Source organism: Grimontia sedimenti (assembly GCF_011045095.1).
GTDB classification, from domain to species: Bacteria; Pseudomonadota; Gammaproteobacteria; order Enterobacterales; family Vibrionaceae; genus Enterovibrio; species Enterovibrio sedimenti.
On the sequence record NZ_JAALDL010000007.1, the window covers coordinates 1 to 57,671 of the forward strand.

The window sequence follows — 57,671 nt, forward strand, 5'->3', positions numbered from 1 at the left end:
TTTGTTTGGTGAACCGAAACCGATGATGGTTTTGGTACAAATCAGGGTAGGACGACCGGTTTCTGCTTTCGCTGCTTCAATGGCTGCGTTGATCGCATCTGCGTCGTGACCGTCAACGGCTGGAATAACGTGCCAGCCGTAAGATTCGAAACGCTTCGGTGTGTCGTCAGTGAACCAGCCTTCAACGTCACCGTCGATAGAGATGCCGTTGTCATCCCAGAACGCGATCAGCTTGCCCAAACCCAGTGTGCCTGCCAGCGAACATGCTTCGTGAGAGATACCTTCCATCAGACAGCCGTCACCCAGGAACACGTAGGTGTTGTGGTCAACGATGTCGTGGCCTTCACGGTTGAACTGAGCAGCCAGTGCTCTTTCTGCAATCGCCATACCGACAGCGTTGGTGATCCCCTGACCCAGTGGGCCCGTAGTGGTCTCGACGCCTGGCGCGTAGCCGTACTCAGGGTGGCCTGGAGTTTTAGAATGCAGTTGACGGAAGTTTTTCAGATCGTCGATAGACAGATCGTAACCAGTCAGGTGCAGCAGAGAGTAGATCAGCATAGAGCCATGACCATTTGACAGTACGAAGCGGTCGCGATCTGCCCACTCAGGGTTTTGTGGGTTGTGGTTCATGTGGTCACGCCACAGGACTTCGGCGATATCTGCCATGCCCATTGGGGCGCCTGGGTGACCAGAGTTGGCTTGTTGTACACCGTCCATGCTGAGGGCACGGATCGCGTTTGCTAAAACCTTGCGAGAAGACATGTCTGCTCCTGAGATCATTAGAGGTTTTGAGTTATAGGCAATCCGGCACAATACTTGTTAACAAAAGCAGCCAGATTGCTGAATTCGGCGGGCGGGTATTGTCGCAATAGTCCAGCAGCTCTGCAAACGTTTTACATGGCTGATTTTATGGGGTTCTGTCTGTTCAGAGCGTGAAATCTCTGCATCTATTTGTAACTACAAGATTACAGGCGCAAACGTTTACTTATTTACGCGGACTATTTGTGAGGTTGATTTATACGGCTCCCTGCGTAGAATGGACGTCCAGATGGCAAAGCATCTATACTTTTATACGGTCAAAAGACCAAAGGTGCTTGTGCAAACAGATATTCGGTATCAACCAAATTTATTATTGCTAGGGAAAAGACATGGCTAAACACCTGTTTACTTCTGAGTCAGTGTCAGAAGGTCATCCAGACAAAATCGCAGATCAGATTTCAGACGCCGTTCTTGACGCGATTCTGGAACAGGATCCAAAAGCACGCGTAGCCTGTGAGACTTACGTGAAAACCGGCATGGTGATGGTAGGTGGTGAAATCACGACATCAGCATGGGTTGATATCGAAGAACTGACCCGCGAAACCGTTCGCGAAATCGGCTACGTTCACTCTGACATGGGTTTCGACGCAGATTCATGTGCGGTTCTGAACACCATCGGTAAACAGTCGCCAGACATCAACCAAGGCGTTGATAAAACTGACCCTAAAGAGCAGGGCGCAGGCGACCAAGGCATCATGTTCGGTTACGCATGTAATGAAACTGATGTGCTGATGCCAGCACCTATCACTTACTCTCACCGTCTGGTTCAACGTCAGGCAGAAGTGCGTAAAAACGGCACCCTTCCTTGGCTACGCCCGGATGCTAAATCTCAGGTTACCTTCCAGTACGACCAAGGTAAGATCGTGGGCATCGATGCGGTTGTTCTGTCTACCCAGCATTGCGACAGCATCTCGACGCCAGACCTGCGTGAAGCAGTGATGGAAGAAATCATCAAGCCAGTACTGCCAGCAGAGTGGCTGAACAAAGACACCAACTTCTTCATCAACCCAACTGGCCGTTTCGTTATCGGTGGCCCAATGGGTGACTGTGGTCTGACGGGTCGTAAGATTATTGTTGATACCTACGGCGGCGCAGCTCGTCACGGCGGCGGTGCATTCTCGGGTAAAGATCCATCGAAAGTTGACCGTTCAGCAGCTTACGCGGCGCGCTATGTCGCGAAGAACATCGTTGCTGCAGGCATGGCTGACCGTTGTGAAATTCAATTGTCTTACGCCATCGGTGTGGCAGATCCAACGTCTATCATGGTGGAAACCTTCGGCACCGAGAAAGTGTCTCACGACATCATCATCGAAGCGGTTCGCCAGCACTTTGACCTGCGCCCTTATGGCCTGCAGGAAATGCTGAACCTGCTGCAACCTATCTACAAAAAGACAGCAGCTTACGGTCACTTTGGTCGAGAAGAGTTCCCTTGGGAAAAGACCGACAAAGTGGCAGCACTGCGCGATTTTGCTCAAATCAAGTAATCGCAATCTGCATGTAAAAGGGAAGCTCAGGCTTCCCTTTTTTGTTTCTGTTCCCTACCCTGTCGGCTCTTGAATCTAAACTGCCGAACATGAACGAACTCCACTACCGTCTTACCCAACGCGTCAGCGAATGTATCACTCTGGCTAACAAACAGCTTGGGAGTGAATTTGCTGTGCCTGCAATTCGGTTTGATATTCGTGGGAAAACGGCAGGAATGGCATTACTTCAACGCTGGCAACTCAGGTTTAACCCGGTATTGCTGGAAGAAAACATTCAGGCGTTTTTTGACGAAGTGGTGCCACATGAAATCAGCCACTTGATCGTTTATGCCCGCTTTGGAAAAGTGCGGCCCCACGGCAAAGAGTGGCAGGCAGTGATGTCACAGGTGTTTGGTGTGGCACCCAAAACCACCCACAGCTTTGATGTCAGCTCTGTTCAGGGCAAAACTTTCACCTATCAGTGCGGTTGTGACCATATAGAGCTCTCTATTCGTCGCCACAACAAAGTTCAGCGCGAACAAGTTCAGTATGTTTGCCGCCGCTGTCAACAGCCACTTGTTTTCATCCCCCTCCATTGCATAAGCAACGACTTACCTATCAATAGACTCTTCAATTAACACTAATTTAGTGCGATTTCACTCGCAATAGTCTGTAATAATCAAACCACACAATTCCAACACCGAGCGCTAATTACACATGAGAACATTTCTGATGCTGCTTTCGGCACTGCTGATCCCCTCAATGGCAGCAGCGGCTGAGCATCCGCAATCCTTCAGTAAAGCCAAACGCATCGCGCAAAAAATCTATCTGGACTACCCCACTTCGTTTTACTGCGGCTGCGACATTGAATGGCATGGCAAGAAAGGCGTGCCTGATTTTTCTGAGTGTGGTTATCAAGTCCGCAAACAGGAAAAGCGTGCCAGTCGCATTGAATGGGAGCATGTGGTGCCTGCATGGCAATTTGGCCACCAGCGTCAATGCTGGCAAGACGGAGGGCGCAAGAACTGCACCCGCAATGACGTGGCTTTCAAACTAATGGAAGCTGACCTGCACAACCTGGTTCCCGCCATTGGCGAAGTTAACGGCGACCGCTCAAACTTCCGCTTCTCGCAATGGAATGGCAACGACGGGGCTTTCTACGGTCAGTGCGCGGCGAAGGTGAACTTCAAGCAACGTGTATTTGAGCCGCCAGCACAAAGCCGCGGTGCCATTGCGCGAACCTACAAGTACATGAACCAGCAATATGATTTTCGCCTGGCATCCGCTCAGAAAAAGCTGATGGACGCTTGGGACAAGACCTACCCAGTCAACGAGTGGGAATGTGAACGCGACCGCCGCATCGCCCGCGAGCAAGGTAATCACAACCCGTTCGTGCAAGCTTCCTGCGAAAAGGCCGGTCTATAACCTCAGCGCCGGACTACTGACTACAGGCAGCAGCGTGATACACTGCTGCCTATTGTTATCCAGTCATGAAAAGACCATGCGTATCCCAAGAATTTTCCATCCCGAGCCCCTGCCTGACACTGGCCGCGTTGCCCTGAGCGATGACGCAGCCAATCACGTTGGCCGTGTGCTTCGTATGCAGGCAGGTCAGGAAGTCTTGCTGTTTGATGGACACGGCGCAGAGTTCCCTGCCGTGATTGCTGAATCAGGTAAAAAATCTGTCAGTGTTGATATTGTTGAGCGTGTTGAACGCAGCATCGAATCTCCGCTGGATTTGCACTTGGGCCAAGTCATCAGCCGCGGCGACAAAATGGAGTTCACTATTCAAAAATCGGTGGAACTGGGCGTCAACGTCATCACCCCACTGATCTCTGAACGTTGTGGTGTCAAACTCAATGCAGATCGCTTCGACAAGAAACTGCATCAATGGCAGAAAATCGCGATTGCCGCTTGTGAGCAATGCGGGCGCAATCTGGTGCCAGAGATTCGCCCTGTGATGTCGCTGGATGAGTGGATGCAGGAGACATTCAACGGGCTGAAATTGAACCTTCATCCTCGTGCAAAATACTCAATCAATACCCTGCCCGAGCCGGTTAGCCGTGTGCGTTTGCTGATTGGCCCTGAAGGCGGTCTGTCATCAGAAGAAATTGAACGAACCCGTGAATTCGGGTTTGAGGAAACATTATTGGGGCCACGTGTTCTGCGCACTGAAACCGCAGCACTGACGGCAATCACTGCCCTGCAGGTTCGCTTTGGCGATCTGGGTTAAAGGCGACCTCGGTTAATAAGGATAAATTAATGATCAAACTGGGCGTAGTGATGGATCCAATCGAGTCCATCAACATCAAAAAAGACTCCTCCTTTGCCATGATGCTGGAAGCGCAAAAGCGCGGCTGGGAAATTCATTACATGCAAATGAATGACCTGTCTTTAGAGCAAGGCAAGGCGCTGGCACGCACCAAGATTGTCACGCTGGAAGAAAACCCGGAGAAATGGTTCGAGGTGGTCAGCGAGCAGGAAATCGCGCTGGCCGATCTCGACGCTGTGTTGATGCGTAAAGACCCGCCGTTTGATACCGAATACATCTACGCGACTTACATTCTTGAGCGTGCGGAAGTAGAAGGCTGTCTTATCGTCAACAAGCCGCAGAGCCTTCGTGACTGTAACGAAAAACTCTTCACTGCTTGGTTCCCAGAACACACGCCAATCACGCTGGTGACCCGTCGTGCAGACCAAATCAAAGCGTTCCAGGAAAAACACGGCGACGTGATCCTGAAACCTTTGGATGGCATGGGTGGCTCGTCTATCTTCCGCGTGAAGCAAGGCGACCCAAACCTGTCAGTGATCATCGAAACCCTGACTGGCCTTGGCAATAACTACTGTATGGCGCAGACGTTCGTCCCAGACATCAGCAATGGCGACAAACGCATTCTGGTGGTAGATGGTGAGCCGATGCCTTACTGTCTGGCTCGTATTCCTGCCAAAGGCGAAACCCGTGGCAATCTGGCAGCAGGCGGCCGTGGTGAAGCGCGCCCACTCAGCGACACTGACTGGGCAATTGCCCGTGCAGTGGCACCAACGCTGAAAGAGAAAGGCCTTATCTTCGTGGGTCTGGACATCATTGGTGACAAGCTGACCGAAATTAACGTGACCAGCCCGACCTGTATCCGAGAAATTGAAGCCGCATTTGATATCAATATCAGTGGCAAACTGATGGATGCCGTCGAAGCTCGCCTGCAAAAATAATCGCAAGGCAAACCGGGCGAAACTGCTCGCCCGGATCTGACATTCTTCAGCTTACTGCTCATAATGAAAGTAGGCTCATACGCAATGAAGGGCGCAATGTGGAAGACACAGTGAATTTAAAAAATCATTTCTTGGTCGCAATGCCCAGCATGGCCGATGAACGCTTCCAGCACAGTGTCGTTTACATGTGCGAACACAATGAAGACGGGGCCATGGGGCTGGTGATCAACCAGCCCATCAATATCTCCATTGCCAAGATGCTGGATCAAATCGAAGTGGAGCGCGAGCAGGATGTTACCCATCCGGTCAGCCTTGACCAGCCCGTGCTGTTTGGCGGTCCAGTTTCGGAAGATCGCGGCTTTGTCCTGCACAAAAACCTCAAGCTGTATGGCTCCAGCATCCAGCTCTCTGATGAGCTGACCGTGACGACATCCAAAGATATTCTCAGTATCTTGGGAACCACAGAGGAGCCCGAGCAATTCATTGTTGCGCTTGGCTACGCAGGTTGGGATGCCGGTCAATTGGAGCAGGAATTGGCAGAAAACAGTTGGCTGACGATTGAAGCCGATCCGAAAGTGATTTTCGACACCCCCATCAACGAGCGCTGGGAAAAAGCCCTCAAACAAATGGGCATAGACGCCTTGAACCTGTCCGCTGACGTTGGACACGCATAAGAGTTTTCCATGAGTAACATTCAGACTGTGCTGGGTTTTGACTACGGCACTAAAAGCATCGGCGTGGCCATCGGTCAGGCCATTACCGGCACTGCCCGACCGCTAAAAGCCCTCAAAGCCAAAGATGGCATCCCTAGCTGGGAAGCCATAGACGTCATTTTGAAAGAGTGGACACCCGATTTAGTAGTTGTAGGTTTACCCTTGGATTTACACGGCGGCGAGCTTGAGACCATCACGCCCCGCGCCCGTAAATTTGCCAACCGTCTGAAAGGCCGTTTCGGTGTGAACGTGGAGCTGCATGACGAGCGTTTGACTACCACAGAAGCGCGCTCTTCCCTTTTCGAATACGGTGGCTATAAAGCCCTGGGCAAAGGAGAGATCGATAGCCAGTCAGCAGTCATCATTGTTGAGAGCTGGTTTGAAAACCAATACGGTGAATAAAAGAAAAGCGCCCTGAGGCGCTTTTCTTTTCTCTGTGAAGGACAACTTTCTTTACTGCCCCTCAATACTGACATTCGCCAGCGACAAACTGCTGGATGACTGTTCCGCCATCTTCATCATGAGTTTGAGATCATTGCGCGAGTCCGCATGATGAAGCGCTTCGTCTTTAGAAACCTTGCCCGCCTGGAACAGCTCAAACAGGGACTGGTCAAAGGTACACATTCCCGCGTTCTTGCCTTTGCGGATCGTTTCTTTCAGCTCATGCAGCTCACCACGGCGAATTAAATCCGACACATGAGAGGTATTGAGCAGAAGCTCGTATGCGCCATGACGGCCGATACCACTGACATCTGGCACCAGTTGCTGAGCCAGAATACCACGAAGGTTTAGCGACAAATCAAACAGGAACTGCTCCCGACGTTCTTTAGGCACCAGATGCAATACCCTTTCCAGTGCCTGATTGGCATTGTTGGCGTGTAAGGTTGCGATACAAAGGTGACCGGTTTCAGCAAACTGCATGGCATATTCCATGGTTTCCTGCGTTCGGATTTCGCCAATCATGATCATATCCGGCGCCTGACGCAGCGAGTTTTTCAGCGCCACTTCGTAGCTGTCGGTATCAATACCGATTTCACGCTGGGTCACGATGCATTTGTCATGCGGGTGGATAAACTCAATCGGATCTTCCACTGTCAGGATATGGCCGCTGCGGTGTCGGTTACGGAACCCCACCATCGCTGCCATCGAGGTTGATTTACCTGAACCTGTCGCACCGACAATCAACACCAGACCACGCTTGGCTATCGACAAATCCTGAATCACATCAGGTAAGCCCAGCGAGTAAATATCAGGGATTTGGGTTTCAATGCGGCGAAGTACCATGCCCGGCAAATCACGCTGCCAGAACGCACTGACACGGAAGCGTCCATTTTCAGTGACTAAAGCAAAGTTCGCTTCACGGTCGGCATAAAACTTCTGCTCGGTTTCGGTATCCATGGCCTCAGTAACCAGCGCTTTGACACTTTCTAAGTCGAGCTTTCCAGCCACTGGTTTTAGGCTACCATCGACACGCAACATACAAGGCGCATCAACCGTGATGTAGCAATCCGACGCTTTCTGCGCCAGCATCTTATCCAGAAGTTCTTGGAGCGTGTTCTGCATGGTTAGAAGCCCATCCCTGCGTTGTCCAATGCTTTGTTTGCTTCGGCCGTGTCCACCAGCCCTTGCATGGTGAGGTTACGAAGTGACTGCTCCATGGTCAGCATGCCAAGACCTGAGCCGGTTTGGATCATCGAATACATCTGGGCAATCTTGTCTTCACGGATAAGGTTTCGAATCGCCGGTGTCGCAATCATCACCTCATGGGCAGCAATACGGCCACCGGAAATCTGCTTCACCAGTTTTTGCGAAACTACCGCACGCAGCGATTCAGACAGCATGGAGCGCACCATCGGCTTATCCGCCCCCGGGAAGACATCGATAATACGGTCGATGGTTTTTGCTGCACTGGAGGTGTGCAGCGTACCAAAGACCAAGTGACCGGTTTCTGCTGCCGTCAGCGCAAGGCTAATAGTTTCTTTATCACGAAGCTCACCCACCAGAATCACGTCCGGATCTTCGCGCAATGCCGAGCGGAGCGCATTGTTGAAGGAGTGGGTATCACGGTGCACTTCGCGCTGGTTGATCAAACAGTTTTTCTGTTCGTGGACAAATTCTATCGGGTCTTCGATGGTCAATACGTGACGATGCTGACTGCTGTTAATTTTGTCGATCATCGCCGCCAGCGTGGTCGACTTACCTGAGCCTGTCGGCCCCGTGACCAGTACCAGACCTTTCTGATATTCGGTAAATTGCTGAAACACAGCTGGTGCGTTAATCGCATCAAGTGTCGGAATTTTCGAAGGAATGCTCCGGAACACCGCGGCACAACCTCGGGATTGATGAAATGCATTCACACGGAAACGGCCGACAGACGCCAGCTCAAAAGAGAAGTCCACTTCAAGGTTCTGTTCAAACTCGCGCTGCTGGGCATCGTTCATGATATCGAAAATAAGACGATGCACCGCATTGTGGTCTAGCGGAGGCAGGCTAAGCTTGCGGACATCACCATCTACGCGGACCATTGGGGGAACTCCCGCTGAAAGATGTAGATCTGAAGCGTTATGCTTTACACTAAAGTCCAGTAATTCAGTAATATCCATTAACTCGTTTCCTCGCAGAATCTAACATGTGTAGTATCAAACAAAACCTAGAACAGGTCACCAGCCAAATAGACAGTGCCGCACAAAAATGCGGGAGAGACGCCTCTGGCGTGCAATTGCTCGCTGTCAGCAAAACCAAACCCATTGGAGCCATCGCAGACGCCGTGGAAGCAGGTCACACCCTGTTTGGTGAAAACTATGTGCAGGAAGGTGTCGAAAAAATCACCCATTTCAGCGCGATTCACCCCAATCTTGAATGGCACTTTATTGGCCCTATCCAGTCCAATAAAACCCGGCCGATTGCAGAGCACTTCGATTGGGTTCATTCGATTGACCGCAGCAAGATTGCGCAACGCCTGAGCGATCAGCGTCCGGATGAATTAGCGCCACTTCAGGTGCTGATTCAGGTCAACACCAGCGGGGAAACTTCTAAATCCGGCACCGGATTTGAAGAAGTGAAAACGCTGGCAGATGAAATTGATGCATTGCCAAACCTGGCGCTTCGCGGCCTGATGTGCATTCCGCAGCCGGAAGACGATCACCAGAAACAGCTTGAAGCCTTCGCGCCGCTGTCTGCGCTGTTTGAAGAAATGAAAGCAGGTCGCCCGCAATTTGATACCCTGTCGATGGGTATGAGCGGCGACATGGATGCAGCGATTGCTTCCGGCAGCACTATGGTGCGAATCGGCACCGCGATTTTTGGCGCACGTGATTATAGCAACCGCAAATAGCTCATTAATCTAGGGCCTGTTGACCCTAGGCGAAGTCATCACCATCGCAAAGGAATTAAGATTGATGGAACAACGCACAATTGCCTTTATCGGTGCCGGCAACATGGCACGCTCGATCATTGCTGGCCTGATTGAATCCGGCTATCCAGCAGATAAAATCACGGCGGTTAACCGTACGCCGGAAAAAAGCGCCGCGTTTCGTGAAACCTTTGGCATCAATGCGAATGAAGACGGTATTGAAAGCGCGAAGCAAGCCGATGTTGTTGTGCTCGGCGTTAAACCACAAGGCATGGAAGAACTCCTAGCCAGCATGCAAGATGTTGACTGGTCGAATAAACTCACGATTTCTATCGCAGCCGGCATATCAGTATCGCGTCTGAGCGAAATGGCTGGCACACCGCTCAACCTTGTTCGTGTGATGCCAAACACACCTTCATTGGTTGGTGAAGGAATGAGTGGCCTTTATGCGCCAGACTCTGTATCTGATGCTGACCGACAATTCTCAGGCGAACTGTTAAGCGCCGTTGGAAAAGTCTGCTGGGTGAATGAAGAGTCTGGCATCAATGGTGTGATTGCCGCAGCCGGCAGTGCACCTGCCTATTTCTTCCTGTTCATGGAAGCCATGCAGAAAGAAGCAGAGCGTCAGGGATTTGATAAACAAACCGCACGGGAGCTTGTTCAGCAAGCGGCGCTCGGCGCGGCTAAATGGTGGTTGCCAACCCAGACATTGAACTGGCAACCTTAAGAGAACAAGTCACGTCCAAAGGCGGCACCACCGCTGAGGCACTGAACGTATTTAATAACAAACAACTCAAGGAAACGGTCTCTGAAGCCATGCAGGCTGCAGTGCGCCGCGCCGAAGAGATGGAATCGCTATTTTAGGGCTAATTTATGAACTCGATGAATTTTCTCGTTTCAACACTGTTCGATCTATACATCATGGTGGTGTTGCTTCGAGTCTGGTTGCAGTGGGCACGCGCTGACTTCTACAACCCATTCAGCCAATTTGTGGTGAAAGCTACCCAGCCAGTGGTTTCACCGCTGCGCCGCATCATTCCTTCCATCGGAAGCTTGGATTTAGCGACCGTACTGTTTGCTTACTTGCTGTGTGTAGCGAAGTTCTTCACCCTGCAATTGGTCGGTTCAGGCACCCTGGTGTTTGATTCAAGCTACTTCCTGATTGGTTTAGTGGCATTGGTGAAAGCCGCAGGTGGCCTACTGTTCTGGGTACTGATCCTTCGCGCTATTCTGAGCTGGGTGAGCCAAGGCCGCAGCCCAATTGAATATGTGATGGTTCAGCTTACTGAGCCACTGGTCGCGCCAATTCGCCGCGTGATCCCGCCATTGGGCGGTCTGGATCTCAGTATCCTGTTCCTGTTTATCGCGCTGCAGTTCCTGAACTTCTTTATCGGCGATCTGCTGAGCCCTTACTTCGGTAATCTGTGGTTCGTGCTGTAAATCATGACCGCACCACGCCCTGCCTGGCTGGATAGCGATGACCTTATCTTAAGGCTCTATATCCAGCCTAAGGCCAGCAGGGACCAATGGATGGGGCAACACGGCGAGGAAATCAAACTCGCCATCACCGCCCCGCCTGTTGATGGCAAAGCCAACGCCCACCTCACCAAATTCCTGTCGAAACAGTTCAAAGTGGCCAAAAGCCAGATTGATATCGAAAAAGGTGAGCTTGGCAGACACAAGCAGGTTCGTATTCACAGCCCTTCGCTTTGTCCCGATGCCATCAGTGATCTGATCCCTGCACTTAAGCAGTAATAAAAAGGTGCGTCCTTTCCCGTGCTACTAAGCAAATGGTCTTAGGCGACTCGGCAAATGGACGCACTGGTTTCAACCGACAAGGATATACGTCATGAAACGTTTCTTTCTCCCCCTGATCAGTGCACTGATGCTGCTCTCCCCGTTTGCACACGCAGGTAAGTCTAAAGACATCGGCACGCTGGAAGTGCATTACTCGGCGTTTAACTCCACCTTTATCACCCCAAAAGTTGCCAAGGCCTACGATCTGAAACGCAGTGGTGTGAATGCCATCCTGAGCATCGCCATTTTAGATAAAGCACAGGCAGGAAAACCGGCACTCACAGCCACACTGACCGGCGAAGCGCGCAATCTTCTAGGCAACAAAAAGCCACTGACCTTCCGCGAAGTACGTGAAGGCAATGCGATTTACTATCTGGCAGAGCTTCGGTTTGCCAACGAAGAGAATTACGCCTTCACTATTGATATCAGCGCTGAAGGAAACCGCAGCGGAAAACTGACCTTTAACCAGACGTTTTACGCTGACTGACCCCTGTTTATTCAGGTATCATGGCGCCCCATTGCGGCGCCTTTTTTTGGTTTTCGATTCGCGGCCGCCCCCAAATTCAGGAGAGAACAATGAGCAAAGTGGTTCTGGCAACAGGTAACACTGGCAAAGTCAAAGAGATGGCTGATCTGCTACAGGATTTCGGTCTGGAAGTGTTTGCACAGAGTGAGTTCGCAGTAAAAGATGCCGACGAAACTGGCACCACCTTCATTGAAAACGCCATCATCAAAGCGCGCCATGCAGCAAAAGAAACTGGCCTGCCAGCAATTGCTGATGACTCCGGCTTGGAAGTGGATTACCTCAACGGTGCACCGGGCGTTTACAGCGCACGTTATGCCGGCGAAGGAAAGGGCGATCAGGCGAATCTGGAAAAGCTGCTGGAAAACATGACGGACGCACCGGATGACAAACGCACCGCGCGTTTCCACTGTGTGCTGGTTTATATGCGCCATGCAAACGACCCAACGCCACTGGTTTGCCACGGTAAATTCGAAGGTACCATCGCACGCGAAGCGTCGGGCTCACACGGCTTTGGTTACGACCCAGTGTTTTACGTGGAAGAACATGGCTGCACACTGGCAAACATTGAGCCTGCAGTGAAAAAGCAAATCTCACACCGCGGTCAGGCGCTGAAGAAGCTGTTTGCTGCCATGAGCGAAGAGAAGAAGTAATCCCCGATGGCGGTTCACATTCCCCTGAGCCTTTATGTTCACATCCCCTGGTGTGTGCAAAAGTGCCCGTACTGCGATTTCAACTCCCACACGCTGAAAGGCGAGGTACCGGAGCGCGACTACATTGATGCCTTACTTGATGATTTGAGAAAAGATCTCAACCGTTTCAAAGGGGTGAGTGGCCGCGAATTGCATTCCATCTTCATTGGTGGTGGTACACCGAGCCTGATGTCACCGGAAGAGATCACCCGCTTGCTGCAAGGCATCGAAGCGCAGATCCCGTTTGATGATGACATTGAAATCACCATGGAAGCCAACCCCGGCACCGTGGAAGCCGACAAGTTCGTCGCTTACCGCAAAGCCGGCGTGAACCGCATATCGATTGGCGTGCAGAGCTTTGATAACCACAAGCTTGCCCGTCTTGGCCGCATTCACGGTGCAGAAGAAGCCAAACGTGCTGCTAATCTGGCGCATGAAGCTGGGCTTAACAGCTTTAACCTCGATCTGATGCATGGTCTTCCTGATCAAACACTCGAAGGCGCGCTGGATGACCTCAAACAGGCGATTGCGCTCAATCCGCCGCACCTTTCCTGGTATCAGCTCACTATCGAGCCGAACACCCAGTATTACTCTAAGCCGCCCACACTGCCGGATGATGACGATCTTTGGGACATCTTCGAGCAAGGCCACAAACTGCTGTCTGATGCCGGTTATGTACAGTATGAAACCTCTGGCTACAGCAAGCCGGGATTCCAGTGCCGTCACAACCTCAACTACTGGCGTTTTGGTGATTATCTGGGTATCGGTTGCGGTGCTCACGGCAAAATTACCTTGGATGACAATACTGTACAGCGCACAGTAAAAGTGAAACATCCGCGCGGATATCTCGATCCTGAGAAAGACTACCTCAGCGAATTGCATATAGTGGAAGCAGATGAACTGCCGTTCGAGTTCTTCATGAACCGATTCCGACTGGTGGAGTCCTGCCCGAAAGCCGATTATCCGGCAAGAACCGGGCTGGCACTCTGCACCGTCGAAACGCCGCTTCGACATGCGATTGAGGAAGGCTTGCTGGCTGAGACTGACTCCCACTGGCAAGTGACAGAGAAAGGGCGATTGTTCCTGAACGATCTACTCGCAGGGTTCATCAACGAGTAGGCAGCAATGCGACGCTGCCTTTTGTTCTCGAAAGCAAAGGACAGCGTTGTAGATGAAGAAGTATCTGATTGCCCTTGGCGTGATAGCGAGCTTTCCCTCCCTCGCACTCGCGCAACAAAATGACTTATATACCGCTCTGCCAGATTGGGTAGAGCCCATTTCCCAAATCCCCGAACTCGACAAGAGCGCCCACTTCTACGATCAACAATTTTTGATTGTGGACAGACAGCTTAACCTTGTCGTACCCAACCCCGTCGAATATAAACGTTACACCAGCAAAGTGGTCTCGATTGAAGGTGTTGAGTCCGGCTCCCAGATCTCAATTGACTTCGATCCTTCCTATCAGAAAGTTGCGATTCACCGCCTCGAACTGGTGCGGGGCGGTAAAGTACTGGATCGAAAAGAAACCGCTCAGATCGACCGGTTCAAACGGGAAGTGGATCTTGACTCCCTGCTCTACAACGGTGATGAAACCCTGCATATCGTGCTTGATGATGTTCAGGTAGGTGATGTGATTGACGTCAGCTACACCATTACCGGTTTTAATCCCGTGTTTGGTGAACGCCGTGAGTGGTACATCAAAACCGGCTGGGCAAGCACCGTCGCGCTGGTGAATGCGCGTATCCTTGCGCCCTCGGATAGTGGTATTTCAGTGACTAATCTGGACGGTAAAGGACAGGGCGATTTTCGCCAGACCCGCGACGATGGCATCACGACTTTCACCTACCGACAAGCTAATGGTTTGTATGACTTCGACGAACCTGAACAGCCGCGCTGGTACAACCCATATCCTTATCTTCACGTTTCGAGCTATACAGATTGGAAAGATGTGGTGAGCTGGGCGCTGCCGCTTTATCAAGCCACTCCGGACGACGACGAAGTGCAGGCATTGGTCAAAGATATCCAACAAACCTATCCGGATGCACCGGAGAAGCAGGCTGTGGCTGCGATTCATTTTGTGCAGAACAACATCCGCTATCTGGGTATTGAAAACGGCATTGGCTCTCACAAGCCGCGCCCGCCTGCACAAATCATTTCCCAAGGCTATGGCGATTGCAAAGACAAAGCCCTGCTGTTGGTTTCCATGCTGGAAGCCATGGGCGTTGAAGCTTATCCCGCGCTGGTCGATACTTTCTGGCGCGATCAATTGGCTCATCAACCTGCCGCTCCATTCAGCTTTAACCATGTCATTGTGGCGCTAAAAAAAGAAGGTGAATGGATTTGGATTGATGCCACCCGTACCCATCAGGGAAACCGACTCGACACCCTCGCCCAGTCAAGACTCGGGTATGGCCTGATCCTCAAACCTGACAGCAAGGAGCTCACCCAGATGACGACACAGGAAGTTCCTGTGACTCAGGACATCGAGCAGCGTTATGTGGTCAATCATGCCAACACACAGAGCTATCTGGCGGTGAAAACCACCTATCGAGGACTGGAAGCAGAACGCTGGCGCCGGTATTTGGAATCAAAACCTTTGCGTGAACTGGGCGAGGAATATGCCAACTACTATGCAGGCTTTTTCAGTGGTCTGGATTTTCTGCGTCCGTTGTCCATCAGCGACGATAAAGATCTGAACGAGCTGACACTCAATGAAGCGTACGTGATTGAAGATCTCTGGTCGAAGACCGATGACACCTACTCGTTTGTCATTTCCGGTGACATTGTCGATGACTACCTGACCAAGCCGGATCTCATCCGTCGCAAAACCCCATTCCGCTTTGGCACCGATGGGGCAGTTCGTCAGAAAATCAAATTGAGTCTTCCTGAAAACTGGGACATTGAGCAATCGGAAAACACGGTGAGCAATCCGTTTTTCGAATTTAAAAGCTCGCTGAAAACCGTGGCCGAACCCGGTGAAGTGCTGCTTAATAAAACCTATGTAGAGGCAGATTATTATTACCGGGCGAAAACCCGCTATGTAGAAGCCAAAGAGCTGCGCCAGTATATGCGACATGTGGATGACGCCTGGCAAAACGTGGATTACGAGTTTACCTACAGACCGTAAAAATGCAGACAGCAGAAGCAAAAACGGCGCGGAATACCGCGCCGGTTTTTTAAGAAGATAAAACTATCTAACGGTGACTGTCTTCCAGCCCTTCAACGCCGGGATAAGTTCAGATATTTCCGACTCCCGATCCTGCCAGACGCCAAGACGAGAACACAGCTCCTGTCTGACACCCACAGTACGATTGCGCTGCACACGGACTTCATTGGCGAGCTTGTCCTGAAGCGTTGCCATCTTCTTGGAGATAAATTCCATGCGATTGTTCTGACCAGCGCTCAATGCCGCAATGTCCATCAAACCACGACTCGACACGGTGGCGATTAACTGCGGCAGGCTTGATTCCAGTTCGCGTACTGTGTGGGTCAGCGCTCTGTGGTTAAGCTGTGGCGAATGATCTTCGGCGTAAAAAGAGGCACTGACACTGCGTTGCAGGTGCTGGTGGAACTGACCAAATTCACCACGAAGACTGCTTTGTTCACCCAATTCGGCAGCCAACACGCCATCAAGCGCCCGCCAGGAGGTTTGCAGCTCATCAGACAGCGATTTACTGATAAACGGTAAATCTGCACGCACTCTCTCACTATAAGCGGTGAGAGAAGCTTTCTGCGCATCATTCAGACTAACGCGGTGTACATCGACATAGAGGCTGCCGTTGGGTTCGATGCGGAACGTATTATTGTTCTGCTCGATAAAGATACTGTTGGACTTGATTTCGATATCGCCATGGAGCTCAGGGCGACAAGCGTCCGCCGCCGCAAGAAATGGCAACATCGCCAACAACGCACAGGATACTTTCAGCATATTTGTCAGACTCACAATTCCCATAAACCTTCTCCGCATCTCAGGCTTAGACGGTGTCACCCGGTTTTGAAGTCACACCTGTCCAGGCACTAGAGTCTGACTGCAGACCCTAGAAGATTGAACGGCCGATGCGCTCTGCCAGCAGTTCTAGTGCTGCTGTGCCCGCGAGGGAGTTGCCTGATGGATCCAGCTCCGGTGACCAGACGGCGATAGACATTTCGCCCGGCACGATTGCAATGATCCCACCACCGACGCCGGACTTACCCGGCATGCCAACTCGGTAAGCAAACTCCCCTGCGCCATCGTACAAACCGCAGGTGGCGAGAAGCGCATTCACCTGCTTACTCTGAGTCTGGCTGACAATTGTTTTTTCTGCGCCTAAAGGAAGTCCCTTATTTGCCAGATAGTTAAAGGTCTTTGCCAGATCCACACAGCTCATACGAAGCGCGCAATAATGGAAGTAGTTAGCCAGTACCGGCATCACATCGTTGTCGAAATTGCCGAAAGCCCGCATCAGATAAGCGATTGAGGCATTGCGATCGCTATGATCCATTTCGGAAGATGCCACCATTTTGTCGTAGCAAATATGCTCGTTACCGGACAGGCGACGAACGAATTCCAGCATACGTTGACGGGGGGCAGAAAGACGGCTGTGGAGCATGTCGCACACCACCAGCGCGCCGGCATTGATGAATGGATTTCGGGGGATTCCCTGCTCCATTTCCAACTGGATCATCGAATTGAATGCCTGACCGGAAGGCTCCTTACCCACGCGGCGCCAGATCTCCTCTGGCTGGTAATTTTGCAGGGCTAGCGTGAGACTGAGCACCTTGGAAATAGACTGAATAGAAAAGGCTTCTTCGGCATCACCCGCTCTGATGATTTCGCCGTCGTTGTAGCACACCGCGATACCCAATTTAGAGGCAGGCACTTTTTTCAGAGCCGGAATATAGTCGGCGACTTTGCCCTGTCCGATCAGCGGACGAACTTCTTCCAGGATACCGCTCAAAAGCTCTGGGGTGGGTTTCATTGCTATCTCCAGTGGTCAAAAAAGCCAACACGAGGTTGGCTTTAGGCTTTGCAACACTTTACATAGTCGTGTCGCAAGAATGGTATGAGTTTTTTATTAATCGACGCGGGCGTACTTCATATCCCAAACGCCGTGGCCAAGACGGTGGCCGCGCGCTTCGAATTTAGTCAGTGGACGCTCTTCAGGGCGTGGAATGTATGGGCCATCTACCGCTGTGTTTTTGTAGCCCGGTGCCACATCCATCACTTCAACCATATGTTCAGCATAGTTTTCCCAGTCCGTCGCCAAGTGGAAAATGCCACCGATTTTCAGCTTGTCACGCAGCATTTGAACAAATGCTGGCTGAACGATGCGGCGCTTGTGGTGACGCGCTTTGTGCCATGGGTCCGGGAAGAAAAGCTGAACGGTATCAAGGCTCGCAACTGGCAGCATGTGCTCGAACACTTCAACCGCGTCGTGACACATGACGCGCAGGTTGGTGATTCCTGCGTCGCGCGCTGCCATCAAACATGCACCAACACCTGGGCTGTGCACTTCGATACCGATGAAATTTTTCTCCGGTGCATTCTTTGCCATTTCAACCAAAGATGCGCCCATGCCGAAACCGATTTCCAGCACGACTGGGTTGTCGTTTCCGAACACTTCAGTCCAATTGAGTTGCTTCTCTTCGAAGTCGATACCCATGGTCGGCCAGCAATCGTTCATTGCTTGCTCCTGACCTTTGGTCAAACGCCCTTCGCGACGTACAAAGCTTCTGATCTTACGAATAACTTTGCCGTCTTCGTTCAATTCGGTTTTGATGACTTCTGCCATGGTGTTATGCCTGCAACTCAATAATGAAGAAAAGTTAAGCGGATCGCGCATTATCCAAAGATTGCGCCTCGGTGCAAGTCTTGGACGCTTGCCGTACAAATCTTTCCAGAAAACGTGGTCTTTTTTAATCAGCGACCGTAGTAGACTGTCCGCCAATAAAGATAACAAAGAGCAAGCAAAGTGAGTCAGTCTTTTTCCGATGCCATTTTGACGTGGTATGACAAATACGGCCGTAAAACCCTGCCGTGGCAGCAAGAAAAAACACCTTACAAAGTGTGGCTGTCAGAAATCATGTTGCAGCAAACACAGGTTGCGACGGTTATCCCCTATTTCGAACGCTTTATGGCGCGCTTCCCCACTGTGGTGGACTTGGCCAATGCAGACCTTGATGAAGTGCTGCACCTCTGGACTGGGCTTGGCTACTACGCCCGTGCCCGCAACCTACACAAAGCGGCGCAGAAAATCGCCACTGAATTCGGTGGCGAATTCCCAACAAACATTGAAGATGTGATGGCACTACCCGGTGTCGGCCGCTCAACCGCCGGTGCTGTGCTTTCACTGTCACTCGGTCAACATCATCCGATTTTAGATGGCAACGTAAAGCGAACCCTTTCCCGCCACTTCGCCGTTGAAGGCTGGCCAGGTAAAAAGCCTGTCGAGAACCTTCTTTGGCAACATGCCGAGGCAAACACGCCTGCCGAAGGTGTACAGCGCTACAACCAGGCAATGATGGACATGGGTGCGATGATTTGTACCCGAAGCAAACCCAAGTGCGATATCTGCCCGGTCAATTACAGCTGTGAAGCCAATGCACTGGGCCGTCAGACAGATTTTCCCGGAAAGAAACCCAAGAAAACTATCCCAGAGAAAGAAACCTGTTTTGTTCTGTTCCAGTACAACGACCAAATCTGGCTGGAGCAGCGACCACCAGCAGGACTTTGGGGTGGGTTGTGGTGTCTGCCGGAGACCTCCGAGCAAACCGCTGAGGGTTTTATCTCCCATAAACTGGCGGCAAACAGCCATGAGAAACCTGAACATCTGACGGCGTTTCGTCACACCTTCAGCCATTTTCACTTAGATATCGTGCCTGTTCGCGTCAAGTTACACAGTAAACCCGATAACATTGGGGAAAACGGGATCATGGAAGGCAACGGCGGGCTTTGGTATAACTTAACCCAACCAGCGAAAGTCGGGCTGGCAGCACCGGTACAAAAGCTGCTGGAAAGCCTGACCAGAGAGCTAGAACTTTCAAATAATAACTAGGGTAACTAGGAGCTTAATGATGAGCCGCACTGTATTTTGTCAGCGCCTGAAGAAAGACGCAGACGGTCTGGATTTTCAACTTTATCCGGGTGAGCTGGGTAAGCGCATCTTCGACAACATTTCCAAAGAAGCGTGGGCATTGTGGCAGAGCAAGCAAACCATGCTGATCAATGAGAAAAAGCTCAACATGATGGATCCAGAGCACCGCAAACTGCTCGAAGAAGAAATGGTGAAGTTCCTGTTCGAAGGCCATGACACTGTGATCGAAGGCTACACTCCTCCTTCAGAGTAAGGCTTTCTGCACACAATCTGTCTTACAGCTTTGTATTTAAAAGCATCTTGATTACGCTAATCGGGATGCTTTTTTGTTTTTACACGGGAACTGATCTTGCGCCGCTTATTCACTTTTCTTTTTATGGCAATGCTCGTCTCTGGCTGCAGCCGGGAAATGGTCGAATCAACACTTGGGGTGAGTTATGAAACCACCAACCGTTTTGCTAAAAACCTCGCTCCGCTGCCGGGTCAGTTTGAAAAAGACTTTGCCGCACTCGATAAACTGATCAACAGTTTCAGCGGAGACATTGAGGTACGCTGGGGTAAAGACGAAGTCTACATTTCCGGTAAGCGCGATTACGTAAAATACACCGACAACTACATGAGCCGTGCCCGCGTCGATTTCGCCAACGGCCTAGTCACCATCGAAACCGTCGCCACTACTGAGCCAAAACAGCATCTCAAACAGGCAATCGTCACCACCCTTTTGACGCCAAACGATCCTGCGTCGGTCGATCTTTATTCCGCCGCTGATGTCCCTCTATCCGGCGCGCCTTTCTTGCAAGGGCAGATTTTGGATCAAGACGGAAAAGAGATCGCATGGGAATGGCGCGCCAATCGCTACGCCGATTATCTGGTCGCCAATAAAATCAAAACCAAATCGCTGCGATTTCAGAAGGTTTTCTACGTCGAAATCCCTATGGTGAAAGATCACTCCCGCAAACGTCGCTATCAGTATGCTGACCTTATTCGTGATGCTTCACGTCGCTATGGCATCTCCGAAGAGCTGATTTACGCCATCATCAAAACCGAAAGCAGCTTCAACCCTTACGCCGTGAGTTGGGCCAATGCGTATGGTTTGATGCAAGTGGTGCCAAAAACAGCAGGACGAGATGTGTTTAAACTGGTGAAAAAGCGCCCGGGTGAGCCTTCGCCGGAGTACCTCTTCGACCCGGCAAAGAATATTGATGCGGGTACCGCGTATTTCTACATTTTGAAAACGCGATACCTGAAAGATGTTCGCGATCCGCTGTCAAAACACTACAGTATGATCTCTGCCTATAACGGCGGAACCGGTAATGTGTTGAAAACCTTCCATCGTTCTGATCGAAAACGGGCAATGAACGATTTAAACCGCTTAAATCCTAATCAAGTGTATTGGGCATTAACCAATAAACACCCGTCGTCAGAGTCGAGACGTTATCTTCAAAAGGTCACTAAGTTCCAAAAAGAATTTCGTTCTATGCAATAAAAACGCGGGAAACACTGGAAAAGCTGAGGCTTTTTAAACCAAACAGGTGAAAAAGCCATCAAACGGTCTTATTTGACGTTTTTTTTAAAAAAAGGTGTTGACGGTAAGCCTCAAAATCCGTTTAATGCACCTCGTTGCCTCGATAGCTCAGTTGGTAGAGCAGGGGATTGAAAATCCCCGTGTCGGTGGTTCGATTCCGCCTCGAGGCACCATATTCAGTGAAATGGTGCAGATACAACAGCAACGTTTCCACGGTTTGTGTGCCGGCTTAGCTCAGTTGGTAGAGCAACTGACTTGTAATCAGTAGGTCACCAGTTCGACTCCGGTAGCCGGCACCACTTTTTTGATGTAGAGTCTTGCGCTTACATCATTGCCTCGATAGCTCAGTTGGTAGAGCAGGGGATTGAAAATCCCCGTGTCGGTGGTTCGATTCCGCCTCGAGGCACCATTATTAAAAATGGTGTTTGATAAGATAACTTATCGACAACATACAATTCCCCCTTAGTTCAGTCGGTAGAACGGCGGACTGTTAATCCGTATGTCGCTGGTTCAAGTCCAGCAGGGGGAGCCACTTAAGAAGCCTAGTCGAAAGACTGGGCTTTTTTTCGTCTGTATGTTGGCGCGTTGCGCCAATATGTCACTGATGGTAGGCCGCCCTGCCTACGCGCCGGATTAGAGTCCATCAGCTAATAACGTAAAAAAGCCCGCTGTTTCCAGCAGACTTCTTTATCTTTGATTTACAACTCCCAATATCAGGCGTTGTATTCCATGCCCGCTGATAAGCGGAATGTGCCACGCGCAGTGCGTCCTTCATCAAGGTAGGAAAAGTCTTCGCACAGCTCTGTGACCAAGGCTATTCCCCGGCCGCAGCGGGCGACTGAGTCTTCGAGCGTGCTGTCACTTTCTTCGTAATAGAAGCCTTCCCCGTTGTGAGAGACGTAAAAAGTAAGTTCACGCTTAACCGGATTAAACGAAATCCCCACTTCCATAAAAGCGAAGCTGTCTAACGCATCAAGACGGGATTGGCGCTCGATGTAATAATCCAGAAAACCTTCATCATCGACTTTTAGATCAGAGGCCAGTTTCAGAAGACCATGTTCCAACGCATTATTGGCAAGCTCTGACATGATGGTACACATCAAATCCAGATCGATATTGCTTCCCAGCGTGCCCTTGAGCATGCGGCGGATTTCTCCCACCAGATTGACCTTTCTAAGCTCATTGGCACCAAAGTAAACCGTTAGCTGAGCGGGAGAGCGTCTGTCGTAAAAGTCCGGATCGCCTGGTTGCAATTCAACGCGACTGAAAATAGGGGCTGTCATTTCAAGCATCGACATATCATCCCCGACACCACCACCTTTGGTGAAATTGCCCACATGGTCACGCGTGACGTCGATGATGCTTGGCATGTTGTCTGAAAAGATCGCTTCCAGTCCTTCTTCGCCCAGCTCTCTACCATCAGCATCGCGTGCTTCGATGACACCATCAGTAAAGAAAAACAGCTTGTCCCCTTCATCCAAACGCAGCGCAACCAGGTTGGCTTCAAACTCATCAGAGTCCATCGCCCCCAGCGCCATATGTGCAGACGGCAGTCTCGCCTTGATGTCACCGTTTTTATCGAGCAGGTAGCCGTCCGGCATTCCCCCACCCCACCAATTCACTTCGAGCCCGTTGGCAGACACTTCGAGCAAATTGGCGGCGACCAACATGCCGGGAGGAAGAAATTTTTTCAGCGTTTCATTCATTTCTTTCACGATGTCGCCCAGAGCGAAACCGTGTTTAGTCATGGCAAAAAACGCCTTGGTGGCAGGAATGGTCGAAATGGCGGCAGGTAGGCCATGGCCGGTCGCATCCGCAAGCATGGCATAAATGCCACCCTGAGGTCTTGGCGTGACCAGCACAACATCGCCGTTGAAGTTGGTGAACGAGCTGGTATAGAACTCAACCCCTTCCGCTTCCTGATAACAGGCCTGCATCAGGTTACTGAAGATGGTTTCTGCCATGGTGTGCTCATACAGGGTATGCGCCTGAAAATGCTTGAGCTTGTCACGCTGTTCAGAAACCTCGTTATACAAACGGATGTTACGGCAGTGGGCGCGAACTTTGGCCACAATGGTAGTACGGCTGACCGGCTTGGTCAGGAAGTCATCCCCCAGCGTCATACAACGGTTGAAGGCATCGTTATCCGTAATCCCGGTCAAAAACACAATCGGCAAGTACTGGGATTTGTAACGCATGCGGATTTGCTTGGCCGCTTCAAACCCATCCATCACTGGCATCAGAACATCCATAATGACCAGATTGGGCAGCTCGTCGAGCGACTCCAGCATATCCAATGCCATCTGACCGTTATCCGCGATCAGCAACTCTTCAAATTCATCCTTGAGTACGTGCTCAAGGAAGCATTGCAGCGAGACTTCGTCTTCAACAATTAACGCTTTCACCCGCCACCTCCGAAAATCGAATTACTCGATGATAAATTTCTTTTCGAAACGGGCGATCACCAACACACGTTTTATCTGTGGCATGGTGTTGATCAGGCGGATATCGCCTTCCTTTTTGTTGAGGAAGCTTTGCATATTCAGCAGCATGCCAAGTCCCGCACTGTCAATGTATTCGGTACCGCGAAAATCGACCACGATATCCTTGCCCTGACAATCGGTGTAGGCATCCCGAAACTCCTGTACAACGCTGAAGTCAAATTGCCCGTTAACATGGATTACGACTGACTTGCCGTCATTTTTTTCTTCACGACTGATGGCCATAGTGTCTCCTAAAACAATTCGATGTCGCCTTCATCTGCAGACATTTGTTTTGCCGGTGCTCGCTCCGCTGAGCCAGCCATTTCTTCGATATCGTCGACTGCTTGGTGCAGCGCGACCCAATCCACATTGCCAGACTCCAAGCTCGCCATGATGAGGGCGTTCAGGTCTTCCAAAATGTGGAGGTTGTTCAATACGTGTTGACCCTGCTGTGACACGATGTCCGCAAACTGCAGGCCCTGAATACTCTTCGATACTTCAGCACGCACCGCATCACCCTGCTCAGTCATCTTGCCAATCTCCAGTGTGACCTGGTGATTAACTTCCTGAACCCCTTTTAAGAGGGATTCAATGCGTGTTTTAGATTCAATTGATGTCGTCATATCAAGAGTGGCAATCTCACCCACAATTGCGCTGGTCTGTTTCACCGTGTCTTGCGCAAGGTTGATATCGCGGTGGATTTCACTGTTGAGTGACGTCGCACGGTTTGCCAAATCGCGAACCTCTGCCGCCACCACACCAAAGCCTCTGCCCAACTCACCTGCACGGGCGGCCTCAATCGCCGCATTCAACGCCAGCAGGTTGGTTTGGTCAGACATCGCCTGCACCTGATCAAGTAGACCGAACACCGCCTGCAGTTTTTCCGACATGTCATGAATGCAGTGAATCGCCGTAATGGACTTCTCTGATACCTGCACCAAAAGATCAATGTACTGGTCAATAGCCTGCTCAGTTTCAGGCAACACTTTGGCTAGGTTGAACTCACTTTCCTGATTGTTCAGAAGATCTGTCACCATGTGCTTTGCCAGAGTGGATTGCTCCGCTACCGCGCGCTCCATACCAAAGAAGCTGGAGTTCAGATTGTGCACAGAGTCGTTGATCACTTCCTGCTGCCTGTCGAGTTGCTCCCGAATCGGGATCAATTCAATATTCAGAATGCTGTGAATCTTGCGCAGAATAGCCGTTGATTCATAGGAGACACTATTGTCATCCTGCGGCACTTCAACGGCAGGCTCTGCCTCAACGCGCTCCACCTTCCCACCTTGTTTGACCAACAACAACACAGCCAAAGACACAATGACCGCTGCAGATATCGTTAACGGTGTTTGTGTAATGACCAGCGGATAACAACCCGCTGCAATGCCCAATAATGCGATGAACCATCTCACACTTTGTTTACCCATATACTTTGCCTACTAGGTAAGTCGCGACTTTTTCCAACGGCAGCACTTGCTGTGCTGCTTCTATTTCTACTGCAGCTTTTGGCATGCCCCACACCACAGAGCTTTTTTCATCCTGTGCAACGGTCACCGCACCCGCATGTCGCATTTCCAACATGCCTTGCGCGCCATCTTTGCCCATGCCTGTAAGCAGAATCGACAGCGCGCGGCTACCTGCTGCTTCTGCCACAGAAGAAAACATCACATCAACAGACGGCTTATGGCGCTGCACTGGCTCACCGTCACTTCTCACGCAGTAGTAGCGACCAGAGCGTTTAACGACCTGCATGTGAAAATCACCGGGTGCGACATACACCCGCCCGTTTACAAGCGGCGCTTTATCAGAGGAAAGTTCTTCAACATGGAGCTTGGAGGCACGGTTAAGCCGCTCGGCGAAAGATTTACTGAATACCGCTTTGATGTGCTGGGTGATAACAATCGGCGGCATCATCTCTGGCAGAGCTTCCAGAACATGCCGGATAGCTTCAGTTCCACCAGTGGATGCACCAATCGCAATAATGTCGAAATCAGAACGAAGGTTTCGGCCAGAAACACTGATATCAGATTGTTGGCGATGCGTTGCGCCCGCAATATTTGCCGTAGCCGCCATCTTCACCTTCTCTATCACTAACTGGCGATAGTGGCTCATTTCAGCGGCGACGTTTTCTGTTGGCTTTGGAAAGTAATCGACCGCACCAAGATCCAGAGCCGCCAAGGTCGCATCAGCACCGTGCTGGGTAAGCGTTGAGATCATCACCACAGGCATGGGGTGGAGCCGCATCAGGTTGCGCAGGAATTGCACACCATCCATCTTGGGCATTTCAATGTCCAAGGTGATCACATCTGGTTTGAGTTTTTTAATTTTTTCCCGCGCTTCATAAGGATCAACCGCGGCACCCACCACCTCAAGTTGAGGATCAGAATCGATAATTTCACTGAGCAATGCTCTAAATACGGCAGAGTCATCGACAATCAGTACTCTATGTACTTTTTTTCCCATTAGAAAAGCTCCGCACTATCGTCATCATCTCTTTTCGCCTCATTGACCAGGCGACGTTTATAGCTGATCTCTTCTGCTTCTACCTCTGCACGATATCCACGCAGCTTTTTGACCCAGGCTTTTCCCGTGATCGGATCGAAAACCACCTTTCGTGGAAACTCGCTGCCCAAATCCTCTCCTGCCAGATTCAGGCCTTCGTTTTTCACATAATTTCGGATGAACTCAATGTTCTTCTCACCCACATTGGCTTGCTTGCCCGTCCCCATTACCATGCCACCGCCAAAGAGCTTTACCCGTAGTCGGCTTTTAACAGCGCCCTGCTGGATCAGGGTATTTATCAAAAGCTCCATGGCATAGTTGCCATATCGCGCAGCATTAGAGCGCCATTGAGTCGGATCCCATCCCTCAATATTGTCGGCATCCCCAAACGGCAACATAAAGTGATTCATTCCCCCAAGTTCGATGAAGGGATCCCACACACACGCAGAGATGCAGGATCCCAGCCCGGTCGAAATCAATTCACGCTCGGTCGTGACATACACTTCTCCGGGCTGAATCTTTACCATCATCATTTGCTTACCGGGGTGATAAAACCGCCTCGCCCCTGCCCCAATCGGACAACCGGTAAGCTCCAAAATCTTGTGCATAGGGAGCTCTACTCGATGTTAATGCTGCTAGGGTCTGTTGACCTTTGGTGATCCTGAAGTCAGGGTTTGCGAAACATGGTTTGACCCAGGTTCTCAAACCGGCTTCCCATCTGTCCGATACTTTCTGAATGACCGATAAATAAAATGCCGCCGCTGGCGAGCTTTTCCCAATAACGTTCTATCAGCATCTGCTGAACGTCTTTCTCAAAGTAAATCATGACATTACGGCAGAAAATAGCATCAAGCGGGCCTTTATGGGGCCAGTTCCCCATCAGATTCAATTGCTTGAACGTAATGGCCTGTTGCAACAAGGGCTTCACTTTCAAAAGCTCCTGCTTCTTGCCTTTACCGCGAATGAATCCATGTTTAAGCATTGGGTCAGGAATGGCCTTCATCGCCTCAATGCCATACGTCCCGTTTCTCGCCACTTCGAGTACTTGCGTGTCGAGGTCCGTTGCCAGAATCTTGCAATCATAATTGGGCGTTAACACACCACATGCCGCTAATGTTGACGCGATGGTGTAAGGCTCTTCACCGGTTGAGCAACCTGCTGACCAAATACGGATACGGCGCTTTTTCTGCTGCTGCCACTCTGGCACCATGGTGTTCACTATGTAGTCAAAGTGATGCTTCTCGCGAAAGAACTGGGTTTTATTGGTCGTGAGGGCGTTGATAAACGCCACCCGCTCATCAAGGTCATTTTCCACCCGGTAGAAATAATCCTTGAAGTTATCCAACCCGGTTCGACGGAGTCTGCGCGCTAACCTACCGTAGACCATCGAAGTTTTGCGCTCAGAGAGAGAAATCCCCGTCTCTCTGAGCATAAAGTCCTGAATGAACTTGAAGTCCTTATCAGTAAACTCAAACTCGCGCTGCTCTTCGATTTGGCTCAGCGCCTGAATGGCGTTCACTGTTAGAATTCCTCCCAGTCATCTTCATCTGCCATCGGCGATGCAGCTGGCGTTGGTGCATTCACTGCCTTTTTCACCGGAGCAGGCGCTGGTGCTCTCGGCGCGGCAGGTGCACTACCCGTGAAGCTTTTGATCGGTTCCTTGCTGGCGCTGAAGCCCGTTTTGCTGCTATCGACCTGGAAGAAACCAATCAGGTTGAGAAGCTCACTGCCCTCGTCACGGAGCGATTGGCTCGCCGCAGAGGCTTCTTCCACCAATGCTGCGTTTTGCTGGGTCATCTCATCCATCTTGACCACCGCTTTCGATATTTCATCGATACCCGTCGCTTGCTCCTGACTTGCAGAGTTGATCTTGCCAATCAGGGTGCTGACTTCACCGACAGCGTCCACGATCTCGTTGAGCATTTCGCCGGACTCATCCACCAGCCTTGAGCCCTCAGATACTTTCTCCACACTGTCTTTAATGAGGTCTTTGATTTCTTTCGCTGCACCTGCGCTTCGCTGCGCGAGATTACGCACTTCACCTGCAACCACCGCAAATCCACGGCCCTGCTCACCGGCTCGGGCCGCCTCTACCGCAGCGTTCAGTGCCAGCAGGTTGGTCTGGAACGCAATTTCATCAATCACGCTAATGATGTCGGAGATACGCTTACTCGCTTTGTTAATCTCCCCCATCGCCTGCACGGTCTGTTTCACCACTTCACCGCCTTTCTGGGCTTTGGTACTGGCATCTTGCGACAGGCGGTTAGCAGAATTGGCGCTTTCTGCATTTTGCTTCACGGTTGAGGTCATCTCCTCCATGCTGGCGGCTGTCTGCTCAAGGCTTGCTGCCTGCTCTTCGGTACGCTCACTCAGGTCTGAGTTACCCTCAGCGATTTCACCGGAAGCCGACGCCACACGCGCTGAAGAAGCCGTGATTTTTTCCACCATGTCACGAAGGTTAGTGATGGAGGTATTCACCGCATCACTCAGTTGGGCAAAGTCGCCTTTATAGTCTTCCGGCATGTTCACTTTGAGGTTACCGGTCGACACTTGGGACATGACGTCCTTGCAGTTATTCAGCGGCGAAGCCATAGAGTCGAGCAGGCCGTTTATGCCCTCACTGAGGTTCGCCATAAAGCCGCTGTATTTTGAAGTATCGATGCGGGAATCAAGACGCCCTTCAGACGCTGCTTCAATCAGCCCCTGAACATCGCGCTGACCTGCCATTTGCTCAGTGATGTCTTCCCATTGCAGCGCGGGGCCAATGTAGTTTCCTGCTGCGTCATACATCGCGATACAGGTCAGGGTGAACTCAAGCTCACCGACCTTGATGTCTGCGGTGTACGGCAAGCGATCGGGGTTACCGATAATGCCCCGTTGGTGCGCCGGGTTCTTATGGAAGATATCGATATTTTTACCCACCAAGTTGTCGGCCTGAAAACCCGGGAAAATACCGCGCAAGTCGCTTTCGCGACTGCGTAGCAGGTTCTTCAATGCAGGGTTGTAGTAGGTAATATTGCCGTCTTTGTCCGCCATCATGATGTTAGTGGTCATGCCTTCAACGGCAGAGACTAAACGGCCAACTTCCACTTCACGTTCACGCTCAGCGGTCACATCGCGCCACTCAAGGCTGTTACCGATGTAATTGCCACTGGCATCCACAATAGCTGCCACGTTCAGTTCGATGACGATACCAGCAACCTGAATATCAGTTTTGTATGGCAGGTTATTAGGGTCAGAAAGCAGCTGGCGCTGATGAGCCGGATTTTTGTGGAATTCGTCAATGCAGCGCCCCATTAACCAATCTTTCGTCGCCATGAAGCCAGGCCAGACTTGTTTGAATGACGCTTGATGAGTTTCGAACAACCTGACAGTTTCTTCATTGATATAGGTAATGGCAAAGTCTCGATCAATAAGCACCATCGCCGTCAGTGATTGATCAATCGCCGCTTGCAATTGGGCGCGCTCATTGTCCGCTTTCAGATCCTCGGTAATGTCATCCCACTCCAGCGTGTTGCCGATGTAATCACCGTTCTCGTCGGTGACAGCACCAACAACAAGCTTGAGCGTGACATCTTCTACCTGGATGTTGGTTTCGTAGGGAAGATTCGCCGGGTTCGAGAGCATCTGTCGCTGGTGCGCTGGATTGGAATGGAACATGTCAATGCAGGTTCCCTCTATCCAGTCTTTGTCCGCACGGAAGCTCGGCCATTTCGATCGGAAAAGGGCTTCATGCGTCTTCAACAATTCCACCGATTTGTTGTTCACATAGAAGACCTTAAAATCGCGATCGACCATCATCAGCGCCGTCTGCGCTGTATCCAGTGCGGACACGATGTGCGCCTTTAAACCCTGATCTTTTTGTGTGTTTTCAGCTGCAGCTGTTTGCTCTTTCTTCCACCACGACATAATTGTTATTCCTCGCTAACCAGATCTGGCTGCGTTACTTCATGCAACTCGTCAAAATCGAACAGTTTTTCTAAACGGATTAACACCACATGCTTACCATCTACTGAGGCGATACCTTCGATGTACCGCTCATCGATTTTCACAAAGCCGGGTGCAGACTTTATTTGGCTCGCTGAAAGCTGATAAACCTCAGCAACCGCATCCACAATGACACCAAGGGACTGACCTTTGGCATTTCGCACAATCACCACAACGGTGGTTTTGCTGAGCACAGACGGATCCATACTGAAACGCTGCCTGAGATCCACAATGGGAATGTATTCCCCACGCAGTTCAAGCACGCCCAACAAATAGCTCTCGCTATTAGGGAGCTTTCGGACTTCTGACCATCCACGTACTTCTTTCACATCAAGGATGTTCAATCCATATTCTTCTTCATCAATGAGGAAGCTGAGGTATTCCATAACGTCTTCTGACATAACCCCTCCTTAATGCACCAGGTTGTCGATATCGAGCAGCGCATCCACATCCAGGAGGCTCATTACCTGCGCATCCACATTAAGTAAGCCGCTGACAAACGGCATCACAACAGAGTCACCGATAGGTGGGATCAGGTTATTGTTTCCCATGTCGATCACGTCCGACACGGCATCAACAACAATCCCCATCATGCGATGACCTGCGTTTTCACCCGCTTTGAGGATCAGCACCACGGTCGTGGGCAGATACTCCACTTTGCCGATATTGAAGCGCACACGGAGATCCATAATCGGCACGATCATTCCGCGAAGGTTGATCACGCCGAGAATAAATTCGGGAGCGCGTGGAATGAGTGTGGGTGATTCCCAAACGCGAATCTCTTCGACAGTTTGGATGTCAACGCCATACAACTCATGGGCGAGATCAAAGCTCAGGAAGTCAGAACCTTGCAGCCTGTCCTCACTTTCCATCACGCCTTCTTTACTCTCTGCTACAGCCAGGGCTTGCTCGCTCATTTGCTCCTCCTATGCCGCAATATGGTTGTTGGCGTCGCCTACGCGACTCAGGAAACCCGTCATCAACCCCTGCACATCCAGGATGAGGGAAACGGAACCGTCACCAAGAATCGTCGCCCCCGAGATCCCGTTGACACGGGTGTAGTTAGACTCGAGGCTCTTGATCACCACCTGTTGCTGCCCAAGCATTTCATCAAGCAACAATCCAATGCGGTTTCCACCCGCTTCGACCAGACATAACAATTGCTTGTCGAGCGCGCCCGATTCACCAAGGCAAAACTCTTCTTTCAGGCGAAGGATGGGAATGTTTTCGTCACGCAGGCGATAAAGCTCAACGCCTCCGGTCGCGACTTTGACGCGATCCGATTCGATCTGGATAGATTCGATGATGGAAATGAGCGGAACGACAAAGACCTGATCGGCCAGTTTGACCAATTGACCATCAAGGATAGCCAGAGTAAGTGGCAGACTGATGCGGAACACGCTGCCTTCATCAGGCTTGGAATCCACTTCAATGTGACCGCCAAGATCTTCGATGTTCCGCTTCACCACATCCATCCCGACACCACGGCCAGAGACATCAGAGACCACTTCTGCCGTAGAGAAGCCCGGCGCGAAGATCAGGTTGTATACTTGGTGATCGGAAAGATCGTCAATCGACGTGTCGGCATGCAACAAGCCTTTCTCGATGGCTTTCTTCCACACTCTTTCTTTATTCAGACCGGCACCGTCATCACGCACTTCAATGACGATGGAGCCGCCCTGATGGTAGGCGTAAAGATTGACGCGCCCTGTTTCGGATTTCCCTTTAGAGGCGCGTACATCCGGCGCTTCCAAACCATGGTCAACCGCGTTACGCACCAGGTGAACTAATGGGTCTGTGATTCGCTCCAGCACGGTCTTATCGAGTTCGGTTTGCTCACCTTCGATGATCAGTTCAACGTTTTTACCCAACTGGGAAGACAGATCGCGGATTAGACGCGGGAAGCGGTTAAACGCAAAACTGATGGGCAGCATGCGGATATTCAGCACACTCTCCTGCAGCTCTTTGGTGTTTTGCAGCAGTTGATCCAACCCTGCTTGCAGGCGTTCAAGCTTGCTTTCAGAAAAATTCTGGCTGAGCTCAGTGAGCATGGACTGTGTGATGACCAGCTCACCGACGAGGTTGATGAGATTATCGACCTTGTCGATCTCAACACGGATGGAGGAAACTGCATCGGCTTTGGATGCTGGTGCTTTCGCAGGCGCTTTTGGTTTGGCTGCAGTCGCTGGTTCTGGCGAATTTTCTGCTGGTGCCGCCGAAGATTCAGGGCTTGCCTGCTCAACAGAAGGCTCTTCCGCTTGAGTGATTTCCAAATCACATTCGTCTTCTACCCATTCAAAGATTTCTTCAATCTGATCACGGGTAATGACGCTGTCGACGGTGATTTTCCAGCTGAGATAGCACATCTCAGGCTCAATTTCACCGAGGGCCGGCAATTTGTCCTGAATACATTCGATAATACAGTCAGCACCAAGGTCGAACATCTCGCGAAGGATTCGAACCGGATCGTTGCCTGAGAAAAACATCTCTGTATGGGGTGTGAAGAGTACGATCCAATCCCCTGCACCGTTGTTCTGCTCCGGTGCTGGTTCATCCACTTTGGCTGCTGGAGCGGCACCACCGGAAGACGGGCCACCATTAAGCAACTCGTTCAATTGGTCTGTCAGTGCGTCTCTTAATACGTGGTCGAAGTCTGTATCAGTTTCATAAGCCACCAGCATGCTGTTGATGCAATCGCCCCCTTTGAGGAGCAAATCAATGGTAGCTGCATCAAGACGACGCTTCCCTTCCCTGGCTTCGTCGAGCAGTGTCTCCATGACATGAGTAAACTGGCTGATCTCATTGAGATTAAAGGTCGCACCACCGCCTTTTATCGAGTGAGCAGCCCGGAAAATGGTGTTGATAATATCAAGATCAACGTCTGCATCCGGGTCAAGGGCAAGCAGCTCACGCTCCAGGACTTCAAGGTTCTCACGACACTCCTCATAGAAAATCCGGCGCAGTTGGTCCATGTCCAAAGCCATAGCGGTCTCCTTGGTTGAACACTTAAATAACGCGTTGTAGGGTCTTCAACAGAGTGTCAGGGTTGAACGGCTTAACAATCCAGCCAGTGGCGCCGGCAGATTTACCCATACTCTTTTTCTCTGCCGACGTTTCAGTGGTCAGCATCAGAATCGGTGTGAATTTGTATTGCGGTACAGCGCGTACCTGACGGACAAATTCCAGTCCATCCATGTTTGGCATGTTGACGTCGGAGATAATGACATCGTATTGGCCCGACTTGGCTTTTTGCAGCGCTTCAGCGCCGTCGTTGGCGGTTTCTACCTGATAGCCCGCTTCTTTGAGCGTGTGGCTTACCATTGACGAATAGATACAGAATCGTCCGCAGCTAGAATTTTTCGCATACTGTCACCCTGATTGAACTACCTGAAAAACTTACTCAGCAAAATCGACCAAACCTAACGGCTCAACCAATCCTAATGTTTTTGCTGCTCCCACCAATTCACCGGACGCGCCTTCCCACTTCCAACTGATTGATTGGTTGTGGCAAAGGTTTCTGGCGGTAAGTAGGAGTTGTAATCCTGGTGCATCAACACGTGATACTTCGCTACCATCGATCAGCAAGCTGTCTGACTTCTCTAATTCGGCTTGCAGGCGATCTTTTAGGTCCATCACCTGTGTAATGTCTAGTTGTTCCCCCAATGAGAATCCCATCGCAGAATTCCCTCCCCTAACAATTGACTTACGTCGAAAAGTTTTATGTACCACTAAGTGTAGCAATAATGGGAAAAATGAAAGTTTTTTAACCAATTGGATTTATAGTGCGACATTCGGTAAGAATCCTGACACTTTTGACCAGAAGTCCTGTCATTTTCAAAACCGGAGTCCCTGTTTAAGTCCACACAGACCTGCCGGATATAACTGATAAGCTCATCACAACACTGTGAAAACTGGTCAAACCTGAATCAGCCTGATTTAAATCGCATCGAATCAGGTAAAAAAGCAGCAATCGAACAATTTGGGTGAGAAATTATTTTGACAAGAACCCAGCACTGCTATTTAATGGCGCCCGTTGCCTCGATAGCTCAGTCGGTAGAGCAGGGGATTGAAAATCCCCGTGTCGGTGGTTCGATTCCGCCTCGAGGCACCATATTCAGTGAAATGGTGCAGATACAACAGCAACGTTTCCACGGTTTGTGTGCCGGCTTAGCTCAGTTGGTAGAGCAACTGACTTGTAATCAGTAGGTCACCAGTTCGACTCCGGTAGCCGGCACCATCTAAAACAAAAAAGCCTCGTCATTGACGAGGCTTTTTTGTATCTGACCATAGAGACTAGAGACTAGAGACTAGAGACTAGAGACTAGAGACTAGAGACTAGAGACTAGAGACTAGAGACTAGAGACTAGAGACTAGAGACTAGAGACTAGAAGAATAATACCAACCAGTTTTTAGTCATCCTCTTTTCTCAAATCTCCAGTCTGCTCTTTCTCGCATCTACCTATCAATTAAATATCGATTGCAGCCAGCTTACCGGGTCGGGCTTGTCACACCGTTTACGCCAATGGCCTTTCGGGTCCCACATCGGCAACTTACTCTCGCTGAAGCAATCCGTCACAAACTGCCCTTCCCTGACCTGATACGGCACACTGGCAAGTTCAGAAGGCCAGTTCAGCGTCAAAGGCTCAGGTTGCCTTGCTTTGATGTAATCCGCATACAAACGTAAAGCACCGGATGAGCCAGTCAGTTTGGTCGACTTGTTATCATCGCGGCCTAGCCAGACCGTGACCACTTCACGGCCATCAATGCCGACATACCAGCTGTCACGGTTGTTGTCTGTGGTACCGGTTTTGCCCGCAAGACCTGCCCAACCAAAAGAAGGGTTGAGATAGCGCCCTGTGCCGGTTCTTACCACTTCCTTCATCGCGTATATGGTCAGCCAGCTTGCCTGCTCAGAGACTGTCTGACTCGACTTCGGCCAATTTCGGTAAAGCACCTGACCATCTCGCGTCACCACTGCACGCAACGCTGTTAAATCAGCTTTCCGTCCACCACTGCCGATGGTCTGGAACATTTGCGTGACTTCCATCGGCGTCAGAGTAAATGCACCGAGAAGCAACGACGGCACTCGGGTGATTTGGTCGGGGTCGACACCCAGTTCTTCATAAGTATCAATCACCGTTCCCAAGCCCACAGCCAAACCGAGATTAACCGTCGGAATGTTGTAAGAATGCGCCAGCGCTTTTAGCAAAGGCACTTGACCACGGAATTTTCGGTCGTAGTTGCGCGGCTTCCACTCGCTGCCCTGATCGCCTTTGAGGACGATGGGTTTATCATCCAATGGTGACGCCAGATTGTATTTGTCAGGATCAGACAATGCCGCCAGATACACAGCCGGTTTGGAAAGCGAGCCAATCTGTCGGCTACCATTGAGTGCCCGGTTGAAACCCGCATAACCAGGGCGGCTGCCTCCGACCATGGCACGAATCTCCCCACTTTGGCGGTCTGCAATTACCACTGCCGCTTCCAGATCTTTTCCGGCAACTTTCTTCAGTTGGTCGACCTTCTTAACCACGGTTTTATCGATGATCGACTGAGACAAAGGATCCAGCGTACTGAACACGCGAAGACCACTCTCCGGATTGAATTGGCTGCCAACGCGCTCGCGGATTTCGCGGGTCAGTTGTTCAAAGTAAGCAGGCTGTCGACTGTTAATGCTTGGTGATTTCTGAATGCCAAGCTTGCGCCCCGCAGCTTCTGCGTATTGCCCAGAAGAGATAACACCACTTTCCATCATCATACGAAGGATAAGGTCACGCCTTTCCTGCACACGCTCTGGATAGCGCCAAGGGTTGTAATAAGAAGGACCTTTCACGATGCCCACCAGCAACGCCAACTGGTCAATGCTGAGCTCTTCAATTGGACGACCAAAGTAAAGGCGCGCTCCTAAGGGGAAACCATGGACGCCCTTGCCGCGCGCCTGCCCCAGATACACTTCGTTCAGGTAGGCTTCGAGAAGTCGGTCTTTGCTGTAGCGATAGTCCAGCAGCACGGCGATATAAGCTTCCTGCGCTTTACGCCACAAGGTTCGGTCGCGGGTGAGAAACAGGTTTTTGCCAACTGTTGGGTGAGAGTTGAACCGCCCTGCACCGTTCGGCCTGCTTTGAGGTTGACCACCAATGCACGGGCAATCGCAAGGGGAGATACGCCATCATGGTGATAGAAGTTTCTGTCTTCTGTGGTCAGTAGCGCATCAACCAGAAACTCAGGGAATCGCTCACGAGGCAGGAAAATACGCTGCTCGTCCGTGTTCGACTCCATCGTGCCTAACAGCTTGGGTTCGATTCTTAGATAACCCAGTTGCTTACCACTGTCGAGCTGCTTAAGGCTTTGCACGCCTTCTCCAGAGAAGGAGATCATTACATGTTGCGCCTGCTCAGGGCCGTCTTCAAATTCAAAAGGACGACGGATTATCTCGACGCGGGTTTTCGATGCGGAATACTCACCCGGCCGGCTTGGATTGCGCACACGCTTATAGTTGAGGATGTCGAGCTCGCGCTTCAGGGTATCAATGGTAACGGCCTCTCCGGGTGCAAGATGCAGAATGCGTCCATATACCACGGCAGGCAGCTGCCAGATTTGTCCGTCAAAGCGCTCCTGGATTTTGCTATCCAGATAAATACCCCAAATCGCCATGACTGCCACAAATACCAGCGTGCATTTAAAGCCAAAGGAGAGCAGTTTTTTGCCCCAGCCCTTTTTCGCCGGAGCCGTTTTCTTCTTGCCACCACGCGGGCTCGCCGTTTTGCGTCGCGTGCGGGGTTTGGTGTTCTTAGTTTCTTTTGTCATGAAGTCTGGTTCAGGCTTCCGGTTTAAAGTGTTTTTTAGTTAATCGCGTCGGCTGGTGATTTGCAGGGTCATCCGGCCACACATGTTTCGGGTAGCGCCCTTTCATTTCTTTCTGCACTTCGCGGTAAGCGCCTTGCCAGAACCCTGCTAAGTCTTGCGTAATTTGCAGCGGCCTTTGTGCCGGGCTCAATAGCTCAACCACCAAGGTCACTTTGCCATCTGCGATAGTCGGTGATGTCGCCTGCCCATACATTTCCTGCATTCTGACCGCCAAGACCGGTTTTTGTCCCTGTTGATAGCGAATAGCGTAGCGTGAGCCTGTTGGTACTTCGTAAGTCTCCGGCAGCAATTGGTTAAGCTGTTTGGTGATGTCCCAGCCAAACCAAGCTTCCAGTGCACTGAAGAAGTCGATTTTCTTCAAATCCTTCAAGCTACGAACCCCGTTCATAAACGGTGCCAGCCAATCGTCGAGCGATCCCAACAGCGCAGATTCATCAAGCGGAGGCAGCGAAATGGCTAATTCCCAGCTTTGCGCACATCGCGCCCGGTTCAAAAGGCTTACCGCTTTGTCTGACATCGGTAATGATGTTTCGCCTTTTCGCTTAATCGCCTCAATCAGCGCACGGGTCAGCATGTCATCACTTAATCGTGCTATCGCTTTTTTAGCGACAACGATGTCGCCGCAGCAAAGGTGTTCCTCGGCGACCAGCGCGCCTTTCTTTTCGTCCCAGTCTACCCATTCACGTTCAGAAAACAGTGAAGGAAGACGGGTTTGCAACGTTGAAAAATCCGTACGAACGGCGGTAAAAATAAGGCTATCACCCTGCACCACACTCATTAAATCCACGGCAATTAACGCTTCTTCCCCTGAGAGTGGATGATCGGCATCGAGTTGCGCCCCATGGCCATTACTTAATAAGAAGCGACCATTGTTGCCGCGGGATTTGGCAATCCGATCCGGCCACGCTGCAGCAGCAAGTATCGGCAACCAGTCACCGGATAAATCCTCCGACAGTGTGCACTTCATTCTTGCAGCCAATTGTGCGGCACGCTGGCGGCCGGTCGGCTTTTTCATTGCCATCATCAATTGAAGGCGCAAATCAGGGTCGGCTTTGCCTCGCGGTGGTTCTTCTGCCCAGGCTGCCAACCAGCAGGCAGTGGAAGTGGCTTCCTCATCAAACGCCTTTGCCGCTATAAGCATTGCACCAAGACGGGCATCTGTTCCCAGCTCAGTCACCTGCTTGCCTTTGTGTGTCAGCGCATTGTGTTCATCAAGAATATCCAGCTGTCGCAATAGGGTAACGGCTTGCTGCCAATGTTGGGTCGGCGGAAGGTCAAGCCATTGCAAATCTTCCGGCGCACAGCCCCACTGCACGATTTCCAGCACCAGTTGCATCAAATCACTGGTGACGATTTCAGGATCCGGCACCGCCCGCATCCGCTGGAATGTTTCTTCACTGTATAGACGTAGACAAAGGCCCGCTGATAAGCGACCTGCCCGCCCCATCCGCTGAATCGCAGACGAGCGCGCAATCTGCACCGTTTCGAGTTTGGTGATGCCCGTTTTGCGGTTAAAACGCGCGACGCGTTCAAGCCCTGAATCCACCACCAAACGAATGCCTTCAATCGTCAAACTGGTTTCTGCAATGTTGGTTGCAAGTACCACCTTACGCTGACCTTTCGGTGCTGGTGCGATCGCAGCTTGTTGTTCTTTGGCATTCATCTGACCAAACAGCGGGCAAACCATTACACCATGGGGTACTTTCGATTCCAACGCTTCAGCGACGCGGGAGATTTCTCCTGTGCCTGGCAAAAACACCAGCGCTGAACCCTCTTCTTTCTGCATCAATTTCGCAACGGCAGACGCCACTAAACTCTCATAGCCATATTGTTTGGCGATCGGCTGATAACGCACATCAACCGGAAAGCTTCGCCCTTCGGACATCAGTACCCTGGCTTCAGGTAGCAGGGTCGTTAGCGCCGCATCATCCAGTGTCGCTGACATCACCAGCAAGGTTAAATCATCACGAAGCGCGCCCTGTACATCCAAAGAGAGCGCCAGCGCAAGATCTGCATGAAGGTTGCGCTCATGGAATTCATCGAAAACCACCAAACTCACACCATCGAGTTCTGGGTCAGATTGGATCATTCTTGTCAGTACGCCTTCAGTGACGATCTCAAGGCGGGTTTTGTCACTGACACGGGTCTCTCCACGCACACGTAAACCTACCGTCTCACCCACTTTTTCACCGCACTGGGAAGCCAGAAAGCGGGCAATGTTTCTTGCCGCCAGACGACGGGGTTCCAGCAGGATGATTTTTCCTTCGAAAACATTTTGCTCCAGCAGCACCTGCGGCAATCTTGTCGATTTACCTGCCCCTGGCGGCGCTTTAAGAATCACTTGCGAAGATTGGGTCAGTGCGGAGATCACGTCATCTAAGACGCTGTCGATAGGGAGCTGTGACAATGGAAAGGCCTTTATGTCAGAATTACGCGAACAGTATACCCAAATCACGCAAGGATGCAGGACGTTGAGCAAGGAAACGCGAAGGCTCTTCTTCGCTTTGGATTTTAGCGACAAGCACAACGCCAACAGCCGCAGCGCCATTGTTGCGCTTAAGCAAATACTGGCCGAGCACGGTCGGCCCGTTCCCGATGATAATCTCCATATTACCCTGGCGTTTCTCGGCGAAGTCGACAATCTTGCCTATCGCGCGCTGTGTGAGGCTGCAGATAAAATATCGCTTCCAGCCATCTCCACCCAAACCACAGAAACCGGTGAATTCCCCAAACAGGGCATCCTCTGGCTTGGGATTGAGGAGAATGCCACATTAAGCACATTGGCCTGCCAGCTACAAGAGGCTGCCGCCAAGATCTTAGGTCGCTCTGCAGAACATAACTTCGTGCCGCACATCACCTTAGCGCGCCGAGCCAGACCGACAGAAAACCGACGTTCGCTTCGAACGCCAATCACTTTTTATCACTTCGGCATTTATGCATCAGTACCAGCTAAAAATGGGCACGGCGTACATTATCAATGCCTGAATAGTTGGACATTAACCCGTTGATATTCGTCGGTATATTTATCAAGGACAACCATGAAATTTGACCCTCCATTACAACCGGCCACCTTAATCCGTCGCTATAAACGTTTTCTTGCCGACGTGACATTAGCGGATGGTTCTGAAGTCACCATGCACTGTGCGAACACAGGTGCCATGACGGGTTGCGCCACACCGGGGGATACCGTGTGGTACTCCACTTCTGACAATCCCAAGCGTAAATATGCCAACAGCTGGGAGCTGACAGAAACTCGACAAGGGCACCTTATTTGCATTAATACTGTACAGGCTAACCGTCTGGTGGTGGAAGCGATCAAAGAGAATGTTGTGGCGGAATTGCAGGGTTATGAAACCCTTCGTACCGAAGTACCGTATGGTGAAGAGAAGAGCCGCATCGACATCCTGCTTCAATCACCGGACAAAAAAGACTGCTATATAGAGGTGAAAAGTGTCACGTTATTGGAAGAAGATGGACAAGGCTTCTTCCCGGATACTGTCACCACTCGGGGTCAGAAACACTTACGGGAATTGGGCGTGCTCGCCCAACAAGGAAAACGCGCGGTGCTGTTTTTTGCCGTGCTTCATTCTGGAATTGAGAAGGTGTCAGCGGCAAAACACATAGATGCGGTCTATAATCAGCTACTTATAGACGCTCAGGCACTTGGTGTGGAAATTCTGTGTTACCAAACGACACTTTCATCAGTCCATATGAGCATAAATAAACGGGTCCCGTTCTCCCAGAATTGAGAAAAAATGTAGGCATCTTCACACTGGGATGACAAGAGGCAAAAACAAAGATTGCCTCATTATAGGGTTTCTGATATAGATACCGCCCTCTTTTGACCGAGCAGGTCAGGGTGTATTTAGGAGAACGCTTAATGCCAGAGAGCAAAGTAAAGAAATCGCTGGGCATCCTGGCTACGGCCGGGTTAGAACCTTACCAAGAGAAGGCTGGCGAGGAGTACATGAATGAGCAACAAGTTGATCATTTCCGTAAAATCCTCCAAGCGTGGCGTAATCAACTCAGGGAAGAAGTTGACCGTACTGTTCATCACATGCAAGACGAAGCGGCTAATTTCCCAGATCCTGTTGACCGTGCGGCACAGGAAGAAGAATTCAGCCTGGAATTGCGTAACCGCGACCGCGAACGCAAGCTGATCAAGAAGATCGACAAAACCCTTCAGCGTCTGGAAGACGATGATTTCGGTTTCTGTGATTCTTGTGGTGTTGAAATCGGTGTACGTCGCCTTGAAGCCCGTCCTACTGCGGATCTATGTATTGACTGCAAAACCCTTGCAGAAATCAAAGAAAAGCAAATGGCAGGCTAAGCCTACCGCTTTACCGAGATTCATGGCAAAAAGGGAGCTAAGGCTCCCTTTTTCCTTTTTCAGAGAAACAGAAAATGCAATACGTCGGGCGATTCGCCCCTTCGCCATCAGGCCCCCTGCATTTTGGGTCCTTGGTGGCAGCGCTGGGAAGCTACCTTCAGGCCAAAGCCCATCAAGGTAAATGGTTGGTTCGTATCGAAGATATCGATCCGCCAAGGGAAGTTGCCGGGGCGGCTGATGCCATTCTAAAAACTTTGGACGCCTACGGCCTTCATTGGGATGACGGCATTCTTTACCAGCATGATCGCTACGATGCGTATCAAGCGCAGATAGAGCACTGGCTAAGAAACGGCGAAACTTACTTCTGCCAATGCACCCGACGCCAGATAAAAGACGCGGGTGGCATTTACCCCGGCACCTGCCGACACCGTACGCTGGATGCTGACGGCTCTGCCGTTCGTGTCTGCATTGATAGCCCGGTGACAGAGTTTGTCGATATCAAACATGGCGTGATACCACTCGACGCTGCGATGGCGGCGGAAGACTTTATTATTAAGCGCCGTGATGGGCTTTATGCCTACAACCTGGCGGTGGTGATGGACGATATTCATCAAGGTGTCACAGAGGTCGTTCGTGGCGCGGATCTTATTGAGCCGACGGGAAGACAGGTTTCTCTTTATCAAAAACTGGGCGCACCTCAGGTGAGTTATTTACACTTGCCACTTGCACTCAACGCCGACGGTAATAAGCTTTCTAAGCAAAACCATGCACCGGCCATCGACAACACCCACCCAGGTCCCGCCCTTGAAGCTGCATTGGCATTTTTAGGGCACCCTGTTCCTGCTGAATTACAGGGGGCTCCGGTGGCAGAACTGCTCCTTTGGGGCGAGAAAAACTGGCAGATAAACAAGCTGCCAAATGAGACGGAAGTGATTACAGCTTTCTAAAATACGGAGCGGTGATATATCATATGCCGTCGTTTTTATGGCCCGACCTGTCAGATACGAGGTGAGTTATCTTTAATCGAGTTACCAGCTTTTGCCGTAAGGTATTGAATCGCGATAATAAAACACGCGCGATTGATGACCTGAAGCTAGAAGTTATTCCACGCCAAGAGCACGGTATATCAAGAAAAGATATCAGCGAAAATGCGCTGAAGGTGCTCTATCGCCTGAATAAAGCAGGCTTTGAAGCATACCTCGTTGGTGGTGGTGTGCGTGATTTGCTGCTGAATAAACAGCCAAAAGATTTCGATATCGCGACCAACGCGACGCCGGAAGAAGTGCGTAAGCTGTTCAGAAACTGCCGCCTGGTTGGCCGCCGTTTCCGTCTGGCACATATTCTCTTCGGTCGTGACGTGATTGAAGTGGCGACCTTCCGCGGTCACCACGGCGCTGATAAAGGTGATAAGTCTGCCAGCCAGTCGAATGACGGCATGCTGCTGCGTGACAACGTTTACGGCACCATCGATGAAGATGCAGAGCGCCGTGACTTCACCGTCAATGCCCTTTACTACAACATTGATGACTTCTCGGTACGCGATTATGCAGGTGGTGTTGAAGACCTGAAAAACCGCGTGATCCGCCTCATTGGCGATCCGGAAACCCGTTACCGTGAAGACCCGGTTCGTATGCTGCGTGCAGTGCGCTTTGCCGCGAAGCTCGACATGCAAATTAACGAAGCAACAGCGGCGCCAATTCCTGCGCTGGCTCACCTGCTTCGTGATATTCCTGCCGCCCGTCTGTTTGAAGAAAGCCTCAAGCTTTTGCAATCCGGCAACGGTTTGGACACCTATCGCTTGCTGCGCGACTACAACCTCTTTTCGCCACTGTTCCCGATTTTGGATGAGCATTTCACCGAAGATCGCAGCAGTAAATGCGAAAAGATGTTGGAGCTGGTACTGAAATCTACCGACGATCGTGTTGCTAATGACCAGCGCATCAATCCAGCCTTTATGTATGCCGCCATGCTGTGGTACCCGCTGGAAACCCGCGCAGAAGAAATCGCCTTCGAAAGTGGCTTGAGCTACTACGACGCCTTTATGGTCGCGGCCAATGACATCCTGGATGAGCAGGTGAAGAGCATCGCGATCCCGCGCCGCTTCACTGCAATGATCCGTGATATCTGGCAATTGCAGCTTCGCTTAAGCCGTCGCTCAGGTAACCGCGCTTACAAACTGCTGGAACAAAACAAGTTCCGTGCTGCGTTCGATTTCCTTGAAATGCGTGGCAAGATTGAAGGCGGACAACTGGAAGAGCTCGCCACTTGGTGGGATGACTTCCAAAGAGCAAACCGTGACGATCGCCATGACATGGTACAGGTGCTGAACAAGGCCAGTGCGGCGAAAAAGACCCGACGCCGCCGTAAAACCAAGCCTCGCAGCCGAAAGCCTAAACCGAAGTCGAATACAGAATCATGATCCGCGCTTACATTGCTATAGGCAGTAACTTAGGTAACCCGGTAGAGAAAGCCCAACATGCGATTGAGGCACTGAAACATCTGCCGGGTACCCGCTTTGTCTGTACATCTTCGCTCTATAGCAGTAAGCCGATGGGTCCCGCCGACCAGCCCGATTATGTGAATGCGGTTGCAGCCATTGACACCGAGCTTCAACCGTTAGATCTTCTTGATCATACACAGCGCATTGAGCTGGAGTTCGGCCGCGAGCGTAAAGATGAACGCTGGGGACCACGAACTCTGGACTTGGATATCCTGCTGTATGGGGATCTCCAGCTGGAAAGTGAACGGTTAACCGTTCCACACTACGGGATGAAAGTACGTGAATTCGTGCTTTACCCTCTCGCCGAAATAGCCCCTGACTTGCAGCTGCCTGATGGCAGTGCTGTCGCAGAGCTGGTCGCTGTCACGGATAAAAACGGCCTGACTGCCCTCGCGTAAGCACACCCGCCTAGGCACCGAAACAAAACAAGCAGGGTTTGGGAGACAAGATGAAAAAAATTACGATTAGTACCTTAATGGCATGGAAGCAGGAAGGACGTAAATTTGCTTCGGCAACTGCTTATGACGCCAGTTTTGCCCAATTGTTTGAAGAGCAGGAAATGCCTGTGTTGCTGGTTGGCGACTCACTGGGCATGGTTTTGCAAGGAAAGAGTGACACCCTTTCAGTCACGATTGACGAAATCGCTTATCACACGCGCAGCGTGCGTGCAGGGAGCCCAAATAGCCTTCTGATGGCCGACATGCCATTTATGTCATTTGCCACGCCAGAAGAAGCCTGCAAGAACGCAGCCGTTCTAATGCAAGCAGGCGCCAACATGGTGAAAGTGGAAGGTGGCGCTTGGCTGGCTGATACCATCACTATGCTGACCCAACGCGCTGTGCCTGTTTGTGCGCACCTTGGCCTGACCCCTCAATCCATTAATATCTTCGGTGGCTTTAAAATTCAGGGCCGCGAAGAGGAAAAAGCAGAGCAAATGGTTCAGGACGCATTGGCTCTTGAAAAAGCCGGTGCTCAGGTCATCTTGCTGGAATGCGTGCCAAAAGCGCTGGCTGCGCGCATCACTGATGCTGTCCGCGTACCCGTGATTGGTATTGGCGCAGGCAATGCGACAGACGGACAGATTCTGGTGATGCACGACATGTTCGGCATCTCTGCTAACTACATCCCACGTTTTTCCAAAAACTACCTGAAAGAAACGGGCGACATGCGTCTGGCTGTGTCCCGTTACATTGAAGAAGTGGCAAGCGGCGAGTTCCCTGGCCCAGAGCAGACGTTTAACTGAGGAATGCCGATACATGCAAGTAATCGCTGAGATTGCCCCACTCCGTGAACAGGTTCAGCAATGGCGCCGTGAAGGCCAGCGCATTGCGTTTGTCCCTACCATGGGTCACCTGCACGACGGTCACCTCACTCTGGTTCGCAGAGCCCGTGAGAATGCCGATGTAGTGGTTGTTAGCATCTTCGTTAACCCAATGCAGTTTGATAAAGCAGATGATTTGGCCGCGTATCCACGCACGCTGGATGAAGACATTGCCAAACTGAACACTGAAGGGGTTGAGGTGGTATTCACCCCGACCGCCGACATCATGTACCCCAATGGCATGGACAATCACGCATTTGTGGATGTTCCGGGCCTTTCCGGTGTGCTCGAAGGCGCTTCCCGCCCAGGCCACTTTAAAGGCGTAGCAACCGTTGTTTCCAAGCTGTTCAATATGGTTCAGCCGGATGTGGCTTGCTTTGGTGAGAAAGACTTCCAGCAACTGGCTGTGATTAAAAAGATGGTGGACGATCTTTGCCTGCCTATCGAAATCATTCCTGTTGCCACAGTGCGTGAAATGGATGGGCTTGCCATGAGCAGCCGTAATACCCGTTTGACCGTCGATGAGCGTCAACGTGCGCCAGTGCTGGCAAAAACCCTGCGCTGGATTAGTAGCCAAATGCGTGGTGGCCGTAGCGACTACAGCGAACTGGTGCTTGACGGTAACGACCAGCTGCGCGCAGCAGGTCTGGAGCCTGACGAGATTTTCATCCGCGATGCCAACACCCTGCAACCTATCAGCGAGCACACTTCTAAAGCCGTAATTCTGGCAGCTGCTTTCCTGAGCCAGGTGAGACTTATCGACAACCTTACTGTTGATTTGACCCCGCAGGTCACGGACGACAGCGAAGAGTAATACAGTCGCACTCACACTCAGATATAAAAAACCGCCGGAAGGCGGTTTTTTATACTCATTTCGCGCTTAGCTTCGAAGGCCAATACCACGACTGATGAGATACCATGCCAGTGTATACAGTCCGACGACAAACAGACTTAATACCGCAAATGACGTCACGATATTCACATCGGACACACCCAAGAAGCCATATCGGAACGCGTTCACCATATAGACGATTGGGTTGAGTTTCGACACGCCCTGCCAGAATTCTGGCAGCAGGGAGAGCGAATAAAACACCCCACCGAGATAAGTCAACGGTGTCAGTACGAAGGTCGGAATAATGCTGATGTCATCGAAGGTCTTCGCAAACACGGCGTTAATCAGCCCACCAAGTGAAAAGACCACCGATGTCATAATCACCGTTGCCACTATCACGCCCAGATGAGCAATCTCTAGGTCGACAAAAAACAGCGACACCATGGAGACCATCACCCCAACCGCCAAGCCTCTTGCCACACCGCCGCCGACATAACCGGCGATCATGATGTAGTTCGGTACAGGCGCAACCATGAGCTCTTCAATGTTCCGGTGCATTTTGGCACTGAAAAAGGAAGAGGCCACGTTGGAGTAAGAGTTGGTGATCACCGACATCATGATAAGACCCGGTACGATGTAAGCCATGTAACTGAAGCCGCCCATTTCACCAATCCGGCTGCCAATCAGGTTACCGAAGATGATGAAATACAAGGTCATCGTAATGGCAGGAGGCACCAGCGTTTGCACCCAGATGCGGGTAAAGCGGGTCACTTCCTTGATGATAAGGCTTTAAAAGCCACCCAGTAAAGTTTATTCATGCTTTGGCCTCCGCATTTTCGCGCACCAGCGTCACGAACAACTCTTCCAATCGGTTGGCTTTGTTTCTCATCGAAAGCACCTGGATACCTTGCGCGGTCAACTGTTCAAAGACCGTGTTCAGGCCGGTGTGTTTATGCACATCAACTTCCAGTGTGTGGTCATCGACTTGCACCCACTGAACGCCTTCCAAGCTTTTTACAGAGCTGTCCGGCGCCAAATCCAGAACAAAGGTTTCCACGTCCAGTTTCTTCAAAAGCGCTTTCATCGAGGTGTCTTCAATCAGCTCACCACGGTTGATGATGCCGATATTGCGACACAGCATTTCCGCTTCTTCGAGATAGTGGGTGGTCAGGATGATAGTGATGCCCTGCCTGTTGATTTCCTGCAGGAAAGTCCACATCGAGCGGCGCAGTTCAATATCTACACCCGCTGTAGGCTCATCCAGAATAAGCAGTTTTGGCTCGTGCATCAGGGCGCGCGCAATCATCAGACGGCGCTTCATGCCGCCAGAAAGATTACGGGCAGATTCGTTGCGCTTTTCCCAAAGATCGAGCTGGGTGAGGTATTTTTTAGCGCGGCGCTTGGCTTCTTCACGCTCTACGCCGTAGTACCCAGCCTGATTAACAACGATTTGTTCCACTTTCTCGAACTGGTTGAAATTAAACTCCTGCGGCACCAGTCCAATTTGTTTTTTTGCTTCGACCAGCTGGGTGTCGATGTCGTAACCGAAAATCTTCACCTTACCGGAAGTCTTATTAACCAGTGAACTGACGATACCAATCGTCGTGGATTTTCCGGCACCGTTAGGACCAAGCAGGGCGTAAAAATCGCCCTCCTCAACCGATAAAGACACCCCTTTAAGCGCTTTGACATCTGTGCCATATACCTTGACCAGATTGTCGATCTCAATTGCTTTCATAAGTGTTATTTATTCTTTTATGGCATGACTTCCGTTAGCCGCTTGGCAGCACTGAGCGCATCGTAACGGGAGTCGAACATGTGCGTGTCAGCGACCCAGTCGCCAACATGAAGGCGTTTTAGCTGTTCTGTGGTCTGCTCATGAGGACTGAGCAAGAACACAGTACAATTCGCTTCGCGGGCATCGGCAATGGCGTTTTCCAGCGCGAGACCCACTGTCATGTCAATCAGAGGCACATCACTCAAATCCAGGATCATAACGCGATAATCGCCGATACTGGTGTGTTGTCGGGAGATGGCTTTGGACACGCTGAAGATCATTGGGCCGGAGAGATAGAAAAACAACACCTTTCCATCAGAATTATCTAATAAATCTCGCTCTTCATCTGTCAAAGGAACATCATCTTCATCCGCATCACTGATGGCTTTCACCTGCTTCGCCTGCTCTCGGCTGAGCCTTTCAATCACGATCACGTTGGAAATGAAAACACCCAAGCCAACAGCAACAATCAAATCGACAAAGACAGTTAGCGCCATCACACCATACATAATGGCCGTTTGGTGCTTACTCACTTTGTGGGCGCGCTGCAGGAAACTCCAGTCAAGAATGTTAATGCCCACATAGAGTGCGATACCAGCCAACACAGCCATTGGAATCGGCTCTGTCAGGAAGCCTGCGACCAATACCACTGCCGCGAGAATAAGGGCACGAACAATCCCTGCCAATGGTGATCGAGCGCCAACTTGAACGTTCACCACAGTACCCATGGTGGCACCGGCACCTGGCAGTGCTCCGAACATACCCGAGATAATATTCGCAATACCCTGACCACGAAGCTCCTTGTCAGAGTTATGCTCTTCTCGGGTCAGTGAATCTGCAATCACTGCCGTCAGCAGCGTATCGATACAACCCAGGGTACCCAGCACCAGCGCATCAATCACCATAGTGGTGAGCTGTTCTGGGGTAAAAGTCGGGAACACAATCGACGGCAAACCTGTCGGAATTTCACCGATACGGCGAATACTCTCGATATCAAAGAAAATGACAGATAACAGGGTTACCAGTACCAGCGCAACGAGCTGGGCAGGAATGTACTTACGGTATTTTTTCGGAAAGTAAAACAGAATGCCTAGTGTCAGAAGGCCGAGGAAGAGCTCTTTGAAACTCAGGTTCGAGACGGTTTCGGGTAATGCCTGAATCGTTCCCAGCACGCCGCCAGGAGGTGCTGCCTGCCCCATCAATGGGCTAATTTGCAGCAGTATCAGTATCACACCAATACCGGACATAAAACCGGATACCACGCTGTATGGCATTAAAGTGACGTACTTACCCAGCTTCAGCGTGCCCAGCAAAACCTGAAAGGCACCTGCCATCATGACGACAGTAAAGGCCATTGCCATGCCCGTTTCCGGATACCTCGCCATCATAGAGGTGAGGACAGCCGTCATAATGACCGTCATCGGGCCGGTCGGCTCAGAAATCAGTGTAGAGGATCCGCCAAACAGCGCAGCAAACAAACCAACGAGAATAGCGCCCCAAAGACCTGCTTCTGCACCAGCGCCGGAGGCGACACCAAATGCAAGCGCGAGGGGAAGAGAAATGATGGCAGTAGTGACACCGCCGAAAATGTCGCCTTTCAGGCTCCAGTGTTTGAATCGGTCTAAATTCACAACTTGCTCCCTTTTAATACTTCCTTTTTGGCAAGCTACAGAACTGCCTACTTGGGCAATTCGCTCCTTTTTGATGCATTCAAGCCAGACTGAAACGCACCTTTACCCTAACCCTCCGCCGTTTGGCGGTTGGTAGATACCCAAATGGTTAGCGGGGAGGAGATAAAGCGCGCCCTAGTATACCGATCAATTACGGTAACAGGGATCTGTTATATCAACCATACTGCTGGTAGGAGGAGCTAAAATGTTGAGTAGAAAGTGTTAAATTGTATCTAAATATGATCTTTTGTGGTGTATAGTTGCTCGCAGAATTTTTTAGGGGGCGCCATGGCTCAAATTAAGCAGCTTCTTTCGAATAATGTGAAATGGTCCAAAACCATCAAAGAAGACAATCCGGCTTACTTTGCGGAATTAGCAAAATCCCAGCACCCTGAATATCTATGGATAGGTTGTGCTGACAGTCGCGTACCGGCGGAGCGTCTGACAGGTCTGGACTCGGGTGAGCTATTCGTTCACCGAAACGTGGCCAATCAAGTTGTCCATACTGATCTTAACTGCCTTTCTGTGGTTCAGTATGCTGTTGACGTGCTTCAGGTAAAACACATCATTGTGTGTGGCCATTACCGCTGTGGCGGTGTTCATGCTGCTATCGAAAACCCTGAGCTTGGCCTCATCAATAACTGGCTACTTCATATCCGCGATCTTTACCGCAAGCATAAGCGCTTCTTGAGCGCCCTTTCTTTAGAAGAGCAAGGTAACAAGCTTTGCGAAATCAATGTTGCTGAGCAGGTTTATAATCTGGGCAACTCCACCATACTGCGCGCGGCTTGGGAGCGTGGGCAGGACGTGAAGATTCACGGTTGGTTCTATGACATCAGTGATGGTGTGCTGAAGGATTTGGGAATGACAGCAAATAGCGTTGCGACATTGGAAGCGGGCTATGAGTCAGCCATGTCAGAGCTCATTCCTGAATAACCCCTGAAATACCCAGACACAAAAAAAGCGACCAATTGGTCGCTTTTTTCATGGCTGTCAGGTAATTAACCTTCCAGTGGTACCACTTTACCGATGTACGGCAGGTGGCGATATTTCTGAGCATAGTCGATGCCCACACCCACGACGAATTCGTCAGGGATTTTGAAGCCATACCAATCTACATGTACATCGACTTCACGACGCTCTGGTTTGTCGAGCAGCGTACAGATGCGGATAGATTTAGGCTCACGAATAGACAGGATTTCGCATACTTTGCTCAGGGTGTTACCAGTGTCGATAATATCTTCCACCAGCAACACATCTTTCCCTTTGATGTCGTCATCCAGATCTTTCAGGATACGCACATCACGGGTACTTTCCATCGCATTGCCGTAGCTTGATGCTGTCATGAAGTCGACTGAATGAGGCAGCTCAATGGCACGCGCCAGATCCGCCATGAATACAAAAGAACCACGCAACAGGCCAACCATGACCAGGTCCTGAGAATCTTTATAGTGCTCAGTGATTTCAGCACCCAACGCCTTCACACGCTGTTGGACTTCTTGCTCTGAAATCATCACTTCTACGGTATGTTTCATTTTAACCCTCGACGGCTATCCGCCAGACTACCTGTGTAAATGAGGTCGGACATTCTACCACTGCCGCCTGCTCAAGCCTACTCTCGATGCACGTCAAAATTTCGACGCTCCATAGCGTCAAGCCGTTGTTAAGCAACTTGTTGCTGTTGTACACTTCGCAAGCAGTTGTTATTTAGCGTGTTACATCAATATAAAGTTTGTCCGATATAGGCAGACTAAATTCGTTATAAGTTGGCAGGAACCAGGATGACTACATCAAGTGGACGTACAAGAACCCGTTTGTCGCCTGAGCAGAGGAAGGAACAACTGCTCGGCTATGCACTGGAAGTGTTTTCCAAGCGTGGCATCGGGCGTGCAGGGCATGCAGATATCGCAGATATGGCGCAAGTCTCTGTGGCAACCGTATTTAATTACTTCCCAACCCGGGAAGATCTCGTCGAAGCCGTACTCAAAGAAGCAGAAAAAGAGTTTCAACAGATTATTGCCCGCCACCTTCACTTGGGTAAAAACCACGTTCGTAATTCATTGTCGTTCGTGACTTCCGCGGTGATCGACGCGGCGCTGGCAGACAAAGAATGGCTGAAAGTCTGGTACGAGTGGAGCACATCTATCCGCGAAGACATCTGGCCAAATTTTGTGGAAGGCAAAAACGTGGTTTTGGAGCAATACACCGCCCTATTCAATCACGGCATTCAAGAAGGTGTGATCCCAGAGCGTCGCTCAGCCATTGAGCTGGCCCGACTCTTTGACGGCGTATGCTACATTCTTTATCTTCAAACTAACCAGCAACCGGATAAAGAAGCATTGATTCGTCAGGCAGATGGTTACATTGACATGCTTTGCGGCCACTAAGTCCCGCAAGCAACCAAGAAAAAACCGGCTTACGCCGGTTTTTTGTATTCTATGTCAACTCACTCAAATTAGGAGGCTTCAAACAGCACCGGTGGGTGTGGTCTGATATCGAGTCTTACCTTGTCACCCATATCCAAAAGCTGGTTAGAGTAAACCATTAAGCTTTGTCCATTCACATCCACGAGATAACGGCAACTGTCACCCATAAACTGCACATCACTCACTACACCATTGCCAGAATCATCTGGGGTAATCGAGAGGTTTTGTGGGCGGATAAGCCATTCCAAATCGCTGCCATTGGCGGCTTGTTCTACTGGCCACTCGCCCAATGGCGTATACATTTTTCTGTCGCCATTTACAGATACCGGCACATATGAGCCGTGTCCCAGAAAATCTGCCACAAAACGGCTGCTTGGGCTGTAGTAAAGCTCGGTTGCGCCACCGTATTGCTCAATTACACCTTTATTCATCACCGCCAATTTATCGGCGAAAGCAAAGGCTTCTTCTCGACTGTGGGTGACGAAAATAGCCGTCACACCCTGCTCTTTGAAAATCTTGCGGATTTCTTTGATCAGACTGTGTCGCACTTGCGTGTCGATATTGGAAAAAGGTTCATCCAGTAACAGAAGGTCTGGCTTGCCAGCCAACGCGCGAGCAATCGCAACACGCTGTTGTTGACCGCCGGAGAGTTGATGTGGATAGCGGCTTTCGAGACCATCCAGTTTTACCAACGCCAGCATTTCTTGGACACGTGCATGGGTGGCCGATTTGTCCCAACCTTTCAGGCCGAACGACACATTCTCTGCCACCGTTAGGTGTGGGAACAGGGCATAGTCCTGAAAAATCATGCCGATATTGCGCTGCTCAGGCGGCACATTCAGCGAGGGTCCTACAATCTGACGGCAATTAATCATCATCTCGCCACTGTCTAAAGGCAACAGGCCAGCGATGGCTTTCAGCAGAGTCGTTTTCCCGCAGCCGCTTGCCCCGAGTAGGCAGACAATTTCGCCTTTTTCGACGCGGAAAGTGAGGTCATTCAGCACTGCCTGGCCGTTATAACGACAAATCAGATTGCTTACAGTCAGTGCACAACTCATGAGTGGCTTTGCTCCAAAGAACGGTTAATCATGATCAGAGGGATGAGTCCAACCAACACCAGTAATACTGCTGGTAACGCTGCATATTCAAGGTGTTCGTCGGAAGCATAGTTAAAGACATAGGTCGCCAGCGTTTCGAAATTGAAAGGGCGAAGCAACAATGCCGCATTAAGCTCTTTCATCGATTCAATAAATACCAGCAGCATGGCAATCAAACAGCCACGGCGAATAAGAGGTAATTGCACGCGCTGAATCATGCTACGTACATTACAGCCCATGGTGCGCGCAGCCATATCCAGCGACGGTGAAACCTTTGCAAGACTCGATTCAACACTGCCGATTGCAACCGCACTGAAACGTACCACAAATGCCGTCAACATGGCGAACATAGTGCCGGAAAGAAGGAGTCCCGGACGTCCCCAATCCATGGCTTTAGCAATATCATTGATAATGTGATCAGCACTGGTCAGGAAAATCAGCACACCTATCGCCAACACAGTCCCTGGTACCGCATACCCCATTGAGGCGATACGAATAGGCACATTACTCGCAGCGCGGCCGGACAGACGCTTATAGAAATTCACCAATAGCGCAATAATCAATGCCAGTACGGCAGCAATTGCCGACACATAAAGGCTGTTCACACTGTATTGTGCAAAATCTTCCACCGAACTGCTGGAATGATAATCCCACGCATAGATAAGAAGTTGGCCAAGCGGCGCGATAAACGCGATGGTGAAAAGCCCCCAGCACCATACTGTCGCCAGCACTTTGTATTTGCCTCGAAGCGGTGATTTGGCAATGGTATCCGGCGTAACATTCTGACTGAAAAGCTTTTGCTTGCGGCGGCTATAGCGCTCACTGCTGATCAGCACAAAATCACCACCAGCATGATGGCAGAGATTTTCGCCGCGGCATTGAGGTTGGAATACCCCAGCCAAGTATCGTATACCGCCGTTGTCAGCGTGCTCACTGCGAAATAGGAAACGGTACCGAAATCACCCAGCGCTTCCATGGCAACCAGCGAAGCTCCAACTGCAATAGCAGGACGGGCAAGCGGCAGTGAAACACGGAAAAAGCTCTGTGTCGGTGTGCAGCCAAGCAGGCGTGCAGATTGGGTCAACGTCAGGCTTTGTTCCATAAAAGCCGCTCGGGCAAGAAGATAGATATAGGGATACAGCACTAAAGCCAGTACAAAGCATGCACCAGGCAAAGTGCGTAAATCAGGGAACCAGTATTGCGCGGCTGAAGTCCACCCGGTCAGATCTCGTAACAGGAGCTGGATGGGGCCAGCAAAGTCAAACCAATCGGTATAGATATAACCAACGATATAGCCGGGCATCGCAAGGGGAAGTACCAAAGCCCACTGCAGCCAGCGATCACCGGGAATGGCATAGTTGGCCATCAACCAGGCTGAGGGAATGCCCATTAAAAGGGAAAGAGAAACAGTGCCTAAAACCAATAACGCGGTATTGAGCGTGTAAGTACCCATCACCGTAGACATCAGGTGACCAAAGACTTCGTCGGATTCACCAAGCGAAGTGTAAAAAATTGCCAAAATAGGCAAAACCAGCAGCAGGGAAAACACCCAACTACTGGCTTTCAAAAATCGATTCTGTTCTAACATTGCCTACAACATTATGGCGTCAGAATGCAGTAAGGGGGAACCAAGTTCCCCCTTCACCATTACAGGTCGAATTTCACTTCATCAAGAAGCTTCATCGCTGTTGCGTAGTTATCCGCAATGGTTTCAAGTGGCAGATCGTCTGCAGTGTATTCACCCCAAGATGCCACCAGCTCAGAGCTTGCAACGCCCGGCTTAACTGGCTCTTCGTAGTTCACTTCCGCGTACATCTTTTGTGCCGCATCTGACGTCAGGTACTCCATCAGTTTTTGTGCGTTTTCTTTGTTTGGCGAGTATTTCGCCATCGCCATACCGCTGATGTTCACGTGTGTGCCGTCAGCTTTTTGGCCAGGGTAGTTCAGGTATACACTCTCAGCCCAAGGGATTTGCTTCTCGTCTGCCAGCATTTTACCCAGGTAGTAGCTGTTACCCAGAGACACGTCACACAGACCTTCAGAGATCGCTTTGACTTGTGCACGGTCGTTACCCTGTGGTTTACGAGCCAGATTCGCTTTCACGCCTTCCAGCCACTCTTTTGCTTCTGCTTCGCCATGGTTAGCAATGATAGAAGCAATCAGGGAGACATTGTACGGATGCTTACCAGAGCGTGTACAGATTTTTCCTTTGAATTCAGGCTTCGCCAGATCCATGTAATCAAAGTCCGCACCCAGTTGACCTACACGGTCACGGGAAGAGTATACCGCGCGAGAACGCGTAGTCAGGGCAAACCAGCGGTCTTCACCATCACGGTATTGTGCTGGTACGTTTTCATCAATGATGTTGCTATCAACAGGTTGAACCAGATCTTTATTTACCAACTCCATCAGACGAGAGATATCAACGGTCAGCAGAACGTCAGCCGGGCTGTATTCGCCTTCCTGCTCAACTTTCTCAGCCATACCTTTCTTAGCAAACTTTACGTTTACCTTGATACCTGTCTCCTTGGTGAACTGGTCAAGCATTGGCTCAATCAGAAACGGCTGACGGTAAGAGTATACGTTCACTTCTTCTGCAGCTTGCGCTACGCCTGTACCCATAACTCCAAACATCAGTGCTGATGCAGTCAACAGCTTTTTCATATCCTTGATTCCCTAAAGTGCAAATTCAAATGAGAACGTTTATCAATGCGATTAGTATACACACCAAATATGCGTATGCAATACGTTATGTAACCGATAAATAGCAAAAAGCCCCGCATCCAAAGGATGCAGGGCTTGGTAAGCACCTAGAAATGTTACATATTATTTCACGCTAACAAACTCTGGGTAAGCATCAACACCACAGTCGTGGAAGTCCATGCCTTCAAGTTCTTCTTCTTCACCTACACGGATACCCATGGTGGCTTTCAGCACTGCCCAAACCGCCAGGCTTGCACCGAATACCCAAGCAAAGATAACTGCTGCACCGAAGATTTGTGCGCCGAAAGTCGCGTCAGCGTTGCTGAAAGGTACTGCCAGCAGACCAAACAGACCACAAGTACCGTGTACAGAGATAGCACCTACTGGATCATCAATCTTCAGTTTATCCAGACCAACGATACTGATAACCACCAGTGCACCAGACAGACCACCGATAGTCAGTGCCGCGACTGGAGATGGTGACAGTGGGTCAGCAGTAATCGCTACCAGACCAGCCAACGCACCGTTCAATACCATTGTCAGGTCAGCTTTACCCCAAGTGGCTTTACACACTGCCAGTGCCACAATAGCACCAGCCGCCGCTGCCGCATTGGTGTTCAGGAAGATTTGACCAACCGCTGTTGCGTTTTCAAAATCTGACACCATCAGCTGAGAACCGCCGTTGAAGCCGAACCAACCGAACCACAGGATGAAAGTACCCAAGGTTGCCAATGGCAGGTTTGAACCCGGAATTGGGTAGATTTGACCGTTCTTGCCGTATTTGCCTTTACGTGCACCCAGCAGAAGAACACCTGCCAATGCCGCTGCAGCACCCGCCATATGAACAATACCTGAACCTGCGAAGTCGCTGAAACCTGCTTCTGACAGGAAGCCACCGCCCCACGTCCAGTAACCTTCCATTGGGTAAATAAACGCTGTCAGTACAACAGAGAACGCCAGGAAAGCCCAAAGCTTCATACGTTCAGCTACTGCACCAGAAACCACAGACATTGCAGTTGCTACGAAGACAACCTGGAAGAAAAAGTCAGATTCAAGAGAGTGGTCCGCACCTTCGCTTTGAGTACCAATCAAGGCACCGAACGATGGCAGCCAGCCGCCTTCCGTGTTGTCGACATACATGATGTTGTAACCCACCAGCAGGTAAGTCGTACATGCAATTGCATACAGACAAACGTTCTTGGTGAGAATTTCCGTGGTGTTTTTAGAACGCACCAGACCAGCTTCCAGCATGGCAAAACCTGCCGCCATCCACATGACCAGTGCACCTGAAATTAAAAAGAAAAAGGTATCGAGCGCATAACGCAGCTCTGTCACAGTTGTAGTCAGTTCCATCTTTCTTACTCCCCTAAACCCTTAAATCGCTTCTGCGTCCATCTCGCCAGTACGAATACGTACAGCTTGCTGGAGGTCATAAACAAAAATCTTTCCATCGCCAATCTTGCCGGTCTGTGCCGCCTTACTGATGGCCTCAATAATTTCGTCAACGTTTTCGCTATGCGCTGCAATTTCCAGCTTCACTTTAGGCAGAAAATCCACTTGGTATTCCGCACCGCGATAAAGTTCTGTGTGGCCTTTCTGACGACCAAAACCTTTTACCTCTGACACTGTCATCCCATCTACGCCGACTTCTGCCAGTGCTTCACGCACATCGTCGAGCTTGAAGGGTTTGATAATTGCGTTGATCAATTTCATTACCGTCTCCTTGAACCAGAATTTAATTGTGTTCTGATCAAGTAATAAACAAATGGCGTGCCAGTTTTTTATTTTATTATTATTCAGGCACTTACTGTTAAATTGTAAATTCAATGATTTTTGATGCACCACATTGGTGCGTAGAATTCACCGCAATCAGGCAATGCTGGGGAAAGTTGAGGGGTACGCACCAAAAAGTTGCGTCAGGAAAGTTAGACAAAGGAGGGGTAAAAGATTGGGCTAACGGTCATCCATTACCGTTATCTTTAAATATCAGCCAATTAGCGACCATAGCGACG

The 57,671-nt window shown here is 50.6% G+C and carries 53 protein-coding genes, 6 tRNA genes and 5 pseudogenes (1 of these 64 running past the window's edge); 34 read left to right on the forward strand and 30 right to left on the reverse strand.

Annotation, left to right across the window (positions count from 1 at the left end; genetic code table 11):
* Nucleotides 1-762 (reverse strand): thiamine pyrophosphate-binding protein (locus G5S52_RS10715; protein ID WP_497707158.1); only part of this gene is annotated, 762 nt, incomplete at its 3' end.
* A 386-nt stretch (nt 763-1,148) separates the two neighbouring features.
* Between G5S52_RS10715 and metK the strand changes: the two genes are divergently transcribed.
* From metK to ruvX, 7 genes are all read left to right on the forward strand, one after another.
* The gene (gene metK, locus G5S52_RS10720; RefSeq protein ID WP_002537496.1) at nt 1,149-2,303 is read left to right on the forward strand and encodes a methionine adenosyltransferase; all 1,155 of its coding nucleotides are present in this window, start codon (nt 1,149-1,151) and stop codon (nt 2,301-2,303) included.
* Nucleotides 2,304-2,392: 89 nt separating this feature from the next.
* Nucleotides 2,393-2,920 (forward strand): SprT family zinc-dependent metalloprotease, encoded by a 528-nt coding sequence (locus G5S52_RS10725; protein ID WP_165013457.1) that lies wholly within the window; start codon nt 2,393-2,395, stop codon nt 2,918-2,920.
* Between the two features lie 79 nt (nt 2,921-2,999).
* Complete coding sequence (locus G5S52_RS10730) at nt 3,000-3,707, forward strand: endonuclease (RefSeq protein WP_205743864.1); 708 nt, start codon at nt 3,000-3,002, stop codon at nt 3,705-3,707.
* Between the two features lie 76 nt (nt 3,708-3,783).
* Nucleotides 3,784-4,515, forward strand: a complete 732-nt coding sequence (gene rsmE / locus G5S52_RS10735; RefSeq protein WP_165013459.1) for a 16S rRNA (uracil(1498)-N(3))-methyltransferase — start codon at nt 3,784-3,786, stop codon at nt 4,513-4,515.
* Between the two features lie 29 nt (nt 4,516-4,544).
* On the forward strand, nt 4,545-5,492 hold the full coding sequence (gene gshB, locus G5S52_RS10740; protein WP_165013461.1) for a glutathione synthase: 948 nt from the start codon (nt 4,545-4,547) through the stop codon (nt 5,490-5,492).
* A gap of 110 nt (nt 5,493-5,602) precedes the next feature.
* Nucleotides 5,603-6,166 carry a YqgE/AlgH family protein gene (locus G5S52_RS10745; protein WP_165013463.1) on the forward strand — a complete coding sequence of 188 codons (564 nt, stop codon included), beginning with the start codon at nt 5,603-5,605 and terminating at the stop codon, nt 6,164-6,166.
* A gap of 9 nt (nt 6,167-6,175) precedes the next feature.
* Nucleotides 6,176-6,607, forward strand: coding sequence for a Holliday junction resolvase RuvX (ruvX, locus tag G5S52_RS10750; RefSeq protein ID WP_165013465.1), 432 nt, complete (start codon nt 6,176-6,178; stop codon nt 6,605-6,607).
* Between the two features lie 51 nt (nt 6,608-6,658).
* Here ruvX and G5S52_RS10755 read toward each other — a convergent pair whose 3' ends face one another.
* Together G5S52_RS10755 and G5S52_RS10760 are read right to left on the reverse strand one after the other, a co-directional pair.
* Nucleotides 6,659-7,768 carry a PilT/PilU family type 4a pilus ATPase gene (locus G5S52_RS10755; protein WP_165013467.1) on the reverse strand — a complete coding sequence of 370 codons (1,110 nt, stop codon included), beginning with the start codon at nt 7,766-7,768 and terminating at the stop codon, nt 6,659-6,661.
* A gap of 2 nt (nt 7,769-7,770) precedes the next feature.
* Nucleotides 7,771-8,808 (reverse strand): type IV pilus twitching motility protein PilT, encoded by a 1,038-nt coding sequence (locus G5S52_RS10760; RefSeq protein WP_039849741.1) that lies wholly within the window; start codon nt 8,806-8,808, stop codon nt 7,771-7,773.
* Nucleotides 8,809-8,834: 26 nt separating this feature from the next.
* Between G5S52_RS10760 and G5S52_RS10765 the strand changes: the two genes are divergently transcribed.
* The 8 genes and pseudogenes from G5S52_RS10765 (at nt 8,835) to G5S52_RS10800 (ending at nt 15,696) form a co-directional block, all read left to right on the forward strand.
* Complete coding sequence (locus G5S52_RS10765; protein WP_165013469.1) at nt 8,835-9,539, forward strand: YggS family pyridoxal phosphate-dependent enzyme; 705 nt, start codon at nt 8,835-8,837, stop codon at nt 9,537-9,539.
* Between the two features lie 64 nt (nt 9,540-9,603).
* A pseudogene (gene proC / locus G5S52_RS10770) lies at nt 9,604-10,421 on the forward strand (pyrroline-5-carboxylate reductase).
* A gap of 9 nt (nt 10,422-10,430) precedes the next feature.
* Complete coding sequence (locus tag G5S52_RS10775; protein ID WP_046304353.1) at nt 10,431-10,997, forward strand: YggT family protein; 567 nt, start codon at nt 10,431-10,433, stop codon at nt 10,995-10,997.
* A gap of 3 nt (nt 10,998-11,000) precedes the next feature.
* Nucleotides 11,001-11,312: a DUF167 family protein YggU gene (gene yggU, locus G5S52_RS10780; protein ID WP_165013471.1), complete on the forward strand. Its 312-nt coding sequence runs from the start codon at nt 11,001-11,003 to the stop codon at nt 11,310-11,312.
* A 94-nt stretch (nt 11,313-11,406) separates the two neighbouring features.
* On the forward strand, nt 11,407-11,841 hold the full coding sequence (locus G5S52_RS10785) for a DUF4426 domain-containing protein (RefSeq protein WP_165013473.1): 435 nt from the start codon (nt 11,407-11,409) through the stop codon (nt 11,839-11,841).
* Nucleotides 11,842-11,930: 89 nt separating this feature from the next.
* Nucleotides 11,931-12,530, forward strand: coding sequence for an XTP/dITP diphosphatase (locus G5S52_RS10790; protein ID WP_165013475.1), 600 nt, complete (start codon nt 11,931-11,933; stop codon nt 12,528-12,530).
* Between the two features lie 6 nt (nt 12,531-12,536).
* Nucleotides 12,537-13,688 carry a radical SAM family heme chaperone HemW gene (hemW, locus tag G5S52_RS10795; protein ID WP_165013477.1) on the forward strand — a complete coding sequence of 384 codons (1,152 nt, stop codon included), beginning with the start codon at nt 12,537-12,539 and terminating at the stop codon, nt 13,686-13,688.
* Between the two features lie 52 nt (nt 13,689-13,740).
* Nucleotides 13,741-15,696 (forward strand): DUF3857 domain-containing transglutaminase family protein, encoded by a 1,956-nt coding sequence (locus G5S52_RS10800; RefSeq protein WP_165013479.1) that lies wholly within the window; start codon nt 13,741-13,743, stop codon nt 15,694-15,696.
* Nucleotides 15,697-15,759: 63 nt separating this feature from the next.
* Here the strand turns inward: G5S52_RS10800 and G5S52_RS10805 are convergent, their stop codons facing one another.
* The 3 genes from G5S52_RS10805 to trmB form a co-directional block, all read right to left on the reverse strand.
* The gene (locus G5S52_RS10805) at nt 15,760-16,521 is read right to left on the reverse strand and encodes a DUF2884 family protein (protein ID WP_165013481.1); all 762 of its coding nucleotides are present in this window, start codon (nt 16,519-16,521) and stop codon (nt 15,760-15,762) included.
* 85 nt (nt 16,522-16,606) lie between these two features.
* The gene (gene glsB, locus G5S52_RS10810; protein ID WP_165013483.1) at nt 16,607-17,527 is read right to left on the reverse strand and encodes a glutaminase B; all 921 of its coding nucleotides are present in this window, start codon (nt 17,525-17,527) and stop codon (nt 16,607-16,609) included.
* 96 nt (nt 17,528-17,623) lie between these two features.
* Nucleotides 17,624-18,340 (reverse strand): tRNA (guanosine(46)-N7)-methyltransferase TrmB, encoded by a 717-nt coding sequence (gene trmB / locus G5S52_RS10815; RefSeq protein WP_165013485.1) that lies wholly within the window; start codon nt 18,338-18,340, stop codon nt 17,624-17,626.
* A gap of 180 nt (nt 18,341-18,520) precedes the next feature.
* Between trmB and mutY the strand changes: the two genes are divergently transcribed.
* The 7 genes from mutY to G5S52_RS10850 all read left to right on the forward strand — a co-directional run bounded on the left by mutY (nt 18,521) and on the right by G5S52_RS10850 (nt 21,699).
* Nucleotides 18,521-19,603 (forward strand): A/G-specific adenine glycosylase, encoded by a 1,083-nt coding sequence (gene mutY, locus G5S52_RS10820; protein WP_165013487.1) that lies wholly within the window; start codon nt 18,521-18,523, stop codon nt 19,601-19,603.
* Nucleotides 19,604-19,622: 19 nt separating this feature from the next.
* Nucleotides 19,623-19,895 (forward strand): oxidative damage protection protein, encoded by a 273-nt coding sequence (locus G5S52_RS10825; RefSeq protein WP_046304361.1) that lies wholly within the window; start codon nt 19,623-19,625, stop codon nt 19,893-19,895.
* 123 nt (nt 19,896-20,018) lie between these two features.
* Nucleotides 20,019-21,128: a membrane-bound lytic murein transglycosylase MltC gene (mltC, locus tag G5S52_RS10830; protein WP_165013714.1), complete on the forward strand. Its 1,110-nt coding sequence runs from the start codon at nt 20,019-20,021 to the stop codon at nt 21,126-21,128.
* Nucleotides 21,129-21,264: 136 nt separating this feature from the next.
* Nucleotides 21,265-21,340 (forward strand) — tRNA-Phe (locus G5S52_RS10835).
* 50 nt (nt 21,341-21,390) lie between these two features.
* Nucleotides 21,391-21,466: transfer RNA gene (locus G5S52_RS10840), tRNA-Thr, on the forward strand.
* A gap of 34 nt (nt 21,467-21,500) precedes the next feature.
* Nucleotides 21,501-21,576: transfer RNA gene (locus G5S52_RS10845), tRNA-Phe, on the forward strand.
* A gap of 47 nt (nt 21,577-21,623) precedes the next feature.
* Nucleotides 21,624-21,699: transfer RNA gene (locus G5S52_RS10850), tRNA-Asn, on the forward strand.
* A 181-nt stretch (nt 21,700-21,880) separates the two neighbouring features.
* Here the strand turns inward: G5S52_RS10850 and G5S52_RS10855 are convergent.
* From G5S52_RS10855 to G5S52_RS10910, 12 genes and pseudogenes are all read right to left on the reverse strand, one after another.
* Complete coding sequence (locus tag G5S52_RS10855) at nt 21,881-23,572, reverse strand: SpoIIE family protein phosphatase (RefSeq protein ID WP_165013489.1); 1,692 nt, start codon at nt 23,570-23,572, stop codon at nt 21,881-21,883.
* Nucleotides 23,573-23,593: 21 nt separating this feature from the next.
* A complete protein-coding gene (locus G5S52_RS10860) occupies nt 23,594-23,893 on the reverse strand; it encodes an STAS domain-containing protein (RefSeq protein ID WP_002537468.1) in 300 nt (99 codons plus the stop codon).
* 8 nt (nt 23,894-23,901) lie between these two features.
* Nucleotides 23,902-25,074, reverse strand: a complete 1,173-nt coding sequence (locus G5S52_RS10865; protein WP_165013491.1) for a methyl-accepting chemotaxis protein — start codon at nt 25,072-25,074, stop codon at nt 23,902-23,904.
* Entirely contained in the window at nt 25,067-26,110 is a 1,044-nt protein-coding gene (locus tag G5S52_RS10870) for a protein-glutamate methylesterase/protein-glutamine glutaminase (RefSeq protein WP_165013493.1), read from the reverse strand. The genes G5S52_RS10865 and G5S52_RS10870 overlap by 8 nt, the downstream gene beginning before the upstream one ends.
* Nucleotides 26,110-26,757 (reverse strand): chemotaxis protein CheD, encoded by a 648-nt coding sequence (locus tag G5S52_RS10875; protein ID WP_039849735.1) that lies wholly within the window; start codon nt 26,755-26,757, stop codon nt 26,110-26,112. Before G5S52_RS10875 ends, G5S52_RS10870 begins: the two co-directional genes overlap by 1 nt.
* Before the next feature lie 59 nt (nt 26,758-26,816).
* The gene (locus G5S52_RS10880; protein ID WP_165013495.1) at nt 26,817-27,668 is read right to left on the reverse strand and encodes a CheR family methyltransferase; all 852 of its coding nucleotides are present in this window, start codon (nt 27,666-27,668) and stop codon (nt 26,817-26,819) included.
* Nucleotides 27,669-27,670: 2 nt separating this feature from the next.
* Nucleotides 27,671-30,058 (reverse strand): aerotaxis transducer Aer2, encoded by a 2,388-nt coding sequence (gene aer2 / locus G5S52_RS10885; RefSeq protein ID WP_165013497.1) that lies wholly within the window; start codon nt 30,056-30,058, stop codon nt 27,671-27,673.
* A 5-nt stretch (nt 30,059-30,063) separates the two neighbouring features.
* A complete protein-coding gene (locus tag G5S52_RS10890; protein ID WP_002537459.1) occupies nt 30,064-30,537 on the reverse strand; it encodes a chemotaxis protein CheW in 474 nt (157 codons plus the stop codon).
* A gap of 9 nt (nt 30,538-30,546) precedes the next feature.
* Nucleotides 30,547-31,053 carry a chemotaxis protein CheW gene (locus G5S52_RS10895; RefSeq protein WP_046304369.1) on the reverse strand — a complete coding sequence of 169 codons (507 nt, stop codon included), beginning with the start codon at nt 31,051-31,053 and terminating at the stop codon, nt 30,547-30,549.
* A 9-nt stretch (nt 31,054-31,062) separates the two neighbouring features.
* Nucleotides 31,063-33,120 (reverse strand): chemotaxis protein CheA, encoded by a 2,058-nt coding sequence (locus tag G5S52_RS10900; RefSeq protein ID WP_165013499.1) that lies wholly within the window; start codon nt 33,118-33,120, stop codon nt 31,063-31,065.
* A 22-nt stretch (nt 33,121-33,142) separates the two neighbouring features.
* Nucleotides 33,143-33,501, reverse strand: a pseudogene (locus G5S52_RS10905) (response regulator).
* A gap of 31 nt (nt 33,502-33,532) precedes the next feature.
* The gene (locus G5S52_RS10910) at nt 33,533-33,811 is read right to left on the reverse strand and encodes an STAS domain-containing protein (RefSeq protein WP_002537453.1); all 279 of its coding nucleotides are present in this window, start codon (nt 33,809-33,811) and stop codon (nt 33,533-33,535) included.
* A gap of 360 nt (nt 33,812-34,171) precedes the next feature.
* Here G5S52_RS10910 and G5S52_RS10915 point away from each other — a divergent pair.
* Nucleotides 34,172-34,247: transfer RNA gene (locus G5S52_RS10915), tRNA-Phe, on the forward strand.
* Nucleotides 34,248-34,297: 50 nt separating this feature from the next.
* Nucleotides 34,298-34,373: transfer RNA gene (locus tag G5S52_RS10920), tRNA-Thr, on the forward strand.
* A gap of 225 nt (nt 34,374-34,598) precedes the next feature.
* Here G5S52_RS10920 and mrcB read toward each other — a convergent pair.
* Both mrcB and hrpB read right to left on the reverse strand, forming a co-directional pair.
* A pseudogene (gene mrcB, locus G5S52_RS10925) lies at nt 34,599-36,943 on the reverse strand (penicillin-binding protein 1B).
* 10 nt (nt 36,944-36,953) lie between these two features.
* The gene (gene hrpB, locus G5S52_RS10930; RefSeq protein ID WP_165013503.1) at nt 36,954-39,410 is read right to left on the reverse strand and encodes an ATP-dependent helicase HrpB; all 2,457 of its coding nucleotides are present in this window, start codon (nt 39,408-39,410) and stop codon (nt 36,954-36,956) included.
* 13 nt (nt 39,411-39,423) lie between these two features.
* Between hrpB and thpR the strand changes: the two genes are divergently transcribed.
* The 8 genes from thpR (at nt 39,424) to panC (ending at nt 45,968) form a co-directional block, all read left to right on the forward strand.
* Nucleotides 39,424-40,011: an RNA 2',3'-cyclic phosphodiesterase gene (thpR, locus tag G5S52_RS10935; RefSeq protein ID WP_165013505.1), complete on the forward strand. Its 588-nt coding sequence runs from the start codon at nt 39,424-39,426 to the stop codon at nt 40,009-40,011.
* Between the two features lie 30 nt (nt 40,012-40,041).
* Nucleotides 40,042-40,752, forward strand: a complete 711-nt coding sequence (sfsA, locus tag G5S52_RS10940; protein ID WP_165013507.1) for a DNA/RNA nuclease SfsA — start codon at nt 40,042-40,044, stop codon at nt 40,750-40,752.
* Nucleotides 40,753-40,883: 131 nt separating this feature from the next.
* Complete coding sequence (dksA, locus tag G5S52_RS10945; RefSeq protein WP_165013509.1) at nt 40,884-41,333, forward strand: RNA polymerase-binding protein DksA; 450 nt, start codon at nt 40,884-40,886, stop codon at nt 41,331-41,333.
* A gap of 74 nt (nt 41,334-41,407) precedes the next feature.
* On the forward strand, nt 41,408-42,280 hold the full coding sequence (gene gluQRS / locus G5S52_RS10950; protein WP_165013511.1) for a tRNA glutamyl-Q(34) synthetase GluQRS: 873 nt from the start codon (nt 41,408-41,410) through the stop codon (nt 42,278-42,280).
* A 68-nt stretch (nt 42,281-42,348) separates the two neighbouring features.
* On the forward strand, nt 42,349-43,752 hold the full coding sequence (pcnB, locus tag G5S52_RS10955; RefSeq protein ID WP_083939849.1) for a polynucleotide adenylyltransferase PcnB: 1,404 nt from the start codon (nt 42,349-42,351) through the stop codon (nt 43,750-43,752).
* A complete protein-coding gene (folK, locus tag G5S52_RS10960) occupies nt 43,749-44,231 on the forward strand; it encodes a 2-amino-4-hydroxy-6-hydroxymethyldihydropteridine diphosphokinase (protein ID WP_046304378.1) in 483 nt (160 codons plus the stop codon). The genes pcnB and folK overlap by 4 nt, the downstream gene beginning before the upstream one ends.
* Before the next feature lie 50 nt (nt 44,232-44,281).
* The gene (gene panB, locus G5S52_RS10965; protein WP_002537440.1) at nt 44,282-45,076 is read left to right on the forward strand and encodes a 3-methyl-2-oxobutanoate hydroxymethyltransferase; all 795 of its coding nucleotides are present in this window, start codon (nt 44,282-44,284) and stop codon (nt 45,074-45,076) included.
* Between the two features lie 13 nt (nt 45,077-45,089).
* Complete coding sequence (gene panC / locus G5S52_RS10970) at nt 45,090-45,968, forward strand: pantoate--beta-alanine ligase (protein WP_046304379.1); 879 nt, start codon at nt 45,090-45,092, stop codon at nt 45,966-45,968.
* Nucleotides 45,969-46,034: 66 nt separating this feature from the next.
* On the opposite strand, the pseudogene G5S52_RS10975 reads toward panC, so the two are convergent.
* The 3 genes and pseudogenes from G5S52_RS10975 to G5S52_RS10985 form a co-directional block, all read right to left on the reverse strand.
* A pseudogene (locus G5S52_RS10975) lies at nt 46,035-46,804 on the reverse strand (ABC transporter permease).
* Nucleotides 46,801-47,724, reverse strand: a complete 924-nt coding sequence (locus tag G5S52_RS10980) for an ABC transporter ATP-binding protein (RefSeq protein WP_165013513.1) — start codon at nt 47,722-47,724, stop codon at nt 46,801-46,803. Before G5S52_RS10980 ends, G5S52_RS10975 begins: the two are co-directional and overlap by 4 nt.
* 17 nt (nt 47,725-47,741) lie before the next feature.
* Nucleotides 47,742-49,394 carry a SulP family inorganic anion transporter gene (locus tag G5S52_RS10985; protein WP_165013515.1) on the reverse strand — a complete coding sequence of 551 codons (1,653 nt, stop codon included), beginning with the start codon at nt 49,392-49,394 and terminating at the stop codon, nt 47,742-47,744.
* A gap of 327 nt (nt 49,395-49,721) precedes the next feature.
* Here G5S52_RS10985 and can point away from each other — a divergent pair, with 327 nt between their 5' ends.
* Entirely contained in the window at nt 49,722-50,369 is a 648-nt protein-coding gene (gene can, locus G5S52_RS10990; protein WP_165013517.1) for a carbonate dehydratase, read from the forward strand.
* Nucleotides 50,370-50,434: 65 nt separating this feature from the next.
* Here the strand turns inward: can and hpt are convergent, their stop codons facing one another.
* The gene (gene hpt, locus G5S52_RS10995; RefSeq protein ID WP_002537431.1) at nt 50,435-50,968 is read right to left on the reverse strand and encodes a hypoxanthine phosphoribosyltransferase; all 534 of its coding nucleotides are present in this window, start codon (nt 50,966-50,968) and stop codon (nt 50,435-50,437) included.
* A gap of 246 nt (nt 50,969-51,214) precedes the next feature.
* Between hpt and G5S52_RS11000 the strand changes: the two genes are divergently transcribed.
* Nucleotides 51,215-51,820 (forward strand): TetR/AcrR family transcriptional regulator, encoded by a 606-nt coding sequence (locus G5S52_RS11000; RefSeq protein WP_046304382.1) that lies wholly within the window; start codon nt 51,215-51,217, stop codon nt 51,818-51,820.
* Nucleotides 51,821-51,888: 68 nt separating this feature from the next.
* On the opposite strand, the gene G5S52_RS11005 is transcribed toward G5S52_RS11000, so the two are convergent.
* From G5S52_RS11005 to G5S52_RS11030, 6 genes and pseudogenes are all read right to left on the reverse strand, one after another.
* Nucleotides 51,889-52,917 (reverse strand): ABC transporter ATP-binding protein, encoded by a 1,029-nt coding sequence (locus tag G5S52_RS11005; RefSeq protein WP_165013519.1) that lies wholly within the window; start codon nt 52,915-52,917, stop codon nt 51,889-51,891.
* Nucleotides 52,914-54,544: pseudogene (locus tag G5S52_RS11010) on the reverse strand (ABC transporter permease). Before G5S52_RS11010 ends, G5S52_RS11005 begins: the two are co-directional and overlap by 4 nt.
* Nucleotides 54,545-54,603: 59 nt before the next feature.
* Entirely contained in the window at nt 54,604-55,620 is a 1,017-nt protein-coding gene (locus tag G5S52_RS11015) for a Fe(3+) ABC transporter substrate-binding protein (RefSeq protein WP_062666059.1), read from the reverse strand.
* Between the two features lie 162 nt (nt 55,621-55,782).
* Nucleotides 55,783-57,012 (reverse strand): ammonium transporter, encoded by a 1,230-nt coding sequence (locus G5S52_RS11020; protein ID WP_002537422.1) that lies wholly within the window; start codon nt 57,010-57,012, stop codon nt 55,783-55,785.
* Between the two features lie 21 nt (nt 57,013-57,033).
* Nucleotides 57,034-57,372: a P-II family nitrogen regulator gene (glnK, locus tag G5S52_RS11025; protein ID WP_002537421.1), complete on the reverse strand. Its 339-nt coding sequence runs from the start codon at nt 57,370-57,372 to the stop codon at nt 57,034-57,036.
* A gap of 281 nt (nt 57,373-57,653) precedes the next feature.
* Nucleotides 57,654-57,671: the 3' portion of a YacL family protein gene (locus G5S52_RS11030; RefSeq protein ID WP_165013521.1), read on the reverse strand. Its footprint extends 360 nt past the window's final position; only the last 18 of its 378 coding nucleotides appear in the window; its start codon lies beyond the right edge, outside the window; its stop codon occupies nt 57,654-57,656.

Coding starts and splice junctions, on each gene's coding strand:
- G5S52_RS10825 (WP_046304361.1), top strand. CDS start 19,623: ATGAGCCGCACTGTATTTTGTCAGCGCCTGAAGAAAGACGCAGACGGT.
- ruvX (WP_165013465.1), top strand. CDS start 6,176: ATGAGTAACATTCAGACTGTGCTGGGTTTTGACTACGGCACTAAAAGC.
- G5S52_RS10890 (WP_002537459.1), bottom strand. CDS start 30,537: ATGTCAGAAGACGTTATGGAATACCTCAGCTTCCTCATTGATGAAGAA.
- G5S52_RS10785 (WP_165013473.1), top strand. CDS start 11,407: ATGAAACGTTTCTTTCTCCCCCTGATCAGTGCACTGATGCTGCTCTCC.
- glsB (WP_165013483.1), bottom strand. CDS start 17,527: ATGAAACCCACCCCAGAGCTTTTGAGCGGTATCCTGGAAGAAGTTCGT.
- G5S52_RS11000 (WP_046304382.1), top strand. CDS start 51,215: ATGACTACATCAAGTGGACGTACAAGAACCCGTTTGTCGCCTGAGCAG.
- panB (WP_002537440.1), top strand. CDS start 44,282: ATGAAAAAAATTACGATTAGTACCTTAATGGCATGGAAGCAGGAAGGA.
- sfsA (WP_165013507.1), top strand. CDS start 40,042: ATGAAATTTGACCCTCCATTACAACCGGCCACCTTAATCCGTCGCTAT.
- G5S52_RS11005 (WP_165013519.1), bottom strand. CDS start 52,917: ATGAGTTGTGCACTGACTGTAAGCAATCTGATTTGTCGTTATAACGGC.
- gluQRS (WP_165013511.1), top strand. CDS start 41,408: ATGCAATACGTCGGGCGATTCGCCCCTTCGCCATCAGGCCCCCTGCAT.
- glnK (WP_002537421.1), bottom strand. CDS start 57,372: ATGAAATTGATCAACGCAATTATCAAACCCTTCAAGCTCGACGATGTG.
- G5S52_RS10725 (WP_165013457.1), top strand. CDS start 2,393: ATGAACGAACTCCACTACCGTCTTACCCAACGCGTCAGCGAATGTATC.
- thpR (WP_165013505.1), top strand. CDS start 39,424: ATGTCAGAATTACGCGAACAGTATACCCAAATCACGCAAGGATGCAGG.
- yggU (WP_165013471.1), top strand. CDS start 11,001: ATGACCGCACCACGCCCTGCCTGGCTGGATAGCGATGACCTTATCTTA.
- G5S52_RS10805 (WP_165013481.1), bottom strand. CDS start 16,521: ATGGGAATTGTGAGTCTGACAAATATGCTGAAAGTATCCTGTGCGTTG.
- G5S52_RS10870 (WP_165013493.1), bottom strand. CDS start 26,110: ATGGGAAAAAAAGTACATAGAGTACTGATTGTCGATGACTCTGCCGTA.
- hemW (WP_165013477.1), top strand. CDS start 12,537: ATGGCGGTTCACATTCCCCTGAGCCTTTATGTTCACATCCCCTGGTGT.
- G5S52_RS11015 (WP_062666059.1), bottom strand. CDS start 55,620: ATGAAAAAGCTGTTGACTGCATCAGCACTGATGTTTGGAGTTATGGGT.
- G5S52_RS10895 (WP_046304369.1), bottom strand. CDS start 31,053: ATGAGCGAGCAAGCCCTGGCTGTAGCAGAGAGTAAAGAAGGCGTGATG.
- G5S52_RS11020 (WP_002537422.1), bottom strand. CDS start 57,012: ATGGAACTGACTACAACTGTGACAGAGCTGCGTTATGCGCTCGATACC.
- G5S52_RS10800 (WP_165013479.1), top strand. CDS start 13,741: ATGAAGAAGTATCTGATTGCCCTTGGCGTGATAGCGAGCTTTCCCTCC.
- hpt (WP_002537431.1), bottom strand. CDS start 50,968: ATGAAACATACCGTAGAAGTGATGATTTCAGAGCAAGAAGTCCAACAG.
- rsmE (WP_165013459.1), top strand. CDS start 3,784: ATGCGTATCCCAAGAATTTTCCATCCCGAGCCCCTGCCTGACACTGGC.
- trmB (WP_165013485.1), bottom strand. CDS start 18,340: ATGGCAGAAGTCATCAAAACCGAATTGAACGAAGACGGCAAAGTTATT.
- panC (WP_046304379.1), top strand. CDS start 45,090: ATGCAAGTAATCGCTGAGATTGCCCCACTCCGTGAACAGGTTCAGCAA.
- dksA (WP_165013509.1), top strand. CDS start 40,884: ATGCCAGAGAGCAAAGTAAAGAAATCGCTGGGCATCCTGGCTACGGCC.
- G5S52_RS10730 (WP_205743864.1), top strand. CDS start 3,000: ATGAGAACATTTCTGATGCTGCTTTCGGCACTGCTGATCCCCTCAATG.
- gshB (WP_165013461.1), top strand. CDS start 4,545: ATGATCAAACTGGGCGTAGTGATGGATCCAATCGAGTCCATCAACATC.
- folK (WP_046304378.1), top strand. CDS start 43,749: ATGATCCGCGCTTACATTGCTATAGGCAGTAACTTAGGTAACCCGGTA.
- mltC (WP_165013714.1), top strand. CDS start 20,019: ATGGCAATGCTCGTCTCTGGCTGCAGCCGGGAAATGGTCGAATCAACA.
- G5S52_RS10865 (WP_165013491.1), bottom strand. CDS start 25,074: ATGGGTAAACAAAGTGTGAGATGGTTCATCGCATTATTGGGCATTGCA.
- G5S52_RS10980 (WP_165013513.1), bottom strand. CDS start 47,724: ATGAAAGCAATTGAGATCGACAATCTGGTCAAGGTATATGGCACAGAT.
- G5S52_RS10760 (WP_039849741.1), bottom strand. CDS start 8,808: ATGGATATTACTGAATTACTGGACTTTAGTGTAAAGCATAACGCTTCA.
- G5S52_RS10755 (WP_165013467.1), bottom strand. CDS start 7,768: ATGCAGAACACGCTCCAAGAACTTCTGGATAAGATGCTGGCGCAGAAA.
- G5S52_RS10775 (WP_046304353.1), top strand. CDS start 10,431: ATGAACTCGATGAATTTTCTCGTTTCAACACTGTTCGATCTATACATC.
- can (WP_165013517.1), top strand. CDS start 49,722: ATGGCTCAAATTAAGCAGCTTCTTTCGAATAATGTGAAATGGTCCAAA.
- G5S52_RS10910 (WP_002537453.1), bottom strand. CDS start 33,811: ATGGGATTCTCATTGGGGGAACAACTAGACATTACACAGGTGATGGAC.
- metK (WP_002537496.1), top strand. CDS start 1,149: ATGGCTAAACACCTGTTTACTTCTGAGTCAGTGTCAGAAGGTCATCCA.
- G5S52_RS10765 (WP_165013469.1), top strand. CDS start 8,835: ATGTGTAGTATCAAACAAAACCTAGAACAGGTCACCAGCCAAATAGAC.
- aer2 (WP_165013497.1), bottom strand. CDS start 30,058: ATGTCGTGGTGGAAGAAAGAGCAAACAGCTGCAGCTGAAAACACACAA.
- G5S52_RS10790 (WP_165013475.1), top strand. CDS start 11,931: ATGAGCAAAGTGGTTCTGGCAACAGGTAACACTGGCAAAGTCAAAGAG.
- G5S52_RS10900 (WP_165013499.1), bottom strand. CDS start 33,120: ATGGCTTTGGACATGGACCAACTGCGCCGGATTTTCTATGAGGAGTGT.
- G5S52_RS10875 (WP_039849735.1), bottom strand. CDS start 26,757: ATGCACAAGATTTTGGAGCTTACCGGTTGTCCGATTGGGGCAGGGGCG.
- G5S52_RS10860 (WP_002537468.1), bottom strand. CDS start 23,893: ATGGCCATCAGTCGTGAAGAAAAAAATGACGGCAAGTCAGTCGTAATC.